Source organism: Mucilaginibacter defluvii (genome assembly GCF_039543225.1).
Classification (GTDB): Bacteria; Bacteroidota; Bacteroidia; order Sphingobacteriales; family Sphingobacteriaceae; genus Mucilaginibacter; species Mucilaginibacter defluvii.
In genome coordinates this window covers 1,555,743-1,613,413 of sequence record NZ_BAABJI010000002.1, presented here as the reverse complement: position 1 = coordinate 1,613,413, position 57,671 = coordinate 1,555,743, and the positions used below count along the sequence as shown (strand labels likewise).

The 57,671-nt window shown below is 45.3% G+C and carries 48 protein-coding genes and 1 tRNA gene (2 of these 49 cut by a window edge); 26 read left to right on the top strand and 23 right to left on the bottom strand.

The window, feature by feature from the left end:
* The 9 genes from ABD960_RS13285 to ABD960_RS13245 all read right to left on the bottom strand — a co-directional run.
* Positions 1-561, bottom strand: the 5' portion of a protein-coding gene (locus ABD960_RS13285; RefSeq protein ID WP_345331644.1) for a PAS domain S-box protein. The gene continues 1,428 nt to the left of window position 1, outside the view; 561 of the gene's 1,989 nt are visible here — the first part of the coding sequence; the start codon lies at positions 559-561; its stop codon lies beyond the left edge, outside the window.
* Between the two features lie 115 nt (positions 562-676).
* Positions 677-2,413, bottom strand: coding sequence for a phospho-sugar mutase (locus ABD960_RS13280; RefSeq protein WP_345331643.1), 1,737 nt, complete (start codon positions 2,411-2,413; stop codon positions 677-679).
* Positions 2,414-2,592: 179 nt separating this feature from the next.
* Positions 2,593-3,279 carry a GNAT family N-acetyltransferase gene (locus tag ABD960_RS13275; protein WP_345331642.1) on the bottom strand — a complete coding sequence of 229 codons (687 nt, stop codon included), beginning with the start codon at positions 3,277-3,279 and terminating at the stop codon, positions 2,593-2,595.
* A 79-nt stretch (positions 3,280-3,358) separates the two neighbouring features.
* Positions 3,359-3,916: a hypothetical protein gene (locus ABD960_RS13270; protein ID WP_345331641.1), complete on the bottom strand. Its 558-nt coding sequence runs from the start codon at positions 3,914-3,916 to the stop codon at positions 3,359-3,361.
* 84 nt (positions 3,917-4,000) lie between these two features.
* Positions 4,001-4,642 (bottom strand): hypothetical protein, encoded by a 642-nt coding sequence (locus ABD960_RS13265; RefSeq protein ID WP_345331640.1) that lies wholly within the window; start codon positions 4,640-4,642, stop codon positions 4,001-4,003.
* 99 nt (positions 4,643-4,741) lie between these two features.
* Positions 4,742-4,813: transfer RNA gene (locus ABD960_RS13260), tRNA-Arg, on the bottom strand.
* Positions 4,814-4,873: 60 nt separating this feature from the next.
* On the bottom strand, positions 4,874-5,677 hold the full coding sequence (locus ABD960_RS13255) for a helix-turn-helix domain-containing protein (RefSeq protein WP_345331639.1): 804 nt from the start codon (positions 5,675-5,677) through the stop codon (positions 4,874-4,876).
* A gap of 68 nt (positions 5,678-5,745) precedes the next feature.
* Complete coding sequence (locus ABD960_RS13250) at positions 5,746-6,630, bottom strand: oxidoreductase (protein WP_345331638.1); 885 nt, start codon at positions 6,628-6,630, stop codon at positions 5,746-5,748.
* Positions 6,631-6,730: 100 nt separating this feature from the next.
* On the bottom strand, positions 6,731-7,312 hold the full coding sequence (locus ABD960_RS13245) for an HPP family protein (RefSeq protein ID WP_345331637.1): 582 nt from the start codon (positions 7,310-7,312) through the stop codon (positions 6,731-6,733).
* Positions 7,313-7,421: 109 nt separating this feature from the next.
* Between ABD960_RS13245 and ABD960_RS13240 the strand changes: the two genes are divergently transcribed.
* A complete protein-coding gene (locus ABD960_RS13240) occupies positions 7,422-8,837 on the top strand; it encodes a hypothetical protein (RefSeq protein ID WP_345331636.1) in 1,416 nt (471 codons plus the stop codon).
* Between the two features lie 54 nt (positions 8,838-8,891).
* Here the strand turns inward: ABD960_RS13240 and ABD960_RS13235 are convergent, their stop codons facing one another.
* The 6 genes from ABD960_RS13235 to ABD960_RS13210 form a co-directional block, all read right to left on the bottom strand.
* Positions 8,892-10,592, bottom strand: a complete 1,701-nt coding sequence (locus tag ABD960_RS13235) for a sodium:solute symporter family transporter (protein WP_345331635.1) — start codon at positions 10,590-10,592, stop codon at positions 8,892-8,894.
* Positions 10,593-10,667: 75 nt separating this feature from the next.
* On the bottom strand, positions 10,668-12,158 hold the full coding sequence (gene araA / locus ABD960_RS13230) for an L-arabinose isomerase (RefSeq protein ID WP_345331634.1): 1,491 nt from the start codon (positions 12,156-12,158) through the stop codon (positions 10,668-10,670).
* 35 nt (positions 12,159-12,193) lie between these two features.
* Positions 12,194-14,098, bottom strand: a complete 1,905-nt coding sequence (locus ABD960_RS13225; RefSeq protein ID WP_345331633.1) for a glycoside hydrolase family 97 protein — start codon at positions 14,096-14,098, stop codon at positions 12,194-12,196.
* Between the two features lie 13 nt (positions 14,099-14,111).
* Positions 14,112-14,813, bottom strand: a complete 702-nt coding sequence (locus ABD960_RS13220; RefSeq protein ID WP_345331632.1) for an L-ribulose-5-phosphate 4-epimerase — start codon at positions 14,811-14,813, stop codon at positions 14,112-14,114.
* Positions 14,810-16,510 carry a ribulokinase gene (locus tag ABD960_RS13215; protein ID WP_345331631.1) on the bottom strand — a complete coding sequence of 567 codons (1,701 nt, stop codon included), beginning with the start codon at positions 16,508-16,510 and terminating at the stop codon, positions 14,810-14,812. The genes ABD960_RS13220 and ABD960_RS13215 overlap by 4 nt, the downstream gene beginning before the upstream one ends.
* 127 nt (positions 16,511-16,637) lie before the next feature.
* Complete coding sequence (locus tag ABD960_RS13210) at positions 16,638-17,348, bottom strand: NUDIX hydrolase (RefSeq protein WP_345331630.1); 711 nt, start codon at positions 17,346-17,348, stop codon at positions 16,638-16,640.
* Between the two features lie 278 nt (positions 17,349-17,626).
* On the opposite strand from ABD960_RS13210, the gene ABD960_RS13205 reads away from it, so the two are divergent.
* The 9 genes from ABD960_RS13205 to ABD960_RS13165 all read left to right on the top strand — a co-directional run bounded on the left by ABD960_RS13205 (position 17,627) and on the right by ABD960_RS13165 (position 32,907).
* Entirely contained in the window at positions 17,627-18,790 is a 1,164-nt protein-coding gene (locus tag ABD960_RS13205; RefSeq protein WP_345331629.1) for an aldose epimerase family protein, read from the top strand.
* Positions 18,791-18,828: 38 nt separating this feature from the next.
* Complete coding sequence (locus ABD960_RS13200; RefSeq protein ID WP_345331628.1) at positions 18,829-20,370, top strand: alpha-N-arabinofuranosidase; 1,542 nt, start codon at positions 18,829-18,831, stop codon at positions 20,368-20,370.
* Between the two features lie 29 nt (positions 20,371-20,399).
* Positions 20,400-22,370, top strand: a complete 1,971-nt coding sequence (locus ABD960_RS13195) for an alpha-L-arabinofuranosidase C-terminal domain-containing protein (RefSeq protein WP_345331627.1) — start codon at positions 20,400-20,402, stop codon at positions 22,368-22,370.
* 42 nt (positions 22,371-22,412) lie between these two features.
* Positions 22,413-24,044: an alpha-L-fucosidase gene (locus tag ABD960_RS13190; protein ID WP_345331626.1), complete on the top strand. Its 1,632-nt coding sequence runs from the start codon at positions 22,413-22,415 to the stop codon at positions 24,042-24,044.
* A gap of 15 nt (positions 24,045-24,059) precedes the next feature.
* Positions 24,060-25,052, top strand: a complete 993-nt coding sequence (locus ABD960_RS13185; protein WP_345331625.1) for a glycoside hydrolase family 43 protein — start codon at positions 24,060-24,062, stop codon at positions 25,050-25,052.
* An 8-nt stretch (positions 25,053-25,060) separates the two neighbouring features.
* Entirely contained in the window at positions 25,061-27,412 is a 2,352-nt protein-coding gene (locus ABD960_RS13180; protein ID WP_345331624.1) for a beta-L-arabinofuranosidase domain-containing protein, read from the top strand.
* Complete coding sequence (locus ABD960_RS13175) at positions 27,384-28,394, top strand: arabinan endo-1,5-alpha-L-arabinosidase (protein ID WP_345331623.1); 1,011 nt, start codon at positions 27,384-27,386, stop codon at positions 28,392-28,394. The genes ABD960_RS13180 and ABD960_RS13175 overlap by 29 nt, the downstream gene beginning before the upstream one ends.
* Before the next feature lie 194 nt (positions 28,395-28,588).
* Positions 28,589-29,488, top strand: a complete 900-nt coding sequence (locus ABD960_RS13170) for a hydroxypyruvate isomerase family protein (protein ID WP_345331622.1) — start codon at positions 28,589-28,591, stop codon at positions 29,486-29,488.
* A 35-nt stretch (positions 29,489-29,523) separates the two neighbouring features.
* On the top strand, positions 29,524-32,907 hold the full coding sequence (locus ABD960_RS13165) for a ThuA domain-containing protein (protein ID WP_345331621.1): 3,384 nt from the start codon (positions 29,524-29,526) through the stop codon (positions 32,905-32,907).
* 74 nt (positions 32,908-32,981) lie between these two features.
* Here the strand turns inward: ABD960_RS13165 and ABD960_RS13160 are convergent, their stop codons facing one another.
* Positions 32,982-34,754, bottom strand: a complete 1,773-nt coding sequence (locus tag ABD960_RS13160; RefSeq protein WP_345331620.1) for a DUF885 domain-containing protein — start codon at positions 34,752-34,754, stop codon at positions 32,982-32,984.
* 233 nt (positions 34,755-34,987) lie between these two features.
* Entirely contained in the window at positions 34,988-36,088 is a 1,101-nt protein-coding gene (gene ychF, locus ABD960_RS13155; protein WP_345331619.1) for a redox-regulated ATPase YchF, read from the bottom strand.
* 195 nt (positions 36,089-36,283) lie between these two features.
* Here ychF and mgtE point away from each other — a divergent pair, with 195 nt between their 5' ends.
* Positions 36,284-37,654, top strand: coding sequence for a magnesium transporter (gene mgtE / locus ABD960_RS13150; protein ID WP_345331618.1), 1,371 nt, complete (start codon positions 36,284-36,286; stop codon positions 37,652-37,654).
* A 5-nt stretch (positions 37,655-37,659) separates the two neighbouring features.
* Here mgtE and ABD960_RS13145 read toward each other — a convergent pair whose 3' ends face one another.
* Positions 37,660-38,259: a Crp/Fnr family transcriptional regulator gene (locus tag ABD960_RS13145; protein ID WP_345331617.1), complete on the bottom strand. Its 600-nt coding sequence runs from the start codon at positions 38,257-38,259 to the stop codon at positions 37,660-37,662.
* Positions 38,260-38,484: 225 nt separating this feature from the next.
* On the opposite strand from ABD960_RS13145, the gene ABD960_RS13140 reads away from it, so the two are divergent.
* Positions 38,485-39,069: a hypothetical protein gene (locus ABD960_RS13140; protein ID WP_345331616.1), complete on the top strand. Its 585-nt coding sequence runs from the start codon at positions 38,485-38,487 to the stop codon at positions 39,067-39,069.
* Positions 39,070-39,146: 77 nt separating this feature from the next.
* Here ABD960_RS13140 and ABD960_RS13135 read toward each other — a convergent pair whose 3' ends face one another.
* On the bottom strand, positions 39,147-39,464 hold the full coding sequence (locus ABD960_RS13135; protein ID WP_345331615.1) for a DUF3276 family protein: 318 nt from the start codon (positions 39,462-39,464) through the stop codon (positions 39,147-39,149).
* A 131-nt stretch (positions 39,465-39,595) separates the two neighbouring features.
* On the bottom strand, positions 39,596-41,380 hold the full coding sequence (locus ABD960_RS13130) for an ABC transporter ATP-binding protein (protein WP_345331614.1): 1,785 nt from the start codon (positions 41,378-41,380) through the stop codon (positions 39,596-39,598).
* A gap of 197 nt (positions 41,381-41,577) precedes the next feature.
* On the opposite strand from ABD960_RS13130, the gene nusB reads away from it, so the two are divergent.
* The 8 genes from nusB to ABD960_RS13090 all read left to right on the top strand — a co-directional run bounded on the left by nusB (position 41,578) and on the right by ABD960_RS13090 (position 46,531).
* Positions 41,578-42,525, top strand: coding sequence for a transcription antitermination factor NusB (gene nusB, locus ABD960_RS13125; protein WP_345331613.1), 948 nt, complete (start codon positions 41,578-41,580; stop codon positions 42,523-42,525).
* 38 nt (positions 42,526-42,563) lie between these two features.
* The gene (locus ABD960_RS13120; RefSeq protein ID WP_345331612.1) at positions 42,564-43,013 is read left to right on the top strand and encodes a DUF1573 domain-containing protein; all 450 of its coding nucleotides are present in this window, start codon (positions 42,564-42,566) and stop codon (positions 43,011-43,013) included.
* A 38-nt stretch (positions 43,014-43,051) separates the two neighbouring features.
* Complete coding sequence (gene yajC / locus ABD960_RS13115) at positions 43,052-43,342, top strand: preprotein translocase subunit YajC (RefSeq protein WP_345331611.1); 291 nt, start codon at positions 43,052-43,054, stop codon at positions 43,340-43,342.
* Positions 43,343-43,408: 66 nt separating this feature from the next.
* The gene (locus ABD960_RS13110; RefSeq protein WP_345331610.1) at positions 43,409-44,356 is read left to right on the top strand and encodes a YbbR-like domain-containing protein; all 948 of its coding nucleotides are present in this window, start codon (positions 43,409-43,411) and stop codon (positions 44,354-44,356) included.
* Positions 44,357-44,950, top strand: coding sequence for a dephospho-CoA kinase (coaE, locus tag ABD960_RS13105; protein WP_345331609.1), 594 nt, complete (start codon positions 44,357-44,359; stop codon positions 44,948-44,950). It abuts the gene before it with no gap.
* Positions 44,950-45,888: an MBL fold metallo-hydrolase RNA specificity domain-containing protein gene (locus ABD960_RS13100; protein ID WP_345332820.1), complete on the top strand. Its 939-nt coding sequence runs from the start codon at positions 44,950-44,952 to the stop codon at positions 45,886-45,888. The genes coaE and ABD960_RS13100 overlap by 1 nt, the downstream gene beginning before the upstream one ends.
* Complete coding sequence (locus ABD960_RS13095; RefSeq protein ID WP_345331608.1) at positions 45,888-46,046, top strand: DUF5522 domain-containing protein; 159 nt, start codon at positions 45,888-45,890, stop codon at positions 46,044-46,046. Before ABD960_RS13100 ends, ABD960_RS13095 begins: the two co-directional genes overlap by 1 nt.
* A gap of 35 nt (positions 46,047-46,081) precedes the next feature.
* Positions 46,082-46,531: a MarR family winged helix-turn-helix transcriptional regulator gene (locus ABD960_RS13090; protein ID WP_345331607.1), complete on the top strand. Its 450-nt coding sequence runs from the start codon at positions 46,082-46,084 to the stop codon at positions 46,529-46,531.
* 5 nt (positions 46,532-46,536) lie between these two features.
* Here the strand turns inward: ABD960_RS13090 and ABD960_RS13085 are convergent, their stop codons facing one another.
* Both ABD960_RS13085 and ABD960_RS13080 read right to left on the bottom strand, forming a co-directional pair.
* Complete coding sequence (locus ABD960_RS13085) at positions 46,537-47,247, bottom strand: ZIP family metal transporter (protein ID WP_345331606.1); 711 nt, start codon at positions 47,245-47,247, stop codon at positions 46,537-46,539.
* 8 nt (positions 47,248-47,255) lie between these two features.
* The gene (locus ABD960_RS13080; RefSeq protein WP_345331605.1) at positions 47,256-47,864 is read right to left on the bottom strand and encodes a phosphatase PAP2 family protein; all 609 of its coding nucleotides are present in this window, start codon (positions 47,862-47,864) and stop codon (positions 47,256-47,258) included.
* A 79-nt stretch (positions 47,865-47,943) separates the two neighbouring features.
* Between ABD960_RS13080 and glmM the strand changes: the two genes are divergently transcribed.
* The 4 genes from glmM (at position 47,944) to ABD960_RS13060 (ending at position 51,853) form a co-directional block, all read left to right on the top strand.
* Complete coding sequence (gene glmM / locus ABD960_RS13075; RefSeq protein WP_345331604.1) at positions 47,944-49,332, top strand: phosphoglucosamine mutase; 1,389 nt, start codon at positions 47,944-47,946, stop codon at positions 49,330-49,332.
* An 84-nt stretch (positions 49,333-49,416) separates the two neighbouring features.
* Entirely contained in the window at positions 49,417-50,553 is a 1,137-nt protein-coding gene (locus tag ABD960_RS13070) for a cysteine desulfurase family protein (RefSeq protein ID WP_345331603.1), read from the top strand.
* 125 nt (positions 50,554-50,678) lie between these two features.
* Positions 50,679-51,302, top strand: a complete 624-nt coding sequence (locus tag ABD960_RS13065; protein ID WP_345331602.1) for a hypothetical protein — start codon at positions 50,679-50,681, stop codon at positions 51,300-51,302.
* Between the two features lie 149 nt (positions 51,303-51,451).
* Positions 51,452-51,853, top strand: coding sequence for a hypothetical protein (locus tag ABD960_RS13060; RefSeq protein ID WP_345331601.1), 402 nt, complete (start codon positions 51,452-51,454; stop codon positions 51,851-51,853).
* A 61-nt stretch (positions 51,854-51,914) separates the two neighbouring features.
* On the opposite strand, the gene ABD960_RS13055 is transcribed toward ABD960_RS13060, so the two are convergent.
* Positions 51,915-52,721 (bottom strand): SDR family oxidoreductase, encoded by an 807-nt coding sequence (locus tag ABD960_RS13055; protein WP_345331600.1) that lies wholly within the window; start codon positions 52,719-52,721, stop codon positions 51,915-51,917.
* A gap of 165 nt (positions 52,722-52,886) precedes the next feature.
* Between ABD960_RS13055 and ABD960_RS13050 the strand changes: the two genes are divergently transcribed.
* Both ABD960_RS13050 and ABD960_RS13045 read left to right on the top strand, forming a co-directional pair.
* On the top strand, positions 52,887-55,679 hold the full coding sequence (locus ABD960_RS13050; RefSeq protein ID WP_345331599.1) for an ATP-binding protein: 2,793 nt from the start codon (positions 52,887-52,889) through the stop codon (positions 55,677-55,679).
* Positions 55,680-56,195: 516 nt separating this feature from the next.
* Positions 56,196-57,671: the 5' portion of a M20/M25/M40 family metallo-hydrolase gene (locus ABD960_RS13045; RefSeq protein ID WP_345331598.1), read on the top strand. The gene runs 105 nt beyond the window's last position; the window shows 1,476 of its 1,581 coding nt (coding positions 1-1,476); it begins with the start codon at positions 56,196-56,198; the stop codon falls past the right edge of the window.

The following is a 57,671-nucleotide window of genomic DNA, read 5'->3' as shown; positions in this document are numbered from 1 at the left end:
CAGCATGGTGATAGATCGGCCTATGGCTTCCTGTTCGGTATAGCCAAAAAGTTTCTCGGCGGCATGGTTCCAGCTGGTGATAATTCCATCAAGGGTTTTACTAATAATGGCATCATCAGACGAGGTAACAATGGCTGCCAGCATGGCCTGTTTACCTTCATCCTCTTTTTGCGCAGTAATGTCAATCAGGGTATTAATAACACCGGAAATTAATCCCTCATTATCACGTATGAGCGATGTATGATGGTTGATGTATTTACGGCTGCCGTCAGCGCGTTCAAGTATGAATTTCTTTTCAAGGGCATCTGTTTGTGCAGATAAGCTGTGCGCTGACAGACTTTGACAAGGCGATACCAGCATTCCATCAAGCGTGTAAGTTTTGACGTTACCCAACCAGCGGGTTTCGCCGTTAACAGGTTTGCTTCCCCAGAGTTGTTTTGCAAACTCGTTGTAAGTAGTTATAAACCCTTCATTATCGCATATGTAAACAGCTACGGGCAAACCGTTAATCAAGGCCGCTGCCGGATTCCCGGTGTTAACTGCTCCATCCATCTCTATCATGTGTGGCGAAAAAGAAAATCTGAAATTGGTGTTGTGTGTAAATATAAAATATTTCTTTTTAAAAAATAAGGCATCTGCAATTAAGCAAATGCCTTATTTCTATCGCCTTATCTACTTATACGCCCAGATCATGCATGATAGCGTCAATCTTAGCTTCCAGCTTTTCGTCGGTTTGCTTAAAGGCTTCTTTACTTTCAAGCTTACCGTTTACGCTGCAATAAAATTTAATTTTAGGCTCGGTACCTGACGGGCGTGCTGAAATGATGCTGCCATCCTCGGTAATAAATTGTAACACGTCCGACTTTGGCAATTCAATAGGTGTAGTTGTATTGCTGGTCAGGTCGGTTTCAACGCGCAGTTCGTAATCTTTCAGCGTAATAACTTTTGAGCCACCCAACGTAGCAGGCGGATTATTACGGAATTTTTCCATCAAGGCCTTAATCTCCTCGGCACCGGTTTTACCTTTTTTGGTGATCGATATCAGCTTTTCTTTATAGAAGCCGTATTTAATATAAGTATCCAGCAATGCCTCAAACAAGCTGCTGCCTTTATCTTTATAATAGGCGGTCATTTCGGCAATAAACGCTGCGGAAACAACGGCGTCTTTATCGCGTACAAACTCGCCTACCAGGTAACCATAGCTTTCCTCACCGCCACCAATAAAGGTTTGTTTGCCTTCAAACTTAGTCATCAGCTCACCAATGTATTTAAAGCCGGTTAAGGTGTTATAGTAGGTAACGCCTTTTTCGCGGGCGATAGCTTCAATCAGGTTTGAGGTAACAATGGTTTTAACGATGTATTCGTTACCGGTTAGCTTAGCGCTTTCCTGCCAGGCGGTTAACAAATAATTGATCAACATACTACCGGTTTGGTTACCGTTTAGCAGGATGAACTCATTATCAGTGTTTTTTACAGCGATACCTACCCGGTCAGCATCAGGGTCAGTTGCCAGCACGAGGTCGGCATCCACTTCCTGCGCTTTTTTAAGAGCGAGGGTAAGGGCTTCTTTTTCTTCGGGGTTAGGGTAAACCACCGTAGGGAAATTACCATCAGGAGTTGATTGTTCCTCAACCAGCACCACGTTTTCAAAGCCAAATAACTCCAGCGCTTTTGGCACCAAGGTAATGCCTGTGCCATGTATGGGCGAGAAAACAATCTTCAGGTCTTTTTGACGTTTAATAGCCTCCGGAGATACCGACAGGGTAACTATCTTTTGCAGGTATTGCTCGTCAATAGCGGTGCTGATTAGTTCGATGTTGCTGTCAACGCGCTCGAACTTAACTTCGTCGATGCTTTTGATCGCGGCAACTTCGTCCATCACGGCCTTATCGGCTGGTGATACAAATTGTCCGCCATCTTCGCCGTAAGCTTTATAACCGTTGTACTCCTTAGGGTTGTGAGACGCGGTAAGCATCACACCGCTTTTACAGCCGAGTGTGCGGATGGCGAATGATAGCTCGGGCGTTGGGCGCAGCGCCTCAAAAAAGTAAACGTAAATGCCGTTGGCCGAAAACACTTCGGCGGTAATACGCGCGAACAGATCGGAGTTGTTACGACTATCGTGCGCAATGGCTACCTTAACCTGCTCGTTAGGGTAAGTTTTCTTCAGGTAGTTGGCCAGGCCCTGTGTGGCAGAGCCTATGGTGTATTTATTAATACGGTTTGAACCCGGACCCATAACACCACGTAAACCGCCGGTGCCAAATTCAAGATCTTTATAAAACGAGTCGGTAAGCTCGGTGTAGGCTTTATCGTCAAGCAATTTCTGGATATCCTGTTTTACCTGCTCGTCGTAATTTCCCTCGAGCCAGGTGTTAACTTTTTGTAGGATGATAGGATCAATTTCCTGCATATGGTGATGTTTTTGGATTATTAAACTATAAGCAATGTTCAATTAAGCTACAAAGCCAGCAGAAGTGCTAATATGGCGAGTTTTTTTAGCTTTTGAAAGCCTTAACAATCACCTTTTGCATTAAGTTTTTGTGATGGTAAAAGAAAGTTTTTACAAATTTAGTAAGTGCCCGATGCTGACTACGTTTTAGCTTTTTTTATCACATGGAAAAACAGTTTGCGGGTTACTTCAAACCCTAAACTTTTATAAACACTGATGGCCCGTTCATTGTCATGCCTTACATGCAGATAGGGTACACCGCCTGATTTCAACAACCGCTCAACCTGACTCATTAACAATAGTTTGGCATAGCCTTTACCCAAATAATCCGGGTGCGTGCAAACCGCGCTAAGTTCGGCGTATGGCGACGGCGTAAGCCTTTGGCCGGCCATGGCCACCAGTTTATCACCGTCAAAAATTCCTTTATAATGTCCGAACCGTATGGTTTGCTGGGAGAATGGCCCCGGATTGGTTGCTTGTGTAAGCGCTAACATTTGCGGAACATGTTCATCGGTTAAATCAACTACCTTAATTTCACCTGTATGTTCAACAGCCTTGCCGTTAAAAACCATTTGGTAACACTCTACACAATTTAAAAGTGACCATGGGGCGGGAACGCTGATTTGTGCAGGGTCAATAAAAACGCAAACACGCTCATTAGGCAGTAGGTTGGCTAATTCGGTAAAATTATCAGTGGTATTGTTTTCCAAGCCAACAAACGGCGATACCTCTTCATCAAAAAACTTTACTTGGTCGCTGCCGAGCGCAAGTAGCGAATTACCGGTTAACAGCGCATGCCAAGCCGGGTTTTCAAGAACATCGATCATGGGGGCGAAACTATTAAAAAATCATTTGACTTTTTGGGTTCGCTGTTGATTGGCTGGTGTTGATAATTGCAGCACAATACTAATAAACACGATTAACCGTGAAATGAATAGCTACAGTTTTAGCCGTTTTAAGCACGTTATTTTGATCATAATAATATACATCGGCGTACTTGTCAGTAAATGAAATCCTGTTTTCTGTAAAACTTTCTATTTGTAATGAGGCATTTGTCGAACCAACCCCAGTCATCACTTTGAAATTTCGTATACTTAAAATATACTTGTCCGCCGGTTTTTTTAAACCATAGTCCTCAGTAGTGTAACCGCCTGTATTAAGTCGGTCAGATACCATAAAAACTTTTCCGTTATCATAAAACGTTAAGTATCCCCAGCCGATTGTGGATGATTTAAAAACAACCTTATCGTTTTCGTCTTTATAATCAAAAAATATCTCGTCTACTTTCCAGCGGCCTAAGAGTTTTTCTACAACGTCCTTATAAGCGGTAATTTGTTTTTCCTCTGGCTCAGGTTCTTCCTCTTTTACTACTTCCCGTATAATAACGGTTTCTTTTTTGCATGATGCAAAAGTGAATACCAGGATCAATAAGGTAATGGCACGAAGAGAATATTTTTTTAACATGACAGGTAAAGTTTTTGCTAAATTACAAAAAGGTCTAAGTATTTCTATAAAATTCAATAACATATGTTAGCAGCCGGATAAAGGTCAATCAACAAAGGCTGATTGTCTTGCGTCCGAACGGCGAAGATTTAGCACCCCGTTTTTGTCGTAGCCGTTAACCTGAACAGCCCGTCCCATATAAGTAAATGTTGTGTTGCCTATGCTTTTAATCTTTCCCTTATCCTCATCGCAGCCAAAGCGATCATAATAAGTAATGTTCACATTGCCGATTGATTTGATCAGCCCTTTGGTTTCGTCCCAACCAAAACGGTCATAATAAGTAAAGTTTACGTTGCCAATGGATTTGATTTTACCCCGCAGCTCATCCCAACTGAAACGGTCATAATAAGTAATGTTTAAATTGCCTATTCGCTTTAAGCGGTCGCTTAATTCATCAAAAATATAGTCATGCGGGTAATATTCAACCTCGCCGAAGCTGAAGGTATCTTCGGTATGTATGGGGTCGTAATAACTGTCGGTATTATCTGCATAAACATCGCGCAAGCGGCCAAGGTTGTCAATATAAACCGTTATTCCCGCATCTATCAGATAAACAGATTTGATGCGGACGGCACCGCGAGATAAATCGGCATCTATCTTAATATTGTTTTCTGCTTTGCTGAAACCGCAGGTAATTAAAATGAATAATAATGATAAAAGGCAGGAGCGTATAACTATCGTGGTCATGGTTCGGTTGATATATGGATAGGATTATAAAACGCTGTTTGGGTTTAACACAAAATAAAATAAAAAGCCTCTCCTTTTAAAAGAGAGGCTTATACCCAGTGTTCCCGACGAGATTCGAACTCATATCATCAGAACCGGAATCTGACATTCTATCCATTGAACTACGGGAACAGTGGCGCAAATATAAATTTATTTCTTTTCCGTTGTGATAATAAAAACACCTGATTGTTATTATCCCGCAATTTTTGAAGGCGGCACGCCATAAGCTTTTTTAAAAGCGAAAGAAAAATGTGACAGATCCTCAAACCCTACATCAAGGTATACATCTGATGCGGTTTTGCCTTGTTCCTTCAGCATAAAATAGGCTTCCTGTAACCTGCGTTGTTGCAGCCAGCGGCTTGGCGAGGTGTGAAATATATGTTCAAAATCGCGTTTAAATGTAGCCAGGCTACGCCCGGTAAGGTAAGCAAAGCGATTAAGGTGAACGTTAAAGTGAAAGTTTTTATTCATAAAAGCCTCGAGGTCTATTTTGCCGGGCTCGCTAAAATCAAACAAAATATCCTTCAGTTCAGGGTGTGCGCGCATCAACAGCATAATCGCTTCACATTGTTTAAGTATTTCAAGTTGTGTGTCAGCAGGCTGATCGCCCTCAATGTAAGGTATCAGCGAGTCCATAAACGCCTTCAAAAACGAATCGCCGCTTAATTGTATAACCGGATCAGCTATTGTGGTTTTGCTATGCCCGGCGTTCTGCCCGTATTTGCGGCTAAAGTTTTGCAGCGCAACCTGGTCAAGGTATATCGATACGGATTTAAATACACCGTCAGGCGGTGGCTGTTTAATAAATTTGAGTAACTGATTGCGCCTGACAAAGCGGAAATCGCCCTCATTGAATATAAAATCCTTATCGCCGTTATTTACGGTAAGCGTGCCCGATATCTGGTAGCTCAGCACATGCTCAGGTACAAACTGCTCGCCTGAGCGGTTGCAGCTGTAATAGCAGGAGTAGGTTATGGGTGATCTCGTATCGGCCATTATCAAAATTATAAAAAAGCAGTCGGCACGCGGTAAGGTACCGCATGCCCACTATACAAATATCAGAATTACTTTTTGTTGTTTTTAGTATACCACTGCCCCTGCGGGGTATCTAAAAAGTCAGCTGCATCATCATGGTCGGTTGACAGGCTTACCGGCAGCCATGCCTCCATCTCGGCGTCGCGTGTTTCATTGGCGTTTTTCAGGATGCCGATGGCCTCGCTGCCCAGTATTAAATGTACGGGTGGGTTAGGGTGTATAGCCAGGTCGACCATAGCCTTTGCCGCCTTATCGGGATCACCAACGGGGATGAAATCTCCGCTTTTGAAAAAGTCGGTACGCTGTTTAACAGTATCGTAACCGGCTATTTCGGGCGCATAGGTCATGGATGCGCCGGCCCAGTCTGTACGGAAACCGCCGGGCTCAACACTCGTTACGTAAATACCCAGCGGGGCCACCTCTTTGGCCAGTGCTTCGGTAAAACCACCTAAACCAAATTTGGCAGCCTGGTACATGGTTAGCCCCGGGTTGCCTACACGCCCGCCAATAGAGCTGATCTGCAATATGCGCCCGCTGCCTTGCCGCCGCATGTAAGGCAATACCGCGCGGGTAATCTCAATAGGCGCATAAAGGTTGGTTTCTAATTGGCTGCGTACCTGTTCATTGGTATAAGCTTCGGCCGCGCCAATAATTCCGAAACCCGCATTATTCACCAACACATCAATCCGGCCAAAATGTTTAACAGTATCAGCTACGGCCTGGTAAACCTGTTTATAATCGGTAACGTCTAACTGTACCGGTAATAGCTGTTCGCCATATTGTTTTACCAGATCATCCAACTGACTGGCGTTACGTGCTGTAGCGGCAACTTTATCGCCGCTTTTTAAAACTGCTTCGGTCAGGCTGCGCCCTAATCCGCGGGAGCTGCCTGTTATAAACCATATTTTTGTCATTGTCTGTTTTATTTAAGTACAACACAAAAGTATGGCGTTATTAAGCTACGCGTTTTGTTGAGTGGCTCAAGTTTGCTTTGTTAAAAAGCTCATCATCTTTTTACTTATACTCGCGCAACCATATTTTATACCAATGCTTATTTCGCGGATAACTGCGGTGCGAGGTGGCGTTATTGCAAATTACCGCTACTATAAACAATATCACTACACCTAAAAATACCGGGCAAAAAACATAAAAGTAACCTAACGCGTGTATTTTAGCAGAGCCGATGTTGGCGATCAGTGCCGTAGCGCCACCCGGCGGATGTAATGTTTTAGTGATCTGCATGGCAACAATGGAGCATGATACCGATAACGCGCAGCTAAGCCAAAGCTCGCCCGGAATGAGTTTATGAATGGTTACCCCGATAATGGCGCAAACCACATGCCCGCCGATTAAATTTCGCGGTTGCGCCAGCGGACTATTAATGGCCCCGTAAATTAACACGGATGATGCACCGAACGAGCCGATCAGGAAAAGATTGTCATAAGCGGTGAAGTATTTGCTGTTTAAAAAGCCGATGATACCGATGCCCAAGAACGAGCCGATGAACGTCCATAAATGCTCCCTGAAATCAATAAGTGTTTCTTTGTAGATGATGTATTTGGCTCTTTTTGCGTGATGCTGAATTATTCTTCTCATAAAAACATTGCAAATTTAATAGGTTATGAGAAAATGTAGCTGCCATGTTAATTAATTTATTTGCTTAAACAAGGTTTTAAATGTTGTTGTTAAAACGGTTATGACATATATGCGGATACTCCGGTTGGCCATGATGGTGTGGTGCACCCTGCTTTTTGCCGATGTTGTAAATGGCCAAACAAAAACATTAAATGGCGTTTACGCCGGTGTAAAACTGATGCCCTCGGTAACGCCGGGAGGTGGCATGAACCGTATTGACGAGGTGTACCTCTTTAGGCCCGATGGAACATTTAATGATGAGCTTGATAAACCCGACTGGCAAAAGCGCACCACCGGGCGCTATACTATTTCCGGTAAAAAGCTGACCTTGAAATTCAGTAAGGATGGCGATGTTTCTGACTATGAGATACAAAGCGCTGATAAGATAGATGCGGGCAGCTTCATCCTGTTCAGGCAACCCATGGATAGCAGCGTGCCTAAAGGTTTTCTGGAATTTAAAAAATTGAGCAGTATGGGTGGCATGGGCACCGGAACTACCTTCGTGGGCACATCATCTACCCGTGGATTGTATTTTGATGGTAAAGGCCGTTTTAGTACCAATAGCGAAAATACATCCGTTATAGCCGGTGATGGTATAGGCGGTGGCGGTACCAATAAAAAAGAGGGGGTGGGTGCCTACAAAATAAACAAGGGTGTACTTACGCTTAGTTTTGATGACGGTAAAACACAAACACACTCCTTCTATTATCGCCCGGCGGAAAAACCAGTGATGGCGGTTATTGATGGCGATATTTATTTTATGAAGGATGAAAAGGAAATGGCGGCAGAGCGGTCAGCCTCTTCGTCTGCTAAAAGTAAGAGGCGTTTATCTGCCAACAATAGTAACGCAAACACCGGAGCATCTGGTAATATAGCTGATGCAAAAGCAATGCTGCTTAAAGCCAATGCTACCCACGGCGGCACCAAACTTGATAACGTGAAGACGATCACTTTCGAGGCAACCGTACAAGGTATATCCGTTACAGGTTATGTTGCTGTAACCGGAGAGCGCCTGCGCCTGGAGATGAGCAAAGGCGGCAAACTATTACAGGTGCAACAACTGGAAGGCGGCAGCGGCTGGGAGTGGCAGGGCGGACGAACAGCTCCGCTAACTACCACGCGTATAAATGAAATGCGTACATCATTTTACACCGGTATTTTAGGCTTGCGCAAATCAGAGATTGAGGCTTTAACCATAGAGAGTGTTAAAACAGGCAAGGCAGGTACCGCGATAGTTTGTATGCAGAATGGTAAGCGGTACGCGTTCATTATAAATGATAAAGGACAAATGTCGGCCTCGGGTGACCTGGCGACCAAGGTGCCTTTGACTACCGTTTATTCCGACTTCAGGCAAACGGATGGTATATTAATGCCTTATGCCGAATTGAATACCGCCGGTAAGCAGCAATTATCTACACAGTATTCAAATTTCCGCATCAACCCGGTTATTCCGCCGCAAACCTGGAACAAACCCGGCGCAAATTGAAAGGCAGCCCTGATATACAGGAACTGCCTCTCGATTATTGAACGGAACAAAATTTTACCAGAAGCGCACGTAAAGCGCTGTGATCATTAATAGCGTTAAAACAATAAGGGCCAGTGTTGAAGGGGCAACCTTGAACATGGATGTATCCAGCACGAAAGCTTTCGGGTTCACCTTAGGGCCGCGAAGACTGATCAGTACCATCACGATCATGGTGAACAGGAAGGATAAGCCCATACAAATCAGGAACGGTATTTCATAAGTACCATCACCTTTAGGGTAAGCGGTGTACAAAAAGGTTTCGTTACCAAACAGCTTAGGGGCATAGTTGTTGAACAGTACCGACATGCCAAAACCGGTAAGGATACCCGCGATAGCCGCCGCGCCGGTAGTACGTTTCCAGAACATACCCAGCAGGAACATGGCAAATATACCCGGACTAATAAAGCCTGTATATTTTTGGATGAAGGTAAAACCACCCTCACCCCCAATGCCTAACAAGTCTTTCCAGGTAAGTAATATAGATAGCGCCATGGCAGCAGCTATGGTGATACGGCCAACTATAACCAGTTTCTTTTCGCCTGCTTCACGGTTGATATATTTCTTGTAGATATCCAGCGTAAAAATAGTTGAGATACTGTTAGCTTTACCCGCTAATGAGGCCACAATAGCCGCGGTTAATGCAGCCAGTGAAAGGCCTTTTAATCCGGTAGGTAAAAAACCTAAAATGGCCGAATAAGCGTTGTCTGCATTGAAGTGGCCGCCAGGTGCCATTTCAGCCTGTATACCACCATTTTTGTAAAGTACATATGCAGCAATACCCGGCAGCATTACAATAACCGGCATACCCAGTTTCAAAAAGCCTGCGAATAAAATACCGGTACGCGCCGTTTGTAAATTGGCGCCTAAAGCGCGTTGGGTAATGTACTGGTTGCAGCCCCAATAGTTCAGGTTCACTATCCACTGGCCGGCAAAATACATGGCGATGCCCGGCAGCATCAGGTATTTGTTTATATCGCTTTGCGAGGCGCCAGGTTTTGGTTTTTCGATGATCATTTTAAAGTGGTCCGGCGCGTCTTTCATCATGGCTGTAAAACCACCCCATACATCTTTACCCAAGCCAAATTGCTCGCTTACCAGAGTTAACGCAATGTAGGTTGTTGCCAAACCTCCGATAATTAATACCAATACCTGAATAACATCGGTAAAGCCGATAACCTTCATACCACCAAGTGTAATAACCAACGCGAAAATGGCCATCACGATGATGATGAGGTGAAAGTAGCCGCCGCCGGCAATATTATCAATAGCAAGGGCGCCCAGGTACAGGATAGAGGTAAGGTTTACAAACACATATAAAAACAGCCAAAAGATAGCCATGATCAAACTCACGGTTTCGTTGTACCGGGTTTGCAGGAATTGCGGCATGGTAAATATCTTATTTTTAAGATACACCGGTATAAACCATACAGCCACGATGATGAGCGCGATGGCCGCCACCCATTCGTAAGCCGCAACGGCAATACCTACCACAAAGCCGTTACCACTCATGCCGATGAATTGCTCGGCTGAGATGTTGGAAGCGATAAGTGATGCGCCGATAGCCCACCAGGTGAGCGATCCCTCGGCCAGGAAAAAGTCTTTTGAATCGGATACGCCCTTATTTCGTTTAAGGCGGTATACCCATATACCGTAGCCCGTTACCAACACAAAGTAGATAACGAACACAACGATATCAATAGTTGAGAATTTACTCATAAAAAATTAGGGTTAAAATTGGTTAAAAGGCCGGCACTCAAAATCCCATCCTGAAATGCCGGCCTGCTAATATAATTATTTGTAAGCTACTTCGTTCCAGCGAAGTTCGTTACGGAAGCTTTCGATAGTAGTGTCTTTGCCTATGCGTAAATACTCAATATCGGCCATGTCGGCAAAATCCTGAATCATTTCGGCAGTAAGGTTTTGGCTGTAGGCGGTGTGGTGTGCGCCGCCGGCGTAAATCCATGCGGCACAGCCGGTCTTCATATCAGGCAGTGGTTTCCATAATACACGGGCAACAGGCAGGTTCGGGAGGTCATTTTGCGGTTCAACAGCCTCAACCTCATTCACCAACAAACGGAAACGGTTGCCCATATCAATCAACGATGCATTTAACGCGGCGCCACCGGCTACGTTAAATACCAGCCTTGCAGGGTCGGCTTTGCCGCCGATGCCCAGCGGATGTACTTCTAAACTTGCTTTGCCACTTGCCAATGAAGCATCAACTTCCAGCATGTGCGAGCCTAATACCAGCGCATTGTTCGGGTCGAAGTGATAAGTGTAATCTTCCATAAAGGCATTGCCGCCCGGCAGGCCGCTACCCATAACCTTAAAGGCACGTACCAGCGCAACGGTTTTCCAGTCGCCCTCGCCGGCAAATCCATAGCCATCAGCTAACAAGCGTTGTACGGCAAGGCCCGGCAATTGTACCATGCCATGCAAATCCTCAAAGGTATCGGTAAAGCCTTTAAAGTTACCATCTTCTAAAAACTTGCGCAGGCCAAGCTCAATCTTAGCTGCTTCGTAAACTGACGAATGTTGCGCGCCGCCACGTTTCAAATCATCGGCAAGAGTATAAGTGCTTTCATATTCGTTAAGCAATTGATCAACCGCTTCCGGTGTAACGCTGTCAATCAGTGCCACAAGGTCGCCAATGCCATAGCTGTTTACCGCGAACCCGAATTTTAACTCGGCCTCAACTTTATCGCCGTCGGTTACGGCCACATAGCGCATGTTATCACCAAAGCGGGCAAATTTTGCGCCCTGCCAATCGTGCCAGCCGGCGGCGGCGCGTGTCCACGACCCTATCTGGGTCAATACTTCTTCATCCTGCCAGTGTCCAACCACAACCTTACGGTTTTTGCGCATACGCGATACCATAAAGCCGAATTCCCTGTCACCGTGTGCGCTTTGATTAAGGTTCATAAAGTCCATATCAATTGAACTCCACGGAATATCGCGATTAAATTGCGTATGCAGGTGCAGCATCGGTTTTTTAAGAATGCTCAGGCCACGAATCCACATTTTAGCAGGCGAAAAAGTGTGCATCCAGGTAATAATGCCAATAACATTTTCCGCAATATTGGCTTCCTGTATGGTTGCGTAAATTTCTTCAGTAGTTTTAACAGTAGGTTTGTAAACCACGCGCACGGGTATCTGGCCGGCACTGTCAAGCGCGGCAGCTAATTGCTTAGAGTGTTCGGCAACCTGGTTCAGTGTTTCCTCGCCATATAAATGCTGGCTTCCGGTTAAAAACCAAACCTCAAGTGTTTTTAAATCGATCATGTTAATATTCAGTATTAAATAAGTTGTTTCAAGTTTTATTCCAGTACGAGCACAAAGCCACCGTTGCCTTTCATAGTAATCTTTGCCGGGTTGTTGGTAGGTACGTTGCTTTGCGTAAAGGTTAGTGGTTCCGCGCCATCTGTAATTAGTTTAGCTTTGGTGGCTTTGAAATCTTTCAGGTTGATGGTAACTTCTTTGCCTTCATTTTCGCCGTTTATACCTGCTACGTACCATTTGTTACCGCTTTTACGCGCGATAACCGCGTATTTACCCGGATAGCCGTCAACAAAGCGTACATCATCCCAATAGTTAGGCAGATTTTGCAGGAACGATACTACATATTCGGGCTGACGCGACATGCCATCAGGCGACTCCGCGTAATGCTGTATGCCCGACAGGAACACTACGCTGGTAGCCAGCTCAAAGCCGCTGGTAGTTTTACGTGTTACCTGCGTAGGTATTTTGTACAAGTTCATGGGCGTAAAATCCATCGGATCGAACGCGTTGCGGGTATATGGCAGCATGGCGCAATGGTTCGCCTGGTTATCAGCATTGCCTTGATCAAACGTAACCATCTCAAAACCTTTTACAGCCTCGGTAGTCATCAGGTTGGGGTAAGTGCGTGCCCATCCGCGTGGTAAAGTAGCGCCATGAAAATTTACTAACAGGCCATGCGCGGCAGCATCCTTCAAAATATCAACGTAATACTGGATCATTGAGCGGCCATCGCCACCAAAAAAGTCAATCTTTACGCCCTTTATACCCATTTCGTTCAAGCGGGTAAATTCCTTTTCGCGATCCTCGTGCGTAAGTAGTTTATCTTTTGGAGTGTATTTTACGGTATTCCATGGGCCTGCGGAATTGTACCACAATAGTATGCCTACATTTTTGGTTTTGGCGTAATCGGCCAGTTGTTTTATTTTGTCGTAACCAATCTTTTGATCCCAGGCGGCATCAACCAGGCAGTATTGCCAGTTCATTTTATGGGCCAGGTCAACGTAGCGTATTTGCTCAGTATAGGTGATGGAATCGTCCTTACTCATGATCCAGCTCCAGGCCGCTTTACCGGGCTTTACTATGGATTCGTCCTTAAGCAAAATAGCCGGTGGTGCAACATCTGTACCCAAAGTAGATTCTACAATAGTTTTCAAACTGCCTATGGTAATTACACGCCAAGGCGTATAGGTTACGTTTTTAGGCAGCAGATCTCTGCCGGTATAAATTTCACGTGCGTCAGGAAAGCTGATCTTATAATTACTGTTTCCCTGGTCATTTTTTAGCGTGGTGCCGCAATAGCTTCCGTCCATACCTGCTTCGGTTATCAAAGCCCAATTATTACCGGTTTTAAAGAGTGCAGGATATATCCAGCCGTTTTTAGCGGATTTACCTGCGGTAACATCCTGATCGTAATTTTCTTCGTAAGACGGGTTAGTATGTTCCCAACCGCTTTTGGCTTCGGCTTTAGGTTGCAGCCAGGTTTTTGTTGACGGGGCGAAGTGATACTCGGTAACTTCTTTGTTGATGACCGCGTCATTCTTGCCGCCGTCCGGGAAATGATAGCGAAAGGCTACACCGTCATCTGACACCCGGAAGATCACATTCATTTGCTTACCGGCGGCGTTAAGCAAACTATAAACACGCTCACTGTACTTATAGTTAATGTGGTGCTTTTTGGCGTTCACCATGGTGTAAAGCTGGCCGCCCATACTGCTTTTTGATGATTTGAGCTTTAAGCCGCTGTAAAAGTTCCCGTTGCTCTGATCAATACCTAAAGCGGATGCCGCAATAACCGGCGTTCCCTTGCGGGTTACCGAATAAACGGGTTTGCCTGCGTTAATGTTAAACGATACTGTAATGCTTTTGTCCGGACTGCTAACAGTTTGCGCTTTCGCGCAAACCGCTAACATGCCCGCACACACTAAAAAAATATATTTGTACATATAGGGGGCTTATTTATTGGCCGTAATAAGAGTTAGGGCCATGTTTACGTTCAAAGTGCTTTTTTATCAGGGCATCCTTAAGGCGCGGCGCCATAGGCTTTATTTGCTCGGTAAGGTAAGCCATTTGTGCAACGCTCTCTAAAACGGCGCTGTTGTATACGGCCTTGTCGGCAGTTTTTCCCCAGGTAAAAGGGGCGTGGTTGCCTACCAGTATCATTTCCACATCCTCATAGCTAAGGCCTTTCTCCTTAAAGCAGTTCATGATCTGGAAACCGGTTTCATGCTCATAATCTCCCTTGATCATCTCGTCATCCATAGGCGGGGCACAGGGTACATCAACCGTAAGGTGATCGGCATGTGTGGTGCCGAAAATAGGTATATCGCGCTGTGTTTGCGCCCATGCTGTAGCGTAAGTGGAATGTGTGTGTACAATGCCGTTGATGTTTTCCCAATGCGTGTATAAAACAGCATGTGTTTTGGTGTCCGATGATGGGCGTAGATCGCCGTCAACAATATTGCCGTCAAAATCAACAATCACCATTTTCTTTGGTGATAGCTTCTCGTAAGGTACGCCGCTTGGCTTGATAGCAAATACGCGTTCCTCACGGTCGGCAGCGCTAACGTTACCGAAAGTAAACAGCACTAAGCCCAATTTAGGTAGCTGCATGTTGGCTTCGTAAGCGCTCTCTCTTATATCATGATATTTTTTGCTCATGCTGTAACAGTATTTGCCTGGTTAGCGGTAATTTGTTTAGCAATATCGGCGCCCAAGGCTTTGTATTGCTGGTATCGGTTGGCGTAGATTGCAGCGTTATCCGCATTAGGAATGTACTCCACATCAAAACCACGGCCCATCGCTTCCATCGCTTCTTCTGTTGATGAGTATACGCCCGACGCCACTGTGGCGAACATGGCTGCACCAAGCGCGCAGGTATGTTTAAACTGGTGAATGCGGATAGGCATGCCTAGTACGTCAGCCATCATTTGCATTACAAACGGCGATTTTTTGGCAACGCCGCCAATGCCGATGATGCCCTTAACCGGAATGCCTTCGTCAATAAAACGATCAACAATACTTTTGGCGCCAAAGCAGGTAGCCTCAGCTAACGCACGGAAAACACGCGGCGCATCGCTGCCAAGGTTTAAGCCGGCAATTGCGCCGGTAAGCAGCTGGTTAGCATCCGGCGTGCGGCGGCCGTTGAACCAGTCGATAGCCAGTTCATTATCACTTTCAATCGGTAATAAAGCGGCCTGGCGGCTTAGTTCAGGGATGATCTGCTCGGCTATTTCCTCTTTTAGTTTTTCGGCGGTAGCTTCATCTATCAGTTTTGATTGGCTTAGCAAATTGTTAATTGGCCAGCTTACCAGGTTTTTAAACCAGGCATAAGTATCGCCGAAGGCTGACTGACCGGCTTCTAAACCGATCATGCCTGGTATAACAGAGCCATTAACCTGTCCGCAGATACCGCGTACGGTTTTACCTTCAATATCCTCAGCCGGAACCACCATCATATCGCAGGTTGAGGTACCCATTACCTTGCTCAGGTAATAAGGCTCAATCTGGCCGCCTACGGCGCCCATGTGCGCATCAAACGCGCCAACACCTACAACCACATCGGCAGGTAAGCCTAATTTATCGGCCCACTCCTGGCTGATGTTCCCTGCCGGAACATCAGAGGTATAAGTGTCTTTAAAAAGTTTACCGGTAATGCCAGTCAGCAACGGGTCTAATGATGAAAAGAACTCATCCGGCGGTAAGCCGTCAAATTCTTCGGCCCAAAGGGCTTTATGGCCGGCAGCGCAACGGCTGCGTTTAATTTGCTTAACATCGGTACCGCCGGTAAGCAAAAAAGGTATCCAGTCGCAATGCTCTACCCACGAGTGCAGGGCGTTGTTCACTTCTTCATCCATGCGGATAATGTGCAGCAATTTTGCCCAAAACCATTCGGACGAATAGATGCCGCCTACATATTTAAGGTAGTTGGTATCAAACTTCGTGGCATGTTCGTTTATCTCGGCTGCCTCATCAACGGCGGTATGGTCTTTCCATAAAACAAACATGGCGTTAGGGTTCTCCTTAAAGTCGGGGCGCAGCGCCAGCGGATGGCCTGTCGCGTCAACCGCAACAGGGGTAGAGCCGGTTGTATCAACGGCTATACCTTTAACCAGCGCGGCAACATCAGCGCCAGCCTGGCTTAAACAATCTTTTATGGTAGTTTCCAAACCTTCGATATAATCGAGCGGATGCTGACGGAACTGGTTCTCGGCTGCATTGCAGTAAAGGCCCTTTTGCCAGCGTGGATAATTGTATACTGATGAGGCTATTTCCTGCCCGTTGGCAGCGTCAACAATAACCGAGCGCACGGAGTCTGACCCGTAGTCGACGCCGATCACATATGCTTTATTGGTCATGATTAGATTTATAATGAGTGTCGAATTAACACTTAAATTTTGATAAATAAAAATTTTAAGCGCTTTTTTTTGAAAAAAAATACGTGTGCTTTTAAAATGATACGATGCCTGCGGTAGGCGAATTATATCAGGATGCCGAAATACTGTCTGGGTTAGGTATGAAGTTCATAAACGCCTGGAACTTTGAATAGTAGTTGTGCATATTTAACTGGTAATAATATGCGCCGCGTTTTGAGCCTGCTTTATCTTTTTCGTTCAGTTTAATTAATAAACCTGTGGCCAGCACGCGCTTGCTAAAGTTGCGTTTATCAATAGCCGTATTAAAAACGTTTTCGTAAAGGTTTTGCAATTGCGGTATGGTGAACTTTGATGGCAGCAACTCAAATAATATTGGGTGCATGGCCGCTTTATACCGAATGCGCTTTTTAGCCAGCTCCACCATTTCCTGCTGATCGAATATTACTTTAGGCGTGCGCTTTAGCGTGAACCACTCGGCGTGATAGTCGTCGCTTATCTGCTTTTTATACTTGTTAATATCAATAAGCGCGAAATAAGCTACTGATACTGTGCGCTCAATTGGGTCGCGCTGCGGATCGCCAAAAGTATGGAGCTGCTCCAGGTAAACGCCCTCAAGTCCGGTAAGTTCTTTAAGTATGCGGTTTGATGCCTGATCTAAACTTTCGTCGGGCTGCACAAAGCCGCCCATTAAACTCCAGTTCCCTTTTTCGGGCTGAAAGCCTCTTTTAATCAGCAAAATCTTCAAAGCTTCACCGTCAAAACCAAACACAATACAATCAACTGCAAGTAATAAACGGGTTTGTTTGGAGTATTTCTGCATTTTTTATTTGTAATAAAGGCTGTTGCGTAACTGCAAATGTAATTATTCAGCTTAAAAAAGTAAATATGTTAATTATACCTGGTTTGGTACTAATAAGCTCGATTTAGCAATATTGTTTGCGTTGACTTATTAGCCCGTTAAGAACAAAAGTGTAATTTTTTTAAGTGTTTTTATCACAATTAAATTTTTATTTTATACTTTCGGAGCACTACAGGGCAAAAAACCACCCTGTCCATGTCGAGCCAATTATAATCTTTAAACCTGTTAATATTCGTTTTATGAAAAATAAATCTGTACAGATAATTATGAGCTTAGTAATAGCCACAGCCATCACCGCCTGCGGCGGACCCTCAAAGCAAACCGCTGAAAACACCGATACCATTGCTGCGGATAGTGCAACAACTAACATTAAAGGTACCGTTGATGGCAAAGAGGTTAGCCTGTATACCCTAAAAAATAGCAAGGGCGTAAGCGTAGTTATTACAAATTATGGCGGCCGGGTGGTGAGCCTGAATGTGCCCGACAAAGATGGTAAGCTTACCGATGTTGTTTTGGGTTACGATTCGCTTAAAAGCTATCAGAAAAAAGGTGAGCCTTATTTCGGCGCGTTGATAGGCCGTTATGGCAACCGAATAGCCAAAGGTAAATTTACCTTGGATGGCAAGCAGTATCAACTGGATATTAACGATGGTGTTAATACCCTGCATGGTGGTTTCAAAGGCTTTTTTTGCCAGGTTTGGGACGTTAAAAAGGCCGATGATAAAACACTTGAGCTAAGCTATATTTCAAAAGATGGCGAGGGTGGCTACCCGGGTACGCTTACCGTTGATGTTGCCTATGAACTAACCGATGATAACGAACTTAAAATAGCTTACAAAGCTACTACGGATAAGGCGACGGTTGTAAATTTGACCAACCATGCTTATTTTAACCTGAACGGGCATACCGGCGCGGCTATAACCAATCATCAGCTATATATTAATGCTGATAAGTTTACGCCGGTAGATAATACCTTGATCCCGACAGGTGAGTTGGATGCGGTGAAAGGAACTCCGTTTGATTTTACTACGGCTAAAGCCATCGGTAAAGATATAGAGGCTGATAACGAGCAACTAAAGTTTGGCAAGGGTTACGATCATAACTTTGTATTGAATAAAACCGCTGCCGATAAACCGGTAGCTACCGTATCAAGCCCGGTAACCGGCATCAGCATGGATGTTTATACCACCGAACCGGGATTACAATTTTACAGCGGCAACTTTTTAACCGGCGCCGACAAGGATGGAAAAGGTGGCGTAGCTTACCCGCACCGCTCCGCATTGTGCCTCGAAACCCAGCATTTCCCTGATTCACCTAATGAGCCATCTTTCCCGTCAACCGTATTAAAACAGGGGCAGGAGTATAAAACTACCACTACCTATAAATTTTCGATAGCTAAATAATTCAGTAACCAACAATAAAACCTCAATAAACCTTGATTATGAATTTATTTGGTAAATCCGCTAAAATAGCTTCGGTTATGCTGCTGCTGGCCTTTGGTGCTAACGCGCAGCAAAACACGGCTGTAATACGCGCCGGGCAAAATAAAACGGTTATCAGCAAATATATTTACAGCCATTTTGCCGAGCATTTGGGCCGTTGCATTTATGGCGGATTTTATGTGGGCGATACTTCAAAGATACCAAACACCGCAGGTGTACGTAATGATATTGTTGCCGCGCTTAAAAAGATGAAAATTCCATCGTTGCGCTGGCCGGGCGGTTGCTTTGCCGATACTTACCACTGGAAAGACGGTATCGGCCCTAAGGATAAGCGCCCATCCATCGTTAATAAATGGTGGGGTGGTGTTACAGAGGATAATAGCTTTGGTACGCACGATTTTTTAAATATGTGTGAACTGTTAAATACCGACCCATACCTGGCAGGTAACATTGGCAGCGGCACCGTGCAGGAACTGGCCGACTGGGTACAATATGTAAGTTCGGACAATAAGAATCCTATGTCGAACCTGCGCCGAGAGAACGGGCGCGACAAGCCATGGGATGTACGCTTTTGGGGGGTAGGTAACGAAGCCTGGGGCTGCGGCGGTAACATGACACCGGAATATTACGCCAACGAGTTTAAGAAATATGCCACCTTCATGACCGGTGATAAACTATTCCGTATTGCGTCGGGTGCTAATTCTGCCGATTACCATTGGACAGAAACGCTGATGAAAATCATCCCCTCACACCTGGTGGAAGGCGTTGCATTGCACCACTACTCGGTTATCGACTGGAATAAAAAAGGCCCGGCGGTAAAATATACTGAAGACCAGTATTTCCGCACCATGAAAAGCGCGCTGTTTATGGAAGAGCTGGTAACCAAGCACTCGGCTATTATGGATAAATACGATCCGCAGAAAAAAATAGCGCTGGTGGTTGATGAATGGGGCGGCTGGTACGATGTGGAAGAAGGTACCAACCCGGGATTCCTGTTTCAACAAAATACCATGCGCGACGCGCTTATTGCCGGTGTAACGCTGAACATATTTAACAACCATGCCGATAGGGTGCGTATGGCCAATCTGGCGCAAGCAATCAACGTATTGCAGGCTGTTATTTTAACTGATAAGGAAAAAATGATACTTACGCCAACCTACCACGTGCTCGAAATGTACAACGTTCATCAGGATGCGACCCTGTTGCCGGTTGAATTAACTACCAAGGACTACGTTTTCGGTAACGAAAAACTTCCGGCGGTATCGGTATCTGCATCGGCTGATAAGGCAGGCGTGACACACATCACCCTTACCAATATCGACCCAAAGAATGCACAGGAAATAGAGATTACACTGGACACTTCGGCTTATAAAAACTTAACAGGCCGTATTTTAACCTCAAAAACATTGCAGGATTATAACAGCTTTAGTACGCCTGATAAGTTGAAATCTGTGGCATTTAAGGAAGCATCACTTAAAGGTGGTAAATTAAAGGTTAAACTGCCGCCGATATCCGTAGTCGTATTAGAGCTTAAGAAATAAGTTTTGTTTGAACAAAGTATAACGTTTTGATGATAAAAATTAAATCAGGTAAAATGGCAATGGCACTTGGTGCCATGTGCTTATCAACGGCGGCTTTTACCCAAACCAATGCCGTTTATACCATTGATCCTACGCAGTTAAAGGCAACGGTACAGCCTACTATGTATGGCGTATTTTTCGAAGATATTAACATGGGTGCCGACGGCGGTTTGTATGCCGAACTGGTAAAAAACCGGTCCTTCGAGTTTGACCGCAATTTAATGGGTTGGACGATTACAGGTGATAGTACTGCCGTAAAAGTGATTGACCGTAAAGCCGAACGCCCGGATAATCCGCATTATATTAATGTAGCCGCGTCAGCGCAGGGTATTACGCTGCAAAATGAGGGGTATCGCGGCATGGGCATACGCAAAGGCGAAGGTTATTACTTTTCGATAATAGCCCGGCAGCCTGCCGGTAGTAACGTTAAATTACAGTTACAACTGCGTGATGAAAACGGCAAAGTTATCGGTACGGCATCATTACAGCCAAAATCTGCTGTGTGGAAAAAGTTTAAAGTGAGCATTCCGGCATCAGCGCAGGCTGCTAAAGGTAGCTTGGCAGTTACTGTGCAGGGTAAGGGAACGATTGATCTGGATATGATATCTTTGTTCCCGCAGCGTACCTGGAAAAACCGTGAGAACGGCCTGCGTGCCGACCTGGTACAAATGCTCGCCGATATGAAACCCGGCTTTATCCGCTTCCCCGGCGGATGTATTGTTGAAGGCCGTTACCTGGTAAACCGTTATCAGTGGAAAAAAACCATCGGCGATGTTGACAAGCGCGAAACTATTATCAACCGCTGGAATACTGAGTTCAAACACCGCTCAACGCCTGATTATTTCCAGTCGTTTGGTTTAGGGTTTATGGAGTATTTTATGCTGGCCGAAGATATTGGCGCGGAGCCTTTACCGATACTGAACTGCGGTATGGCCTGCCAGTTTAACAGCGGCGAACTGGTTCCGGTTGATCAGATTGACCCTTACGTGCAGGACGCACTCGACCTGATCGAGTTTGCCAATGGCGATGCCAGCACCAAATGGGGTAAGCTGCGTATCAGCCTGGGTCACCCGGCAAAATTCAACCTTAAAATGCTGGGGGTTGGTAACGAGAACTGGGGCCCAAACTATGTTGAACGCTGGACACTTTTCCGCGATGCTATCAAGAAGAAATATCCGCAGGTAAAAATTGTAACCAGCACCGGCACTGATCCTGATGGTGCAAGGTTTGATACCCTGAATACGGCCTTCCGTAAACTTCACGCTGATATTTTGGACGAGCACTATTACCGCCCGCCGCAATGGTTCAGGGATAATGCGAGGCGTTATGACAGTTACGACCGTAACGGCCCTAAAATATTCGCGGGCGAATATGCCGCGCATGTACCGGGCGTTGATGATGCTTTAAAAAAGAATAACCTGGAGGCCGCATTGGCTGAAGCAGCCTTCATGACCGGCCTCGAGCGTAATGCCGATGTGGTAAACATGGCGTCGTACGCGCCATTATTTGCCCATGTGGATGCCTGGCAGTGGGCGCCCGATCTGATCTGGTTTGATAACCTGAAGCATTACGGTACGCCAAACTATTACGTACAAAAGTTATACTCACTAAATAAAGGTACAAACGTGGTGCCGATGCTGCTTAATGGCCAGCCCATAGCGGGGCAGGCTGGTATATACGCCAACGCCGCCATCAACAGTAAAACAGGTGAGTTGCTGATAAAGCTGGTGAATGTATCCGGTAATAATCAAAATGCCGATCTGAATATTAAGGATCTGGCGAAATATCAGCAAACAGCACGGATTACCACACTTAAGAGCGCTAAACCTGATGCGGTTAATTCATTAGCCGAGCCGCAGTTTGTCTCACCGATTGATAGCCAGGTAAGTATATTAGGAGCTAAACTTACAATAGCTGCCGAGCCATACTCATTCAAAGTAATTAAATTAAAACTTAAATAAACATTTGCCCCCCTCAATGCAGGTAAATCTTAAAAAGTACTGATGGACAGAAGATCGTTATTGAAAACAGGACTGACCGGCTTATCGGCGCTGTACCTTTCTAAATCAAAAGCTGGCGGTTTGCTAAATTTAGCCGGTGATGTTAAAGGGCCTTTTCAACCTACGTGGGCTTCGCTCGCAAATTACGAGGTGCCCGACTGGTTTCGCGATGCCAAATTTGGCATATGGGCACACTGGGGCCCGCAATGCCAGCCTGAACATGGCGATTGGTATGCCCGCGGCATGTATGAAGAAGGCAGCGATCAGTATAAATTTCATTGCGAAAAATATGGTCATCCATCCAAATTTGGTTTCAAAGATGTAATAAACGAGTGGAAAGCCGAGCGCTGGAATCCTGAAGAAACAGTAGAGCTATACAAAAATGCCGGAGCTAAGTATTTCATGGCGCTTGCCAATCACCATGACAACCTTGACCTGTTTAACAGCAAACACCAGCGCTGGAATTCAACTAAGGTAGGCCCTAAAAAAGATATATTAAAGGGTTGGGCTGCTGCCGCAAAAAGGCAAGGCCTGCCGTTTGGTGTTAGCGTACACTCCGCGCATGCCTGGCGTTGGTATGAAAGTTCGCAACTATCAGATAAGAGCGGCCCATATGCAGGTGTGCCTTATGATGGAAAGTTAACTAAGACCGATGGCAAAGGCAAGTGGTGGGATGGTTTAGATCCGCAGGAGCTTTACGCGCAAAATCACCCCTTAAGCAAAGATAGCCAGAACTCTGGCGCCATACATGGGCAATGGGGTTGGGAAAATGGAGCCTATCCGCCAACGAAGGCTTATTGCGATAATTTTTATAACCGGATGATCGACCTGATAGATCATTATGATCCGGAACTAATGTATTTTGATGATACCGCGTTGCCGCTATGGCCTGTAAGTGATGTTGGTCTGAAGGTAACCGCTTACTTATACAACAAGAGCATCAAAAAATATGGTAAAAACAGGGCGGCTGTGTTTGGTAAGATACTGGACGAACAACAGCGCAAATGCATGATATGGGATATCGAGCGCGGGCAAAGCAATAAGATCGAATCGTTCCCGTGGCAAACCGATACCTGTATTGGCCAGTGGCATTATGACAGGCGGGTGTATAACGATAATGGTTACAAAACGCCAAAAACAGTTGTGCATACCCTGGTTGATGTAGTAAGCAAGAACGGGAACTTTTTGCTAAACGTTCCACTGAGGGGTGATGGCAGCATGGATGAGAAAGAGCGCGCGGTAGTTGACGGCATTACCGCCTGGATGAAGGTGAACAGCGAATGTATTTACGGAACGCGCCCTTGGAAAGTATACGGCGAAGGGCCTGCCATGGCATCGGCCGCGCCGCTTAGCGCACAGGGCTTTAACGAAGGTAAAAATAAACCTTATACCGCTGAGGATATGCGTTTTACTACAAAAGGAGATGTAGTTTACGCAACATTGCTGGATTGGCCTGCAAATAATAAAAGCATCATTAAAGTAATGGGCAATGCGGGTAAAATTACCAACGTGCAACTGCTGGGCAGTAACGCCAAGCTAGCCTTTCAGCAAAGTGCGGATGGGCTTAGCGTTGATATGCCTGCCGAAAGGCCATGCAATGATGCGTATGTTTTAAAAATAACCGGCGCTGTTTAATAAGGATATAAATTAATGAATATCAAATTTTTAAAGGTATCTGTATTGGTGGCTTTGGCCTTTGGGCAGCTAATGGTATTTGGTCAATCTGCTAAAAAAGATAACATGCCCGATACGTTGGCACGTAACCCTATAATCAAAAATAAATTTACGGCCGACCCTGCCGCTTTTGTTTATAAGGACAGCGTTTACCTGTACACCGGGCACGATGAGCCGCCAACCGGCAAGGATTATTATTACATGAGCGAGTGGCTTTGCTACTCGTCGGCTGATATGGTGAACTGGAAAGAGCATCCATCGCCATTAAACGTAAAGGCCTTTAAATGGGCCAAGGCTGATGCCTGGGCGTCGCAGGTAATTGAGCGCAACGGTAAATTTTACTGGTATGTAGCCGTTGAACATGGAACCGTTAACGGGAAAGCCATTGGCGTTGCGGTTGCTGATAAACCCACCGGTCCGTTCAGGGATGCACGCGGATCAGCGCTGATTACTAATGACATGACCAAGCAGACCGGCATCACCTGGGATGATATTGACCCATCGGTAATTATTGATGACGACGGGCAGGCTTACCTGTTTTGGGGTAATACGGCTTGTTATTATGCCAAGCTTAAACCCAACATGACCGAGCTCGACGGGCCGATAAAAGCGATAACCGGCTTACCTAACTTTACCGAAGCGCCATGGATACATAAGCGTAAGGGCTGGTATTACCTGTCTTATGCCTATCAGTTCCCCGAGAAAATTGCCTATGCCATGAGTAAAAATATTAACGGCCCCTGGGTATTTAAGGGAATTATCAACGAGGTGGCGGGTAACTCCAACACCAATCACCAGTCGATAATTGATTTTAAAGATAAATCGTATTTTATTTATCACAACGGGGCTTTACCAACCAATGGCGGCAGCTACAGGCGGTCGGTTTGTATTGATTACTTGTATTACAATGCCGACGGAACTATAAAGAAAATTCAGATGAGCACGCAGGGGATTAAACCTGCAAAATAATTTTCGTAATGAAGGTATTGAGCGGGCTGGTGATGGCAGCGGTTGTTTTGGGGATAAGTTTAACTGGCGTAAAGGCACAGCAAGTGCAGCAGTTCCGCGTATCGCAGGTGCGCCTGCTGCCGGGGCCTTTCAGGTCAGCCCAGCAAACTGATCTTAATTATATTCTGGAACTGGATGCCGACCGTTTGTTAGCGCCTTATTTGCGTGAGGCGGGACTAACGCCGGAAGCTAAAAGCTACGGTAACTGGGAAAACACCGGGCTGGACGGGCATATTGGCGGGCATTACCTTTCGGCTTTGGCTTATATGTACGCCTCAACCGGCGATAAGCGCATAAAGGACCGGTTGGATTACATGGTGGCACAACTTGCCCTGTGCCAGCAAAAGGACGGCGATGGCTACATTGGCGGGGTTCCGGGTGGTAAGACCATGTGGAAGCAGGTGGGTTTGGGCGATATCCAGGCAGACAACTTTTCGCTTAACAGGCATTGGGTACCGCTGTACAACATCCATAAAACATTTGCCGGGTTGATAGATGCTTACCAGGTTGGCGGTAATCAGCAAGCCAAAACGGTATTGCTAAAATATTCCGATTGGGCATACCGTCTCACCTCAAAACTTAGTGACGCGCAGATACAACGTATGCTAACCAGCGAACACGGCGGCATGAATGAGGTATTTGCCGATATAGCTGCTATAAGCGGAGATAAAAAGTATCTGGAACTGGCGAGGAAGTTCTCGCACAAAAAAATATTGAACCCGCTGCTGCACCGCCGCGATTCGCTCACCGGTATACATGCCAATACGCAAATACCCAAAGTTATTGGCTACATGCGCGTTGCTGAACTAGCGCATGATACCGCTTGGGCCAATGCGGCCGATTATTTTTGGCACGATGTGGTAGAACACCGAACAATATCTATTGGCGGCAACAGCGTAAGCGAGCACTTTAACCCTGTAAATGATTTTTCGGGAATGGTGGAAACCCGAGAGGGACCCGAAACCTGTAATTCCTATAATATGCTTAAGCTTACCGGCCATTTGTTTATGGCTAAGCCGAAGGCAGCGTATATGGATTATTACGAGCGGACATTATACAACCATATCCTGTCATCGCAAAACCCTAACGGTGGTTTTGTGTATTTTACGCCGATAAGGCCGCAGCATTACCGGGTATACTCAAGTCCGCAGCAAAGTTTTTGGTGTTGCGTAGGCAGCGGACTTGAAAATCATGGTCGCTATGGCGAACATATTTATGCACACACGGCGAAGGATGTTTTTGTAAACCTGTTTATTCCGTCAACATTAAATTGGGCAGAAAAGGGTGTGAAACTGGAGCAGCAAACCCAACTGCCTTACAACGATGAATCAATCATCAAGCTTACAGTAAAACAGCCGCAAACCTTTGCATTGCATCTTCGCTATCCGGCCTGGGTAAAGGACGGCGCTATGCAGGTTTGGGTGAATAATATACCAGTTAAGGTTGTTAAAGATGCTAACACTTATGTAGCCATCAGCCGTAAATGGAAAACGGGCGATATTGTTAAAGTTAAGTTACCGATGCAAACCAAGGTTGAGGCCTTGCCCGATGGCTCTGACTGGGTATCGTTTATACATGGGCCGGTTGTACTTGCCGCAGCTACCGATACTGCCGACCAGAAAGGGTTATTTGCTGATGATAGCCGAATGGGGCATGTGGCCGGTGGGCCGCTTCGTCCGCTTAATGATGCCCCGCTGATTGTTGTTGAAAAGACAGAACTGCCATCTGTTGTACAAACCGTGGATAACAATAAAATGATATTCAAGCTCAACGCCATTGATCAGCCTAAATATCAAAACCTGAAGCTGGTACCCTTTTATACGCTGTATAACAGCCGTTATATGCTGTATTGGCCGTATACCAGCAAAGCAGGTTTAGCCGCTATGAAGGATAGCATGCGCAGGGTGGAAGAAGCCAAACTGAAACTGGATGCCATTACGGTTGACAGGATAACCGCCGGTGAACAGCAGCCCGAAAACGACCATGCTTACAAAGGCGAAAACACCTGGACAGGAACTTATAAAGACAAGCATTTCCGCACGGCACGGGATTGGTTTACCTACACGCTTAAAAATCCGTCAAACTCGGCTCAAACCTTATTAGTTACTTATCGTAAGGCTGATAACCGAGCTTTTGATGTTTACTTGGATGGCACAAAACTGTCGCCTGTAAGGTTAAGTAATGTTGATGGCAAAGGCTTTTACACAGCCGAATTTGATGTGCCTGCATCAGCAAAGCAAAAACAAAATATGGAGCTTACATTCCGGGCGCAGCAAGGTTCACAAACTGAAGATGTTTTTGAAATACGGCTCATTAAATAAACTGACAAACCACTGGGTTGGCGTTTTAGCTGTAGCTATTCTGCTCTTAATCGGGCTTAAGGCGAGCGCGCAGATAGGGCGTAAAGATATCTCCGTGCATGATCCGGTGATCATCAGGCAGGATAGTACGTATTACATCTTCTGCACGGGTAATGGTATTTCGGTTTGGTCGTCAATTGATATGCTGAACTGGAAGCGAGAAAAGCCTGTTTTTGCCCAAGCGCCCAAATGGGCGGTCGACTCGATACCCGGCTTTAAGGGTTACATCTGGGCGCCGGATATTTCATTTCATAACGGAACTTATTACCTGTATTATTCTGTTTCGGTGTTTGGAAAAAATACGTCAGCCATAGGGATGGCTACCAATAAAACGCTTAATCCCGAAAGTCCCGATTTTAAGTGGGTGGATCATGGCCTTGTTATTCAATCTCGTCCCGGTAAAACCAACTGGAACGCCATCGACCCAAACCTGATCGCGGATGAAAAGGGCGTGCCTTACCTGGTGTTTGGTTCATTTTGGGGCGGTATTAAAATGTTGAAGTTGAACACCGACAGGTTAAGTTTTGCAGAGGATATAGATCATTTACGAACCATAGCCAGCAGGAAGACAACCGGCGAGCGGGAAGCCAACGCCATTGAAGCGCCATTCATTTTTAAGAAGGATGAATATTATTACCTATTTGCTTCAATAGATTATTGCTGTAAAGGCCCGGCGAGTAATTATAAAATGATCGTGGGCCGGTCAAAAAATATAAAGGGTCCTTATCTGGACGGGCAGGGTATTGACCTAAAACACGGCGGCGGAACTGCGGTATTGCAGCCGGACAGCAATTGGTATGGCGCAGGGCATAATGCGGTAGCTACTTTTAACGGAAACGATTACCTGGTGTTTCATGGTTACGATGCGCACGATAACGGCAGGCCCAAGCTGCGCATCCTGAAACTGACCTGGAAAAACGGATGGCCCAATGTGTATGATTAAGTATTTTTACTGTTACAATACAGCAAATTTGAGTTCATGTTTGGCCCAAATTAACCTTTTGTTACAGGATATTGACTGAATTGCAACCGGTTGTTTGATATGTGCTTAAAAATAGTAGTTTTGACATTTATTCCTTTTATTGTACTTTTAAATCCATCCATTTAAACCGGTCATTATAACCCTTGACTAAAAAAATGAAAATTGAAAATCAACCCTCATCATCCCGAAGAGATATGATCAAAAAAGTGGCGGCTACTTCCGCAGCGGCTTTTGTTGGCCAAAGTTTATTTAACCGCGTATCAGCTGCAGAGGCCCTACTGAGCGATGATATGAAAGGCCGTATCAACCATTCGGTATGCCGCTGGTGCTACGGCGATATTTCGCTTGATGACCTGTGCAAGGCAGCCAAAGCAATGGGCATCAAATCAATAGACCTTACAGGCCCGGAAGAATGGCCTACTTTAAAGAAATACGGCTTGGTTTGCGCACTTACCCAGGGTGCCGGTAAAGGCATTGGCGAAGGTTTCAACAATCCTAAGCTGCATGATGAGCTGGTTAAAAGCTATGAAGAGGTGATTCCGAAAGTAGCAGCTGCCGGTTTCAAGCAAATCATTTGTTTTTCGGGCAACCGTAATGGCATGGATGATGCCGAAGGACTGAAAAACTGCGCCGTTGGCCTTAAACGCCTGATGCCGATAGCGGAGAAGCATAACGTGGTAATGGTGATGGAACTGCTTAACAGCAAGGTTGACCATCATGATTATATGTGCGATCATACCAAATGGGGTGCTGCGCTATGTGATGCTGTTGGTTCAGAATATTTCAAGTTGTTGTACGATATCTATCACATGCAAATTATGGATGGAGACGTGATCGCTACTATCCGTAAGTACAATAAATATTTTTCGCATTACCATACCGGCGGTGTACCCGGCCGTAACGAGATTGACGAAACCCAGGAACTATATTATCCGGCTATTATGAAAGCTATTGTTGATACCGGCTTTAAAGGCTACGTAGCGCAGGAGTTCATCCCGAAAAAGAAAGATAAGCTGGCCTCGCTTAAACAAGGTGTTCAAATTTGTGATGTTTAATTTAGGCTAACTGCTATTTACAATAAACAAGGTATATGTTTAAATCTGTTTACCACAAAGTATTATCATTAGTACTGATAACCGGCTGTATATCGGCCGTTTTTTATGCCTGTAAAACGGTATCTCCGCAAAAATCTGGTTCTAACAAAACGCCGCGCATACTGGTGTTTAGCAAAACCAAAGGCTGGTATCATACTTCAATACCGAAAGGTATTGCCGCTTTGCAACAGTTAGGCAAGGCTAACGGGATGATAGTTGATACCACTAAAAACGCCAGCTATTTTGTTGACGATAGCCTAAAGAACTACAGCGCAGTAATCTTCCTGAGCACAACCATGAACGTGCTTAATGCCGATCAGCAGGTGGCTTTTGAGCGTTACATTGAGGCAGGCGGCGGTTATGTAGGTATACATGCCGCGGCTGATACCGAGTACGATTGGCCCTGGTATAATAAACTGGTAGGCGCTTATTTCAGCAGCCACCCTAATAACCCAAATGTACGTACGGCAACTGTTGATGTTATTGACACTACCCATATTTCAACCAAAGGCTTGCCAAAGCGTTGGGAACGTACCGACGAGTGGTACAACTATAAAAGCATTCAGTCTGATTTAAAGGTGTTGGCTACTTTGGATGAAGATAGTTATGAGGGCGGTACCAATGGCGCCGAACACCCGATAGCCTGGTATCATGATTACGATGGTGGCCGTGCTTTTTACACCGGCGGCGGCCATACGGATGAAAGCTATAGCGAACCTTTGTTTTTGCAGCACTTGTTAGGCGGTATTAAATATGCCGTGGGTAATAATGCCCCGCTTGATTACACCAAAGCGTATGCAGAGAAAAAACCGGAAGATAACCGCTTTACCAAAACCGTTCTGTCAAACGATTTGAACGAGCCGATGGAACTTGCGGTAGCGCCTGATGGCCGTGTGTTTTTTATCGAGCGCGCCGGTAATTTCTATGTGTATACCCCATCAGATGGTAAAACAACGCTGGTATACAAATTTCCGGTTAAGGCGGTAGATGAATATCTGAACGGCTTGCTGGGCATGACCATTGACCCGGATTTCGCTACCAACAACTTCCTGTACTTCTTTAACACCGCGCAAGCGGATGGCAAAACCAAGCAACATATTTCACGCTTCGCCATCAGCAAGGATAACGTGCTCGATTTGAAATCAGAGAAAGTATTGATAGAGATACCGATCGAGCTCGAAGTAAGTGCCCACACCGGTGGTTCATTGGCCTGGGACAGGAACAAAAACCTGTTCATTTCAACAGGTGATAATACTGTTCCTTTCGAGTCTGAAGGTTACGCGCCAATTGATAAGCGCCCTAACCGAGTAACTTTTGATGCGGAACGTTCGGCGGGTAATACTAATGACTTGCGCGGAAAAATTTTGCGTATACACCCCGAAGCGGATGGTACTTACACTATTCCCGAAGGAAACCTGTTTAAAAAGGGTACACCAAACACCCGCCCCGAAATTTATGTAATGGGCTGCCGTAACCCGTACCGTATGTCGGTTGATACCGCTACATCATTTGTTTACTGGGGTGAGGTTGGCCCTGATGCCGGTAACGATGGTAAGCAAGGCCCTCGCGGTTATGATGAATTTAACCAGGCCCGCAAACCAGGCAACTATGGCTGGCCATACTTTGTTGGCGACAGCAAACCGTATAAGGATTACGATTTCGCGACCAAAGTGATAGGTAACAACTTTGATCCGAAAGCGCCTAAAAACACATCGCCATATAATACAGGTTTAAAAGACCTGCCGCCTACTACAAGCGCGATGGTGTGGTATCCTTACGCTGCTTATGATGAATTTCCGATGCTGGGCCAGGGTGGGCGCTGCGCTATGGGCGGTCCTGTTTTTCACTTCGATCCTAAAATTCAATCGGCCAATAAATTGCCTGAGTATTTTGACAAGGGCTGGTTTGTGTACGATTGGATGCGTAACTGGGTGTTTGTTATCCGTATGGATGAAAACCACAACTTTAAACGCATGGAGCGCTTTATGGAAACCAACGGCGATTTCCGTCGCCCGGTTGATATGGAGATAGGTCCGGATGGTTCAATATACATGCTGGAGTATGGATCAGTTTACGGTATCGATAATGTGGATGCTCGTTTAGTACGTATTGATTACAATGGAGGTAACCGTGCGCCGTTCGCCAAGATCGATACGAAAGATACCATCGGTATTGCGCCATATAAAGTAGCCTTCAATCAAAAAAGCTTTGATTATGACGAGGACGACAAGTTGAGTTATGAGTGGCGTTTTGACGGTGACAAAGTGGGCTCTACCGAGTTAAACCCAACTTACACCTTCACCAAAAACGGTACTTATAATGTAACACTTAAAGTAACTGATCAGGCAGGTAAAAGCAGTATGGATACCGCTAAGATTATTGTGGGTAACACCACGCCGCAGGTAGCCATCACTACCGATAAGAATGGTACCTTCTTCACTCCGCAAACGCAAACCATTAAATATAAGGTTGATGTTAAGGATAATGAGGATAAAACCATCGATCCTAAACAGGTGCGTGTGGTGTTGAATTATATTGCCAAGGTACAAAGCAACAAAGCGTTAATTGGTCACCAGGCGCTTACGCCGACTTATAACTACGGCAAAGAGCTGATTGCAAATAGCGATTGTAAAGCCTGTCATCAGGTGGATGCTAAATCAGTAGGCCCGTCTTTTGTTGAAGTAGCCAAACGTTATGCTAACGACAAAGGCGCTGTTGACAAATTGGCCGATAAGATCATCAAAGGTGGTGGCGGTGTTTGGGGTGAACACTCTATGGCGGCTCACCCTCAACTGTCAAAACCTAACGCGCAGGAAATTGTGAAATACATCCTGACGCTGAATAACCGTAAAGAGGATGTAATACTTCCTGCTCAGGGCAGCATAACCTTTGATCAGCATCTTAAGAATGCCGATGAAGGCCGTTACATCCTATCAGCAGCTTATACTGATAAGGGCGCAACAAATGCCCCTAAGTTGACCGGCGGTAAAAGCCTGATCTTTAGGCCGGCGAAGGTTTATGCCGGTGAAGCCGATGTGCATTACAACATGAGTATTCAGGGAAAAAAGATTGGCGAAGTAGGTAACAAGGCGTTCTTTGTATTGAAAGATGTTGATTTGAAAGGTATTGGCCAATTAACCTATCGCTACGCTTCGTTAAATAGGGCAGGGGTGATTGAAGTACACGTTGGATCGCCCAAAGGGCAACTGATCAGCACGCTCAACTTTACACCTACCGGCGAATGGAATAAGTATATAGAGCAAAGCACCCCGGTAAGCGATCCGGGTGGCCGTAACGATCTGTACTTTGTATTCATTAAAAAGGATAAGCCAAACCAACACCTCATCAGTGTGGATTGGATAAACTTTGGCAGTAAGTAATTTCTGTCGGGTGATATAAAAGCAAAGGCCTGAGTTAAACAACTCAGGCCTTTTTTGTGGAACTAATACAAAGCTTATTTGCTCTTATTTTCCATCGGGATAAATTCATTTATCACCGCCTGACGTATCAGTTTTGGCGGCAGCAATCCCTGCGACAAAATAAAATCGTGGAAACGCAACGCCTTGAATTTATTACCCAATGCTTTCTCGGTATCCTTGCGTAATTGTATCATTTTGGTGAAGCCATAAAAATAGCTGTTAGCCTGGCCGGGGGCACGGTTGGTATAGCGTTCCACTTCCTGCTGTGCAAACGCGTGTGATTGTACCACATCCTTCATCAATACATTCAATGCCTGCTCCTGGGTGATCTTGCCAGCTTGCAGTTCCGGATCGAGGAAGGCGTGGGCGGCGCGCAACAGGCGGTAATCCAGCGATACCAGTTGCCCTTCCAGCGGCATGTAAGGTTTTGTGATGTATTCAGCATACAAGCCCCAGCCCTCGGCGTTGGTAGAGTTAAAAGCATAGAGTGACCGTGCGGTTGAAACCCCTTCTTCAACCATCTTATCAAACTGCAATTCATGGCCGGGGCGCGCCTCGTGGGCCACTAACGTCCATGATGCGGCTTCGAAGGTAAAGTCATCATATTTGTCGGCTTTCTCGCCCGGTTTGGGCGGCATGTTAAGCGGCAGTACAAATACCCCACGCTGGCCGGTATTATTTAAAAACGGCGGCGGCTGCATGTACGGTGCAGGGCGTTGAGCGGTTTCGGCCTCTGTAGCCAGGCGGATAATGGCCGGGCGGTTAGGCAGCGTAACCAGTTGCTCCTTGCGGATGATATCTTCCACACCTGCAAGCGTGCGTTTATACAAGGGCATTATCGAATCACCGTGTACCTGTGCCTTTTTTAGTTCGCGCATCACATCGCGGTAATCAGTGGATGGCAGGTTGCGCTCCTTAGCGATTTGCACGGCAATCTCCTTCATCTGGTTTTGGATATCCGTAAAGGCGGTGTGCGCCAGTTTAGCAACCTCGGCGGGGGGGATATCTATACCATAACCCTCCAATTCCATGGCATATTCCTCCGCAGGTAAGCGGAAATCGGTGCGCGCTTTGGGTAGTATGGTAGCCCTGGTCCATTCGTCAAAAGCTAACAGTTGCTTTTTAAGCAGGTTGTAAGGTTCTTCCCAGCCCTTTAGTTCGTACTTTTTGCACAGCTCGGCAATACCCTCAACCACACTCGCGTTGCGCGACAGATCGGTTTCCATACGTTGTTTTGATGGGTAGATCATGTTTGGCTTTGCCATTTGTCGTTGGGCACGCTCCTTCAAAATATCAACCAGCGGGCGGTAGCCTTTCGCTAAACCTGCATACTTGCGTAAACGCGACACGGCGGCGGCATGTCGCGAGGCCTCGGTTTGCTCGTCAAGCAGCGCTTCCAAGCCACCATAAACCGAGGTAGTCGGGTTATAGAAAGGCACCTTGCGGCCACGATCAAAATCCTGCTGACGGAAGCCCAGTTTAAGGTGATCTATCAGGATTTGCAGATCCTGCTGCACATGTATCTCTTTTTCGGTTTGCAGGGCTTTTGTGTAGGCATTCACCAGCGCCTCCTCTTCCTTACGCTCGGCAAGGTCATTAGCCAGGGTGGGCACAGCAACCAGCGTATCATACTGCGCCAGCCCCTGAGACGAGCCATACTCCGGTGAATACTTTTTATCCAGCTCGATCAGCATCTGCGTGTACTTGTCGGATGTTTTTACCCAGTTTTTATTGTGCTGGGCTTGTACCGCGGCAGGCAGCAGCGAAACAGCCAGCGCGGCAGTAAATAGGTGTGAAAGTTTTATCATGAATGAGTTTTTATCAGTTAATGTTAAGATGGCGATTTACAAGATAAGTTACAAAAAGAAAAAGCCACCGTTAGGTGGCTTTTGTATGTTATATATAAATTTTATGTGTCATTTCGCACGAGGTACGAGGAGAAATCTGTCCGCTTATTTATGAACGCAGACAGATTCCTCTCTACCGTTCGGAATGACAAGAAGTTATTTAGTTTAACTCCCCCTTCAGGGGGCTGGGGGGCTTACACATTAAATCTAAAGTGCATAATATCACCGTCCTCAACAATATAAGTTTTGCCCTCAACGGATAATTTACCAGCTTCTTTGCAGGCGGCTTCTGAGCCGTAGTGTACAAAATCCTTATACTTAATTACCTCGGCGCGAATAAAGCCTTTTTCAAAGTCGGTGTGGATAACACCTGCGGCTTGCGGGGCGGTAAAGCCTTGGGTAATGGTCCATGCGCGTACTTCCTGCACACCGGCGGTAAAGTAGGTAGCCAGGTTAAGCAGTTTGTAAGCCGCTTTTATCAGCTTGTTAACGCCCGATTCGGCAAGACCAAGATCTTCCAAAAACATCTCACGTTCTTCGTAAGTTTCCAGTTGAGCGATCTCCGATTCTATCTGTGCCGATATGATCAGCACCTCGGCGTTCTCTTCCTTTACTGCTTCGCGTACGGCTTCAACGTAAGCATTGCCGGTATTTACTTCGGCTTCGCCAACATTACAAACATACATTACCGGTTTGGCGGTAAGCAGCCATATATCAGCGATGTGTTCCTTATCATCTTCTTCAACAGGCGCGGTACGTGCCGATTTGCCCGAAAGCAGGTGGTTTTTGTAGGTGGTTAACACCTCGAAAGCCTTTTTGGCTTCCTTATCGTTACCTACTTTGGCGGCCTTTTCTATCTTTTGGATCTTTTTCTCTATCGAGTCAAGGTCCTTTAATTGCAATTCGGTATCAATAATTTCCTTATCACGGATCGGGTCAACCGAGCCGTCAACGTGAATTACGTTATCGTTATCAAAGCAACGCAATACGTGGATGATAGCATTGGTAGCACGGATGTTGGCTAAAAACTGGTTGCCCAAACCTTCGCCCTTGCTTGCACCTTTTACCAGGCCCGCAATATCAACAATCTCGATAACGTTAGGCACTACGTTTTTTGGATTTACCAGTTCGGTAAGCTTGGTAAGGCGCTCATCCGGAACGGTAATTACACCCACATTGGGCTCAATAGTACAAAACGGAAAGTTGGCAGCCTGCGCCTTCGCGTTTGATAAGCAATTAAAAAGTGTTGACTTGCCCACATTCGGCAAACCTACTATACCACATTGTAAACCCATTTGTTTCTAACAGTCCATAGTCGATAGCCGATGGTCCATAGCCTGGTTAAGTTGCTTTTTGCCATCGACAATGGTCTATGGGCTATGGACTTGAAAACGCCGCAAAGATAACACAAAAAAATTCCTGTATTTTGAAAAAATAAACGACTTTTGCCAGCGGAAAATCAGGTTATAAAAATGTAAAAAGAGGGGCTTATGGAAGAAATGGTTGAACAGGTAGAATTAATACTGGAGCAGGAAGATGATGCGGCGCTACAGGAGTACCTGAACAACCTGAATATATCAGATGTTGAACAGCTGATAGACGAGCTTCCGGAGCATGGCCCCAAATTTATCGAAATTCTCTCTGTAAACCGTGCGGTAAACGTTTTCAGGATACTGGACTTTCGCAAACAGGAGCGTATAATCAAAAAAATTTCAGGAGGTAAGGTAGCCGAGATTATTAACGGCTTGCCGCCGGATGACCGTACAGCACTTTTCAGTGAGCTGCATGGCGATGCCGTAGCCAAGCTGATATTGCACCTGCCGCCGGCCGATCGCCGGGAAGCGTTATCCCTTTTGGGTTATGAGGAGGACAGTGTTGGCCGTTTGATGACGCCCGATTATATTGCCGTAAAAAAAAACTGGGATGTTAACCGTGTGCTTTCGCACATCCGCCGCTTTGGTAAAAACTCCGAAACCATTGATGTGATTTATGTGGTTGATGATAACCGCGTACTGCTGGATGATATACGTATCCGCGAGATATTACTTGTAAAACCCGAAACCAGCGTGAGCGACCTGATGGACGGCCGCCTGATTGCCCTGCGTGCCAGTGATCCGCAGGAAGAAGCCATTAATACCTTCAGAATGAATAACCGTGTGGCGCTGCCCGTGGTTGATGATGATAATGTGCTGCTGGGTATTGTAACGGTGGACGATATCCTTTGGATAGCCAACGAAGAATATACCGAGGATATTCAAAAAATTGGTGGTACCGAAGCCTTGGATGAACCTTACTTGGATGTTTCGCTTTTTACACTAGTAAAAAAACGTGTGGGCTGGCTGGTAATATTGTTTTTAGGGGAGATGCTTACCGCTACCGCGATGGGCTTTTTTGAAAAGGAAATAGAAAAAGCCGTGGTGCTGGCCCTGTTTATTCCGCTGATTATATCCAGTGGTGGTAATAGCGGCTCGCAGGCTTCAACGCTGATTATACAGGCTATGGCACTGGGTGAGGTTACGCTGAGCGATTGGTGGCGGGTTATGCGTCGCGAACTCATGGCCGGGCTGATGCTTGGTTTGGTGTTGGGCTGTATCGGCTTTTTAAGAATCTACGCGTGGTCTTTATTCTCGGATATATATGGCCCGCACTGGTTTTTAGTGGGGCTAACCGTAGGTATTACGTTGATAGGGGTGGTGTTATGGGGGTCATTAAGTGGCTCTATGCTACCTATTCTGCTTAAACGCCTGGGTGCCGACCCTGCCACATCGTCCGCGCCGTTTGTGGCTACACTGGTAGATGTTACCGGCTTGGTGATCTACTTTTCAATAGCGGTAATGCTGCTGCGGGGTATAATGCTTTAAAGACTTTACTCAACCTTCTTTTTCTCGATACGCTTGCGCATACGGCTTAGCGATGGATTGGTTATGCCCAGGTATGATGATATATGATAAGCGGGTATACGTTCAATTATCTGCGGATGCTCTTCAAGCAGCCTAAGGTAACGCTGCTCATGCGAGAAGAAGATGAATTCTTCAGTTCTTGTTTGCGCCATCGCAAAGAATGATTCAGCTAGTAACCTGCCGAATTTACTCCAGTTGGGGTGGGTGTCATAAAGCGTATTAAGGTCTGTATGCGATATAAAATAGATCTCCGAGTCTTCCATCGCTTCTATATAATACCAGCAGGTAGTTTGTGATATAAAGCTCCGGAACGAAACCACAAACTGGTTCTCTGAAAAGAAAAAGATGTTTTTCTCCTCATTGCTTTCCGGGTTACGGTAGTATATACGAAAGATACCCTTAACCACCAGCCCCAGGTCTTTACAAACCATGCGCTGCATATTAAAATAGTCACCTTTGGCAATCTTTTTCGCCTTCCATAAGTGCCTGCTATCGGCAATGTCCTGTTCGGTCAGCGGGGCAAATTTTTGCAGTTGCTGAAAAACAGTATCGTTTTTATCGTTCATGTTTACCGTGTTTGGTTAGGGATGAATGCTTGCAAAGTTGTGCACTAAAAATAGATTGGCTTTTAACTTAAGTTAATCAACGCAGGTGCAAAGTTAAGCAGGTAATTTTTTTTCGTTGAATGTAACTGCAATTGCAATGTCAGCTTTTATGCGTATTTTAACTTAAGTGAAAAACGGGTAATGTGATAAGGCGGATTTTTGAACCAACATAAACATTTAAGAATCATGACAGCAAGTACACAACCTAACACAACAGTAGCAGGAGGCGCTGTTGCAACTTCGACATCATTGCGTAACCTTTATTTTACACGTGCCTCATTCTCAATAGTGTGGGTTATTTTGATGGCCGTAGTTGGCAAAGCCCGAACGGACATAGCTGAAATTCTACTCATAATTTACCCCGCCTGGGACGTTGTGGGTACTTTTTTAGATATGCGCGCCAACCACGGCAGTTCGCCAAAAACAACACAATATGTAAATGCGGCAATTAGCACCATAACTACCATTGCCGTAATATTCGCCCTGCAAAAAGGCGTGCCCGAAACCTTAATAGTATTTGGCACCTGGGCAATAGGTACTGGATTGATCCAGCTTGTACTAGGCATCCGCCGCAAAAAATATTTAACCGGCCAATGGCCCATGATCATCAGCGGGGCACAATCTACCCTGGCCGGTACCTCGTTCATCCTGTTGGCACACGATCCAACCAAAGGCATTACCAGCCTGGCAGGTTATGCCGCCTTTGGTGCTTTTTACTACCTGTTGGCAGCATTCAGGCTGAACAAAACGGCTAAAAGTGAAGCTGCGTAATTATAGGTGAGTTATATGATATTAAAAAAGCCCCGCTATTGCGGGGCTTGGTATGAGTTTATTTTAACAAGGGTTGTTTAAATCTCGAATGAAAAATCTTCGTCGGCTTTGGCGGTTTCGTTGAACTCGTAACGCTTTTCGTTAACTTCCTGGTTGGCTTTAATGTAGTCTACCGTATCTTTCAGTCCTTCAGCAAATTTTTCGAAATCCTCTTTATATAAAAATATCTTGTGTTTTATAAATGCACCGTCTTCCAGGCGTTTTTTGCTCTCGGTTATGGTGATATAATAGTCGTTTGACCGGGTTGCTTTAACGTCAAAAAAATAAGTTCTTTTCCCTGCTCTTACCTTCTTTGAAAAAACCTCCTCACGCTCTCTGTTTTCAAAATCTCCCATGTTAAGTAATTGTTGTTTTTAGAATTGACTGGCATAAATATAAAGAAAAATTCAATTAGCAACTATTTTCATAATAATATTGTTAATTATTTCAAACTTTTGCCATCAACTTTTGTATGGGTTTAGCCTGGTCAGGCATTTTCTTCTTCGAGTAATTGCTTTTCGTACAAAGCAAAGTAGGCGCCTTTCTTATCCATTAACGTATGGTGATTTCCTTGTTCTATAATGCGGCCTTCATCAAGCACTAATATATGGTCGGCATTTTTTATGGTTGAAATGCGGTGCGCTATAATGATGCTGGTTTTGCCCTGCATCACTTTCCCGAGGTTATTCAATATCTCTTCCTCGGTACGGGTGTCAACAGCCGAAAGGCAATCATCAAACACCATGATCTGCGGATGTTTCAGTATGGCGCGGGCGATGGACACGCGCTGCTTTTGCCCGCCGGATAGGGTGATGCCCCGTTCGCCTATCATGGTGTCAAAGCCCTGTTCAAGCTCAATAATGTTGTTGTATACAGCGGCATCTTTAGCTGCCTGCTCAACCCTTGGCATATCCATTACATCAATAGCAAAGGCTATGTTACGGGCAATGGTATCTGAAAACAGGAAGATGGATTGCGGTACAAATCCGGTTTGCGAGCGGTAGGTGTCCAGATCGAGCTTATTTATCGGCGTACCGTCAATCAATACTTCGCCTCCGGTAGCATCATACATGCGCATCAGCAGGTTAGCAATGGTTGATTTGCCCGAACCCGTACGCCCGATAATTGCCAGCATTTGCCCCGGTTTTATACTGAACGATACCTCATTGAGCGCTTTAATGCCTGTTTCGGGATAGGTGAAGGATACCTTATTGAATTCAATATGCCCTTTAACTGTAGTTTTGATGCCGTTTACGGAAATGATCTCCGGTTGCTCGTGCAAAAACTCGTTAATGCGCTTTTGCGAAGCTGCGGCTCGTTGTATTAATGACGTTACCCAACCCAACGCCATTACAGGGAACATTAATTGACTGAGGTAAACAATAAACTCCGCTATATTACCGGGCGTGATGTTACCGTTCATCACCTCAACGCCGCCAACATACAACACAATAACATTGCTTAAACCAACCAATAAAAGCATCAGCGGAAAAAACAGGGCCTGCACACGCGCCAGCTCCATGGAGTGGATTTTATAATCCTCGCTCTCTGCGGCAAAGCTTTTGCGTATAAAGGCTTCGCGAACGTATGATTTTACTACGCGGATGCCCGAAAAGGTCTCCTGCACAAAACCCGAAAGAGATGATAAACGTTCCTGAATCTTCTCGCTCCGGGTGTTAATGATGTTATTTACATAATAGATGATGCCCGCCAGTATGGGCATAGGCAGCACCGAATAAATAGCCAGCTTAACGTTCACCGTAAGCATGGCGTATATCACCAAAATAAACAACACCACTGTATTCACGGTATACATAATGCCCGGGCCCAGGTACATGCGCACACGGCTTACATCTTCGGTTACGCGGTTCATCAGGTCGCCGGTGTTGTGGCGGCGGTAAAATGCCATTGATAATGCCTGATAGTGGCTGTATATCTCGTTCTTCAGATCGTACTCAATATGCCGCGACATGAGGATGATGGTTTGCCGCATAAAAAACAAGAACATGCCCCTGATAAGGGCAAGCGCCAACACCAGCAAACCAAACAGCAGCAGGCTCGATCCGAAAATATCATAGATTACCTGCTGGCGGTTAAAGCCGTCATAAAGTCGGTAAAGATCGATGTTCTCGGCAACCAGGTCAAACGCAACGCGGATAACCTGCGCCGGCAGTACACCAAAAATATTGGATGCCACGACGAAAAGTATACCCGGCAATAAACGCCATCGGTATTTAATAAAGAATTTATTAAGGTAAGCCAGGTGTTTCATAAGCCGAGGGCGTAAAGATAAATAAAATGCGGCGGCATGGGCGGCACTAAACCGTCAGCTTTTTGTACAGATATGCGTGTTTAAAAAACAGCTTTGCCGGTATTAAAAAAACACCTACTTTTGCGCCGTGCAATATTTAGTAATATTTATTGTTCATAAGTACAAAACAAGCTCAACCCAAAGATCGTTCTTACACAATGTTAAACAGAAGGCACTTACGCGTAAAGGTATTACAGGCGCTATACGGATACCACCAATCAAGCAACCGCGACATTAAACTCCACCAAAAAGGTCTTTTAAAGAGTGTAGATTCCGTGTACGAGATGTACATCTGGATGCTTTCGCTTATTCAGGAAGTGGTTGGCTATGCTGCTAACGATGCTGAAGAGCGTGCCAACAAGCACCTGCCTACGGCCGAAGATCTGAACCCAAATCTTAAAATTCTTGAAAACCGTTTTATAGCCTCATTGGCTGTTAATAAAGAATATGTTGCCGCGGTAAAAAAATATAAGATCGACTGGACGTTTGATCCGGAGCTTTTCAAATCGTTATTTAATACGCTTAGAGCAGCGCCGGAGTACAAGGAATACCTTGACCGTACCGAGGATAGCCTGCACAGCGACAAGGATATAATTAAGTTCATCTTTAAAAAGGTGATATTAAAATCATCGCTTGCCGAACAGGTGTTTGAGGATAAATTTATCAACTGGCCGGTTGACCGCGATGTGTTACAGGCGTTGATCGCTAAAACCTTCAAAAACTTCTCGAACGATAATTACGAGCTGAATAAGCTGGCCGAAGTTACTGTTAACTGGGAAGAGGACAGGGAGTTTATTATTGACCTGTTTGATCAATGTATCCGTCATGACGAGGAATATCAGGAGCTTATTGCTGTAAAAACTCAGAACTGGGAGCCTGACCGTATCGCCATGATGGACACTTTGCTGATGAAAATGGCTTTGACGGAATTCCTGAATTTTTCATCGGTACCGGTTAAAGTTACCATTAACGAGTATCTGGAAATTTCAAAGGAATTCAGTACACCAAAAAGTAACTCGTTCATCAACGGCATCTTAGATAAGATTTTGGCTGAATTGAAGGCCGGCAACAAGATCAAAAAAGCAGGTAGAGGATTGATTGAATAAATGGTAATATTGAATTGCTGTTAACCAACATTATAAAAATGAAAAAAGTATTTTTTACCCTGGCTGTCTCTGCTATCATTTTGACAGCTTGTAATCAGCGTAATTCATCTAATACGGAAAGTATTGATACCAATAGCAATAGCGCTGCCATAACGGAGGTTGACTCAGCTAATGCGCCGGTTGCTAAGTTTGAAAACGAAACGCATGATTTTGGTAAAATAAAACAAGGCGAAAAAGTAAATTTTGAGTACAAGTTTACCAATACGGGCAAATCTCCGTTGGTAATTACCAATGCAACTGCAAGCTGCGGCTGTACGGTGCCTGAGTGGCCAAAAACACCGGTTAAACCGGGAGAGAGCGCAGCTATTAAGGTTACGTTTGACAGCGCCAACAAATCAGGCTTGCAGGATAAGCTGATAACCGTTACCGCTAACACAGTGCCCGCGCAAACCGTAGTACACCTGGTGGGCGAAGTGGTAGCCAAGTAATAAACCGCATATTAATTTAAACATTTAAATACAAAACTATGGGTAATCCGCAACAACTCATTATGATGGGCCTCATCATATTGGTGTTCTACTTTTTTATGATACGTCCGCAGATCAAAAAACAAAAAGACCAGAAAAAATTTGTTGAAGACCTTAAAAAAGGAGACAAAATAGTTACAACGGCAGGCATACACGGCCGTATAATTGAATTGGCTGATACTACCATACTTATTGAAGTTGAGGGTGGCACCAAAATCCGTTTTGATAAAACCTCTATCTCGCTTGATGCCTCAAAGGCGCTTAACGCACCGGTAGCAACAAAATCATAAAATAAGTTGTTAAATTTATTGTGCCGTTCAGTTTTAATAAATTGAACGGCATTTTAATTTATAACGATGCCCATTATAAAATTATCACCGGCAGAACGCAGACGGCTTACGGCATTTACAACCTGTATTATACTGGCTGTGGTTGCCTGGGTGTTCGCTGTGCTTTCAACTCCGCATAATTTTACGGTGCCCAAAGTTATCGTTTTTAAAAATGCACCGCAGCGCCGGGCTTTTCACTCGCTACAGTCGGACACGGTGAATGCAACCGTACAGGGTAACGGCTGGCAAATGCTATTTTCGCGTTTTAACGATGACGAGAGTCAACTGACAGTTGATTTGCATACGCTTGATCAGCGCGATTATGTGGTACTCGGGTCGCAAATGCGCCGCATTAATGCCGCGCAACCCCAAAACCGGCAAATCATCGGCTTTGATCCGGATACGTTATATTTCGATTTCTCGAGCCGCAGGGTGAAAAAAGTGCCGGTTGAGTTAATTACTTCTATTGATTATAAGAAGCAGTTCGCGCAATCAGGAGATATTGTGCTAAAACCCGATTATGTAACGATTAGCGGGCCGTCGGAACTGATCAGCCGGATAACATCCTGGAATACCGATACCCTGCAGTTGGATAACGTGAGTGAGCCGGTAAGCAAGCAGCTAAAAATGCAATCGGTAAAAGAAGTGAACATGACGGTTTACCCTAAAACCATACAGGTAAAAATACCGGTTGATGAATTTACCGAAAAAACACTCGATATACCGGTTAAGGTTATCAATAATCCACACTACTATAACGTTAAGGTATTGCCGCAAAAAGTGAAAGTTACGTTCATGACTTCGTTAACCGACTACCCTGATATGGATGATGCCTTTTTTGAGGCAACGGCCGACCTGAGCTTGTGGGAGCAGAAGGGGTATCATGCCCTTCCCGTAAAAATAAAACGCACGCCCCCTTACTGCCGCATTGTTAAAATAGAACCGGCTGTAGTTGATTTCATTATAAAAAAATAAATGCTTAAGATAGGACTGACCGGCAACATAGGCAGTGGCAAAACCACGGTAGCCAAAGTATTCGAGGTATTGGGCATCCCGGTTTTTTATGCCGATGCCGCCGCCAAGAGCGTAATGGTTAGTGATGCCGAGCTGATTAAGGGTGTTAAGCAGGCCTTCGGGAGCGAAGCCTATTTTGCCGATGGCGCGCTTAACCGTAAACATATAGCCGATATTGTATTTAATAACGCTGATGAACTGGCACGATTAAACGCCTTGGTACATCCGGCAGTGTTTCGGGCTTTTGATGAGTGGGTGTTGCAGCAAACCAAAGCGGCGTATGTAATTAAGGAAGCCGCGATATTATTTGAGAGCGGATCATATAAAATGTGCCATCAAACCATATTGGTTTCTGCCCCGCTTGAGCATCGTTTGCAGCGGGTGATGCAGCGCGATGGTATAAGCAGGGTAGAGGCTGCCACCCGAGATGCACGACAAATGAGCGAAGAACAAAAAAGTAAGCTGGCTAACCATATTATTAATAATGATGGCAGCCGGTTAGTAATACCACAGGTGCTTGCCCTGCACCAGCAATTTTTAGCCGTAAAAGCTTGATGATATTGGATGATTTTGTGCAGTTTGATGCCAACGGCCTCTACTGTAAGTACGGTGGTTTTTACATTGACCCGGTGCAACCGGTTGAAAAGGCAGTAATATCGCACGCTCATGCCGACCATGCTGTTGCTGGCAACCGCGAGGTATGGTGTACTGTCGGTACACAGGCATTTATGCTGTTTCGTTATACTAAAAACGCGGCTAAGATTTTTAACGTCGCAGTATACCGGCAGCAATTTAACATATGCGGGGTGGCGATCACTTTTATACCGGCCGGCCACATGCTGGGTTCGGCCCAGGTGTTAATGGAATACCAAGGCACCACTTACCTGTATACCGGTGATTTTAAATTACAAGCCGATGCCACTTGTGAGCCTTTAGAATGGGTTAAAGCTGATGTATTGATTACCGAGAGCACCTTTGCCAACCCGGCAACGCAGCATCCTGATCCGGTGCTGGAAATTAGCAAGCTAAATGACATCAAAATAAATATACTGCTTGGCGCTTATGGCCTGGGTAAAAGCCAACGATTGATCAGGTTAATTAATGATCATGCTCCGCAGAAAGCAGTATTGGTACACCACCGTATTATGCCGCTCAACTTGGTTTACGAAAAAGCAGGTTATGCCTTGGGGAAATATCAGCTGTACAACCGAAAACTGATGAAAAATCAGCAGGAGTACGTTTACATTGTGCCGCCATTTACGTTTGATAGTTATATAAGAGCCACGGGTGTAAAACGCCTTTTTGCATCGGGATGGAAAAACCTGCAGGTAAACAGCCAGGATACCCTTTACATATCTGATCATGCTGACTGGAACGATATACTGGAGATGATTAAACAAGTGCAGCCAACCCAGATTTGGACCCTGCATGGCGATGGTAAACATCTGCGCGAGCACTTTAACGATACCTTGTTTGTAAAGCTTTTAAACTAATGCTTAAAGAGGGTTTAGATTATTATTTTAATGCCGACGGTTTAATGGTATTCACAAAAGAATATCACCAAAAACGCGGTTATTGCTGTAAAAACCAATGTTTACATTGCCCGTGGAACTATCGGACGGAAAAACAATATACGCAAATTAAAAAATAATAAACATATTTGCCTTTTAGGCATTTATATACACTATGCGAATAGAGGACGAGATACAAAGTACTAAGTTTGAGGATAATTACCATAAGGTAATCATAAATGTTGCATACACGCAAAGCTGGCTGAGCAACTACTCGCGCCCGCATTTTGAAAAGTATAATCTCACTACGCAGCAGTTTAATATACTACGTATTTTGCGCGGGCAGTACCCAAAACCTGCAACAGTCAACCTGCTGAAAGAACGTATGATCGACAAGATGTCTGACGCGTCTCGCATAGTCGACCGTTTGGTGCAAAAAGGACTGGTATCACGCTGTACTAACTCAAAGGACAGGCGCGCGGTAGATATCCAGATCAGTCAGCAAGGTTTGGATATACTGGCTAAAATGGACGTGGAATTTAAATCAAAAGACCTTTTAAAAGATCATCTTACCGAGGAAGAGGCCGCCCAGTTAAGTGATTTGCTGGATAAGTTAAGAGGATAATACTGCTACAATAAAAATCCGCCTAAAGCTATACCAATACCTAACAATACGGCTATCATTTTGCGCAGGTTAAATTTATGATCAGCGCTTGATTCAAACAGGATAGTAGTTGATATATGCAAAAATATACCGATTACTAAACCCATGATCCGGTTAAAGTATTGCTGCAGGTTGCCTATACCGCCGTTGCTCAGTGAATTGCTAAATATGTAGCCGGCAGGCGTCATGAGTGCAAATAACAGCACAAAAAATACAATTCGGCTTTTGCTTTGGTTGTGCGCCAGTAACACGCTGCCCAGGGCGAACGAAGCCGGGATGTGGTGCAGGGCAATACCAAAAACCAATTCATGCTGGTGCCCTTCGGCAATAGGCATACCCTCTAAAAACGCGTGAACGCACAGGCTGAGCATTATACCGAAAGGAAATGCGGCATGATCGTGCGCGTGTTTATGTATGTGCCCATGTTCAATACCGTCCGAAAACTGCTCGAGGATGATCTGGAACAGAAAGCCGATCAGGATGAAAACGCCTACCATGTTATCATCGCCGTGATAAGCGTCGGGTATTAAATGTAGAACCGTTATGCCGAATAAATAAGCGCCGCTAAAGGCCAATACCAGCTTAAGGAATTTATGATTTCCGCCTTTAAATAAAAAAACAGCCGTGCCGCCTAAAAAGGCACTAAAAAAAAGGAGTAAAAGTTGCAGGTTGCTCATTTATGATATCAGAAGCCGGGTTGAAATTTTTTAAACAGTTGTGCAATGCCAAAGCCAACAATTAGGCCGAAAAGCGCGCCGCCCATTACATCAATAGGGAAATGGACGCTTACATATACCTGCGCAAAGCAAATGCTTGCCGCCCATAGCATACTTACCCACCATATCCATCGCCAGCGGCGACTAAAAACCATGCTTATAAAGGCTGCCATAGCAAAATGATCGCTGGCATGGGTGGATGGGAAGCTATAGCCGGATCCGCATCGAACACGTGGAATATCTTTTTCGGCGGTAACAGGATCGCGGCAGGGGCGTACCCTTTGTATAGCGGGTTTGATGATGCTCGCGCTCACAAAATCAGCAACGCCGGCGCTTGCTGCCAGCATTAAAACGATGATTATGCCCACTTTACGATATTTATAGATGCAAAAACCGATAATAAATATGTACAGCGGTATCCAGAAACGGGCGTTACGCAAAAGTGGCATCAGCCAGTCGAAAAAAGGGTTCGATAGGTCGTGATTAATAAAGTAGAATAAATGCCGGTCGAGTTGTAAAAGTTGTTCGGGCATCAGGTTGTTGTTAGCGCCAATTTTTGCGAGTGCAAATATAGCCATTAAATTGTCGGTTAAAACAACGTGGGCATTACATTGTGTCAGCTAAATATAATTACTTTTGCGCCAAACTTTATTTGCATTGACACTAATCAAATCAATAAGCGGCATCAGAGGTACTATCGGTGGATTGGCCGGCGAGGCGCTAACGCCGTTGGATATCGTAAAATTCACCTCGGCGTATGGTAGCTGGGCGGTAAAAAAATCAGGCATCAACAAGATCGTCATTGGCCGTGATGCCCGCATCTCGGGCGAAATGGTGAGCAGCCTGGTAACCGGCACCCTGCAAGGCCTGGGTATCGACGTAATAGACCTTGGCTTGAGCACCACCCCAACGGTAGAAGTAGCCGTACCGCTGGAAAAAGCCGCAGGCGGCATCATCCTGACCGCGAGCCACAACCCCAAACAATGGAACGCCCTGAAACTGCTGAACGACAAAGGCGAGTTTATCAGCGATGCTGATGGCAAGGAAGTACTGGACATCGCCGAAGCCAGCGATTTTATTTATGCCGATGTAGACAGCCTGGGCAAGGTAACGCAGGACGACAGCTACCTTCAAAAACACATTGACCTGATACTGAACCTGCCGTTGGTAGACAAAGAAGCCATTAAGCAAGCTAACTTCAAAATAGCGGTAGACTGCGTAAACTCCACAGGCGGTATCTATGTACCGGCACTGCTGAAAGCATTAGGCGTAGAAACCATTTACGAACTGTATACCGAACCTAACGGACACTTTCCCCATAATCCCGAGCCATTGCCCGAAAACCTGACGGCGATAGCCGAAACAGTAAAGGAAAACAAAGCCGACCTGGGTATTGTGGTAGACCCGGATGTAGACAGGCTGTGCTTTGTAAATGAGGACGGCAGCATGTTCGGTGAAGAATACACCCTGGTAGCTGTGGCCGATTATATACTAAAACATACCCCGGGCAATACAGTATCCAACCTGTCATCAACCAGAGCGTTAAGAGATGTGACCGAAACCCAAAACGGCAATTACACAGCTGCCGCGGTAGGCGAAGTGAACGTAGTGAACAAGATGAAGGAAACCAATGCCATCATCGGCGGTGAAGGTAATGGCGGAGTGATCTATCCGGAATTGCACTATGGCAGGGATGCACTGGTGGGCATCGCCCTGTTTCTGACGCATTTGGCAAAGGAGAAGAAAACCATCTCTGAACTCAGGAAAACCTACCCGGAATACTATATCTCCAAAAATAAGATAGAGTTACAGGCAGGTATGGATATCGACGGATTGCTGAAACAAGTAGAGGAAAAGTACAAGGATCAACCTTACAGCACCATAGACGGGTTGAAGATAGAATTCGGTAAAGAATGGGTACATTTGCGCCGGTCGAACACCGAGCCGATCATCCGCATTTATTCAGAGTCAACCAGCGAGGCAGCAGCAACTGCTTTGGCTGAACGACTGATTGCTGATATGAAGGCGATTTTAAAGATATCGTAAGGTATTGTACGGTATATTTGCCGTGTAAAAGGACGTAAACAACCGTGAGCGGAGCGATCTGCCCACACATAACTGATCAACATAATGCGTGTTTATTTTGATAACGCGGCCACCACGCCGCTTGACCCTGAAGTATTAAAAGAAATGTACAAGGTGATGGAAGGCCAGTTTGGCAACCCGTCATCCATACATGCACATGGCCGTGAAGCGCGTACCCTTATCGAACGCGCGCGGAAAACTATCGCCAATTTATTGCACACCTCACCCGCCGAAATATTTTTTACCAGTGGCGGCACCGAGGCTGATAATACAGCAATTAAGTGCGGCATTGTTGATCATGGTTTAAAGCACGCCATTACCAGCAGGCTGGAGCACCATGCGGTGTTGCATACCCTCGAGGCGATGGAGAAAACAGGCATCATTAAACTAAGTTATGTTGATACCGACCATAAGGGTAATATTGATTATGCCCACTTGGAAAAGCTGTTACAGGATAACGAACGCAGCTTTGTATCGCTGATGCATGCCAACAATGAGATAGGTACACTTACAGATATTGAGCGTGTTGGCGACTTGTGTGAGCAATACAATGCTCTTTTTCATAGTGATACCGTGCAAACCATGGGGCATTTTACGCATGATTTAAGCAAGCTGAAAGTACACTTTTTGGTGTGTTCGGCGCACAAACTGCATGGGCCAAAGGGTGTAGGCTTTTTACATATCAATCATCGTATTAAAATAAAGCCCATGATACACGGCGGCTCGCAGGAGCGTAATATGCGCGGCGGTACCGAGAATGTTTACGGTATTGCAGGTTTAGCCAAATCGCTTGAATTGGCTTATGCCGAAATGGAGGAGCACCGCGCGCATGTGCAGGGTATTAAAACTTACATGATAGAGCAACTGAAAGCAGAGATACCGGGAATAGGTTTTAACGGAGAGATTGATCCGGACAAAAGCTTATATACTGTTCTAAATGTATCTTTCCCTGAAATGGAAATGGCCGATATGTTGTTATTTAACCTGGATATTGCCGGTATATCCGCATCAGGTGGTAGTGCCTGCAGCTCGGGTACTGATATCGGTTCGCATGTGCTAGGGGCTATCGGTGCCAATCCGTCACGCGCTTCGGTCAGGTTCTCTTTCTCCAAGTACAGCACAAAGGACGAAGTTGATTACACGGTGGCAAAACTAAAGGATGTTTGCCTGGTGAAAGCATAAAGCGTTTCGGGGTTATTAACAATCCTGCAAAGATTAATCATACAACGGCCGGTTGATTTCTTAAATAAAGAAAACAATCGGCCTTTTTTATAGGTTACTTAATTAGTAATTAAAATTGATAACCTATGATGACAACAAACGATATGGCCTGGAATGATCGGGATGATCAGTTGAGGCGAGAAAACGAAGGCGCTTATGCCGGTCAGGAATACTCAACTTCAGGTCGCGCTGTTGACCCTGATGAGGAAGAGCTTGACGAGGAGGATGAATTAGCTTTCGAGGATGAAGATGAACTGGATTCGGAAATTGAGGATGATGAGATTGACGATACCGACCCGCTATATGATGAAGAAGACGAAGACGACGATACTTTAACCGCGGGTTACACCAATACGCTTAGTGATGATGCCGCGTTTAACCGTAACTACGATGCTTCGGAAGGTAGCGAGTTTAACGAGGATAAGGATTTTGAAGCGCATTTAAATCCGGAATCGGTTGATCCTGATCCAAATGAAATACCTGAGAAGGAAGAGTCGGAAAATGAAGGTTCGGGTTACACGCCAAGCCGCGAGTACAGCGAGCCGCAGGAAGGTAACGATGCATCGTACAGTGAACAAAACGATGTAACGCCGCCCGAGCACAGGGAATTCCCGGCCGAGGGACCGGCAAAAACGGATTTTGAAGCACGTCCGCATGGCCGCACAACGGGGCGTATGTTAGGCCATGAACCAGGTACCGAAGGTATTTAGTAACACGATAACAATTAATATAAAGGCCGGTTAGTAGTAACCGGCCTTTTGTTTTGTCGTCCGTTTGTCATTCCGTAATCAATAGTAAAGGCGGGTTAAACCATCGGTATTCAACACAGTCATAACTATACAAACAACGATAGAACGTAATGAAAAAGTTGATATTGATGATGGCAATTGTAGCCGGTTTAGGTTTAGCGGCACATGCGCAAACAGAGGTTAGGCCACATAAAACTGCCCAGCAAAAGGCAGATATTTTAAGCAAAAAAATGCAGAGCGAATTAGCGCTTAGCCAAGCTCAGTCTGTTAAGGTGCATGATATTTTGCTGAAACAGGCTACCAGCGTAGATAGCTTGAAAGCGGCTAACAAAACTGCCGATAACAAGCGCCATAACCGCAAGGCAATAAAAGCGATAATGGAAACAACCGACAAGCAGATAACCGGTGTGTTAAATGCTGACCAGGTTAAAAAATATAACCAGCTTAAGGCAGATAAGGTGTATAAGATGCAGAAGAAGAGAGCCGAACAAGCTGGTAAAGTGCAAGGTTGATTTGATGTGGTAGATTGATTATGTTTAGTGAGAGAGGAGCGGGCGAAAGCCCGCTCTTTGTTTATATCAGGCTGTGCTTAAAATTGTAGTTAAGCAATTGCGGTACATTAACGCTGTCAACCTGTTTCCATTCATTCAGTTCATCAATAAACTTAGGTCTGGGTAAATCAGCTCTTTCAGCGGCATGGGTATAAAAGCTGCTCTTGGCCGGGTGTTCAGGTGAGGCGGCATTATAGATATGGCCAAAGCCCTCTCTTGTCAAAATAGCTTCGGTGATACCCAGGCAATCATCTAAATGTATCATGTTAATAGGTGCTTTGCCATTGGGCATGTTAGTTTTACCTGCGAAAAAGCGACCTGCATCCCGGCTAGGGCCAAATAATCCCCCAAAGCGAATAATGGTTGTAGTAAAACCGGACGCGTTTGTTAGCAGTTCTTCAGCAACAAGCAGTACCCTGCCCGATTCGGTTGATGGTTTTGGCGGATCCATTTCTGTAACCACGCCGTTATTATCGCCATATACCCCGGTCGAACTGATATAGATCACATGGTCAACAGTCGCGCTTGCTTTTGCAGCCTTTATTATGTTTTTTATCTGTGGTATATAGTTTTCGCCATTGCCGCTCCGCACCCTTGGTGGTATCGCTATCACCAATATTTTACTCTCAAAAAATAAAGGGTTTAAGGCGTTTTGTTCATCGCCTGCATCAATTAAAAAAGGTTCAATACCCTGCTCACGTAGCAATTTTAATTTTTCCGTAGAAGTGGTTGATCCTTTAACCGAATAGCCTGCCTTTACCAGTTGCCTGGCCAAGGCAAGGCCATACCAGCCGCATCCCAAAATACTTATTGTTTTCCCTTTACTCATAGTGGGTAAAGCTACTAAAGTAAGCGAATTGCTGATAATATTATTGTTATAGCTTTAAGTTGTTAACTGGACGTTAATTATCAATCTTTAAAATATAGTTTGTTATTAACGCCAAATTTGCAAATAACCAGCAGTTTTATTTGTATTTTGGTACCGCTTATAGTTGTGCAAAAATATTATGTCCCCTTTTTAATTTTTTTTGCCGCCATGGCCTTGCTGGCTACTGGCGCGTCGTTTGCAATGGCACAAGTTGCTAATGATAGCCTGGTAAAAAAAATAAAGACAATTAAAAACCCCGACTCCGCTTTAGCATACGCCGACGCGCAGATAAACCTGGCCAAACGAAATAAGGATAAGTCGCTTGAAGGCCGCGCGTTGTATGGAAAATCGTACCGCTTGTACATGAATGGTGATGAACTCGGTGCACTCGATCTTGCCCGCAAAGCCCATAAGCTGGTAACTCCGCGCGACTCATTCGTCTACATAAAATCTGCAACGATGATGGCCTATATGCTTGGCCGTCATAATGGCGAGTTAGATGCTTTAAAAATAGCTTTCGGGGCGCTTAAGGTTGCCGAAGCAAACAGGTGGAAACGCCTGGGCGCTGACTGCCATATTTGTATTGCCGATATTTACCGATCGATGGATCGCCCGTCGCAGGCGCTTAACCATGCGCAGCAGGCCGCCGTTGATATGAAGCTTTCGAAAGATACTTCCATGTATATTATCGCGCTAAGCACATTATCAAACATATACTCTCAACGGAACTTCCAAACCAGGTACAACACTATTAAGGCGGTTGAGTATATGGAGTTAATATTAAAAAAGCCGTATGCTGATAAACTTACCAACTTTGAGCGTGCGCGATACCTGAGCAACCTGGGGCGCCTGTACGAAATGCAGAAGCGGTTTGATAAAGCAAGCATAGTTTTACTTGAGGCTATTGATATTTGCGAGCGTGAAAACTATCCGGCCATAGCCAAGCACGCCTTAAACGAGATGGCGACCTTACGTAACGATCAGGGCCGCTACCAGGAAAGCATAGAGTTTTCAAAACGTGCGTTAGCTCTACAAACCGATGAGCAAACCAGCAGGTTGATGCAGCGCAATATTTATAACCGGCTGAGCGACTCATACGAGGGCTTGAAGAACTATAAAGAAGCATTAAAGTATTACAAGCTCTATCGAGATATAAGTGACACCATAACGAGCCTCGGCCTAACTAATGCGGCAACCGAACTGAACGAAAAATACAAGCTTGATAAGCGGCTGCTGCTTGAGGAAGCTAAATCAAAACTGGCCAGGCAACAGCGTAACTTTAGCGTAATTATAGTGTTTATCGTAGTTATCGGGTTTGTTATAGTATACAGGTGGTATTATTTTAAACGGCAACGCGAAGCTAAATTGTTGGCTAAGGAGCATAAGCAGCTCGCACGGCTCGATGCTATGAAGACGAGCTTTTTCGCTAACATCAGCCATGAGTTACGCACCCCGTTAACGTTGATTATGGGGCCGCTTGATGTGCTGGTTAACCAGCAGATTTTAAATGAAGAAAAGCGAAGGATGCATCTTGAAACCGTTTGGCGTAACAGTAAAAAGTTGCTGGGCATGGTTAATGAGTTGCTTGATCTGGGTAAGATAGAAGCCGGTAATTTGCCCATTCGGTTGCAAAAACTGCAACTGCTCCCTTTTGTGCGCATGCTTTACCAGGGATTTGCATCAGCCGCAGAGCATCGGCAAATACGCTACTCAATAATCTGCAGTATCGATAAGGATATGATGGTGGAGATTGACCGTGAAAAATTGGAGAAGATCATCAATAACCTCATATCAAACGCGGTAAAATTTACGCCTGCAAACGGTTCCATCTATGTAAATGCCGTTGCGAAAGCAGGGCAGTTTGAATTCACAGTGGCTAACACCGGTACAGGCATTCACCCCGATGACTTAAAGAATATTTTTGACCGCTATTATCAGGGGAATAAAGTTACGGCAGAAGGCGGTACAGGCATTGGTCTGGCAATCTCGCGTGAATTTACCGAACTGCTTGGTGGTAAAATTGAAATAGATAACGAGTGGGGTAAGGGTGTAGTATTCAAGGTAAACCTTCCTCTAAAGGTTGTTGATGAAATGCCTAAGCAAGATGATGCCGGTGTATCTGAAATTGAGGAAGAGGATTCACCTGTGGTACAAGGGCAGTTTACCGTTATGGTAGTTGAAGATCACAGCGAAATGGCACATTATATATCGGCTGTTTTGAAGTCTGACTACCAGGTAGTAACCGTTAATAATGGTGTTGAGGCGCTCGCCAAGCTTGAGGGAATGACGCGAAAACCAGATCTCATCATATCAGATGTAATGATGCCCCTGATGGATGGGTTTTTGTTGCTGGAGCACCTTAAAAAACATGATGAATATCACCGCATCCCTGTTATAATGCTTACCGCGCTTGCCGATTCGCCTAATAAGCTTAAAGCGCTCACCATTGGGGTTGATGATTACATAACCAAGCCCTTTTTAAGCAGTGAGTTACTGGCTAGGGTAAGCAATTTACTGGGCAATGTTCTGAGCCGGACCGCCCAACCGGTTATTGCCGATGATGATGAAGCTGACGAGGTTCAGGACATGGCAACGTCTCCTGCGGATTTGGCCTGGTTGAACCAGGTTGAGCAGCTTATACGTAAACAGGTAGGTAAAGCTGATCTGAACATTGCCATGCTAAGCTACGATCTTAACATCAGCGAGCGGCAGTTAAATCGCCGTATAAAAGCTATAACCGGGCTAACGCCAAATAAATATATCCGGGTGATCCGTTTGCAGATTGCCCGTGAAGCCATCGATAGCGGAAAGTACCGTACAGTTGCCGAGATTTCGTACGCTGCCGGGTTTGAAACGCCTGCCTATTTCTCCAAGCTTTTTAAAGCTCATTACGGGCGCGATGTTAACGATATGTTATAGCGCTATCACTGTCTGTTTTGTTTTGCTTTGATTTAGTGTAAGTTAACGTAATATGTCGGTTTTGTTAAAAATTAAAATGGCAGTTATGTTAACGTAAATGTCCGTTTTGTTGGTAGGTATTTACCCACATTTGGGTATAAACTATAACAACTCAATTCGAATGAATATTTTAATTGACGAGCAAAATTTAACGAGTATGGTTATATCCCCTAAGCCGAGAGCCATTGTTGTATGCCCGCGATGCAATAACGATAATTGTGACCGTATTCCACGAAGCAAGATTGTGAAACTATTATTTGCCGATAACATGCGCCATTACAAATGTGCAAAGTGCTTTAAAAAGTTTTACAAATCCGGTCAGGAATAAAATTTCACCTTAAACCATCTTTATAAACTTAGGTACCCGTTCTTTATAGCGGTTTTAATGTGATGCTCTCCGGTAACGGAGGGCATATTTTTTAGTAAATAGCTGTTGCATCGTTGGGATGATTTTTAAAACTTTATTAAATTAACAGCATGAAATTAACTGACCTTTACTTTAAACCGGCCAAAGCCCTGGCCGCCGTCGGCGTTTTTGCCGCGGTTTCGGGCAGTTACGTATCCTTCGCCCAAACAAAGGATGCCATTGTTGATAACATTGTTAAGGAATCCAATCAAAACTCGCAGCTAAAAAACCTGGCGCACGAGCTGCTTGATGTTGTTGGCCCGCGCCTTGTTGGTACGCCGCAGATGGAGCAGGCGAATAAATGGGCAGTTGAAAAATACAAGAGCTGGGGTATTGCCGCCCGTAACGAAAAATGGGGCGAATGGCGTGGCTGGCAGCGAGGCATATCACATATTGATATGGTATCGCCGCGCGTGCACACCCTTGAGGCTACTCAACTGGCCTGGAGCCCCGGCATGAAAAAAAGCGTTACCGCTGAACTGGTGATCATTCCGGATTTAGCCGACTCAGTAGCATTTAAAAAATGGCTACCCGCGGTTAAAGGCAAGTTTGTTTTAATATCCATGATGCAGCCAACCGGCCGCCCTGATTATAACTGGAAGGAATTTGCTACGCCCGAATCGTTTGAAAAAATGAAAAAGGAGCGTACCGCCCAAACAGAAGCCTGGGCCGCACGGATACGTAAAACAGGCTACAATGGCCGAACGCTTCCTGTTGCGCTCGAAAATGCTGGCGCTGCCGGCGTAGTGATTAATAACTGGTCGGCAGGTTTTGGCGTTGATAAAATATTTGGCGCTTACACCAAAAAGGTTCCTACCATAGATGTAGCCCTTGAAGATTATGGTTTGTTGTATCGCCTGATCGAGTCGGGCCATAAGCCAAAGATCCGCGTGCAAACCGAATCAAAAGAGAACGGTGTGGTGCCAACATTTAACACCATTGCCGAAATTAAAGGCAGTGAAAAACCAAACGAATATGTAATTCTTTCGGCACACTTTGACTCTTGGGATGGCGGCACCGGCGCTACCGATAACGGTACCGGCACGCTTACCATGATGGAAGCCATGCGCATCCTTAAAAAGATATATCCAAACCCTAAACGTACCATATTGGTAGGCCATTGGGGCAGCGAGGAGCAGGGCCTGAACGGCTCGCGCGCCTTTGTTGAAGATCATCCTGAAATTGTAAAGAACATTCAGGCTGTATTTAACCAGGATAACGGCACCGGCCGCGTGGTAAACCTGAGTGGCCAGGGCTTTTTACATGCTTACGATTACCTGGGCCGCTGGTTAAGCAAGGTGCCCGACAGCATCCGTAACCATATCGAAACATCATTCCCCGGTGCTCCTGGCCGTGGCGGATCTGATTTTGCTTCTTTCGTAGCAGCGGGTGCGCCTGCATTTTCGCTAAGTTCGAACAGCTGGTCGTACGGTAATTATACCTGGCATACCAATCGTGATACTTACGATAAAATAGTGTTTGATGATTTGCGTAACAATGCCATGCTGGCCGCTATACTGGCTTACCTCGCCAGCGAGGATCCGGCT

Coding starts and splice junctions, on each gene's coding strand:
- ABD960_RS13280 (WP_345331643.1), bottom strand. CDS start 2,413: ATGCAGGAAATTGATCCTATCATCCTACAAAAAGTTAACACCTGGCTC.
- ABD960_RS13275 (WP_345331642.1), bottom strand. CDS start 3,279: ATGATCGATGTTCTTGAAAACCCGGCTTGGCATGCGCTGTTAACCGGT.
- ABD960_RS13270 (WP_345331641.1), bottom strand. CDS start 3,916: ATGTTAAAAAAATATTCTCTTCGTGCCATTACCTTATTGATCCTGGTA.
- ABD960_RS13265 (WP_345331640.1), bottom strand. CDS start 4,642: ATGACCACGATAGTTATACGCTCCTGCCTTTTATCATTATTATTCATT.
- ABD960_RS13255 (WP_345331639.1), bottom strand. CDS start 5,677: ATGGCCGATACGAGATCACCCATAACCTACTCCTGCTATTACAGCTGC.
- ABD960_RS13250 (WP_345331638.1), bottom strand. CDS start 6,630: ATGACAAAAATATGGTTTATAACAGGCAGCTCCCGCGGATTAGGGCGC.
- ABD960_RS13245 (WP_345331637.1), bottom strand. CDS start 7,312: ATGAGAAGAATAATTCAGCATCACGCAAAAAGAGCCAAATACATCATC.
- ABD960_RS13240 (WP_345331636.1), top strand. CDS start 7,422: ATGCGGATACTCCGGTTGGCCATGATGGTGTGGTGCACCCTGCTTTTT.
- ABD960_RS13235 (WP_345331635.1), bottom strand. CDS start 10,592: ATGAGTAAATTCTCAACTATTGATATCGTTGTGTTCGTTATCTACTTT.
- araA (WP_345331634.1), bottom strand. CDS start 12,158: ATGATCGATTTAAAAACACTTGAGGTTTGGTTTTTAACCGGAAGCCAG.
- ABD960_RS13225 (WP_345331633.1), bottom strand. CDS start 14,098: ATGTACAAATATATTTTTTTAGTGTGTGCGGGCATGTTAGCGGTTTGC.
- ABD960_RS13220 (WP_345331632.1), bottom strand. CDS start 14,813: ATGAGCAAAAAATATCATGATATAAGAGAGAGCGCTTACGAAGCCAAC.
- ABD960_RS13215 (WP_345331631.1), bottom strand. CDS start 16,510: ATGACCAATAAAGCATATGTGATCGGCGTCGACTACGGGTCAGACTCC.
- ABD960_RS13210 (WP_345331630.1), bottom strand. CDS start 17,348: ATGCAGAAATACTCCAAACAAACCCGTTTATTACTTGCAGTTGATTGT.
- ABD960_RS13205 (WP_345331629.1), top strand. CDS start 17,627: ATGAAAAATAAATCTGTACAGATAATTATGAGCTTAGTAATAGCCACA.
- ABD960_RS13200 (WP_345331628.1), top strand. CDS start 18,829: ATGAATTTATTTGGTAAATCCGCTAAAATAGCTTCGGTTATGCTGCTG.
- ABD960_RS13195 (WP_345331627.1), top strand. CDS start 20,400: ATGATAAAAATTAAATCAGGTAAAATGGCAATGGCACTTGGTGCCATG.
- ABD960_RS13190 (WP_345331626.1), top strand. CDS start 22,413: ATGGACAGAAGATCGTTATTGAAAACAGGACTGACCGGCTTATCGGCG.
- ABD960_RS13185 (WP_345331625.1), top strand. CDS start 24,060: ATGAATATCAAATTTTTAAAGGTATCTGTATTGGTGGCTTTGGCCTTT.
- ABD960_RS13180 (WP_345331624.1), top strand. CDS start 25,061: ATGAAGGTATTGAGCGGGCTGGTGATGGCAGCGGTTGTTTTGGGGATA.
- ABD960_RS13175 (WP_345331623.1), top strand. CDS start 27,384: ATGTTTTTGAAATACGGCTCATTAAATAAACTGACAAACCACTGGGTT.
- ABD960_RS13170 (WP_345331622.1), top strand. CDS start 28,589: ATGAAAATTGAAAATCAACCCTCATCATCCCGAAGAGATATGATCAAA.
- ABD960_RS13165 (WP_345331621.1), top strand. CDS start 29,524: ATGTTTAAATCTGTTTACCACAAAGTATTATCATTAGTACTGATAACC.
- ABD960_RS13160 (WP_345331620.1), bottom strand. CDS start 34,754: ATGATAAAACTTTCACACCTATTTACTGCCGCGCTGGCTGTTTCGCTG.
- ychF (WP_345331619.1), bottom strand. CDS start 36,088: ATGGGTTTACAATGTGGTATAGTAGGTTTGCCGAATGTGGGCAAGTCA.
- mgtE (WP_345331618.1), top strand. CDS start 36,284: ATGGAAGAAATGGTTGAACAGGTAGAATTAATACTGGAGCAGGAAGAT.
- ABD960_RS13145 (WP_345331617.1), bottom strand. CDS start 38,259: ATGAACGATAAAAACGATACTGTTTTTCAGCAACTGCAAAAATTTGCC.
- ABD960_RS13140 (WP_345331616.1), top strand. CDS start 38,485: ATGACAGCAAGTACACAACCTAACACAACAGTAGCAGGAGGCGCTGTT.
- ABD960_RS13135 (WP_345331615.1), bottom strand. CDS start 39,464: ATGGGAGATTTTGAAAACAGAGAGCGTGAGGAGGTTTTTTCAAAGAAG.
- ABD960_RS13130 (WP_345331614.1), bottom strand. CDS start 41,380: ATGAAACACCTGGCTTACCTTAATAAATTCTTTATTAAATACCGATGG.
- nusB (WP_345331613.1), top strand. CDS start 41,578: ATGTTAAACAGAAGGCACTTACGCGTAAAGGTATTACAGGCGCTATAC.
- ABD960_RS13120 (WP_345331612.1), top strand. CDS start 42,564: ATGAAAAAAGTATTTTTTACCCTGGCTGTCTCTGCTATCATTTTGACA.
- yajC (WP_345331611.1), top strand. CDS start 43,052: ATGGGTAATCCGCAACAACTCATTATGATGGGCCTCATCATATTGGTG.
- ABD960_RS13110 (WP_345331610.1), top strand. CDS start 43,409: ATGCCCATTATAAAATTATCACCGGCAGAACGCAGACGGCTTACGGCA.
- coaE (WP_345331609.1), top strand. CDS start 44,357: ATGCTTAAGATAGGACTGACCGGCAACATAGGCAGTGGCAAAACCACG.
- ABD960_RS13100 (WP_345332820.1), top strand. CDS start 44,950: ATGATATTGGATGATTTTGTGCAGTTTGATGCCAACGGCCTCTACTGT.
- ABD960_RS13095 (WP_345331608.1), top strand. CDS start 45,888: ATGCTTAAAGAGGGTTTAGATTATTATTTTAATGCCGACGGTTTAATG.
- ABD960_RS13090 (WP_345331607.1), top strand. CDS start 46,082: ATGCGAATAGAGGACGAGATACAAAGTACTAAGTTTGAGGATAATTAC.
- ABD960_RS13085 (WP_345331606.1), bottom strand. CDS start 47,247: ATGAGCAACCTGCAACTTTTACTCCTTTTTTTTAGTGCCTTTTTAGGC.
- ABD960_RS13080 (WP_345331605.1), bottom strand. CDS start 47,864: ATGGCTATATTTGCACTCGCAAAAATTGGCGCTAACAACAACCTGATG.
- ABD960_RS13070 (WP_345331603.1), top strand. CDS start 49,417: ATGCGTGTTTATTTTGATAACGCGGCCACCACGCCGCTTGACCCTGAA.
- ABD960_RS13065 (WP_345331602.1), top strand. CDS start 50,679: ATGATGACAACAAACGATATGGCCTGGAATGATCGGGATGATCAGTTG.
- ABD960_RS13060 (WP_345331601.1), top strand. CDS start 51,452: ATGAAAAAGTTGATATTGATGATGGCAATTGTAGCCGGTTTAGGTTTA.
- ABD960_RS13055 (WP_345331600.1), bottom strand. CDS start 52,721: ATGAGTAAAGGGAAAACAATAAGTATTTTGGGATGCGGCTGGTATGGC.